The organism is Pseudomonas sp. NPDC089392 (assembly GCF_044749595.1).
Taxonomy (GTDB): Bacteria; Pseudomonadota; Gammaproteobacteria; order Pseudomonadales; family Pseudomonadaceae; genus Aquipseudomonas.
In genome coordinates this window covers 1-55,001 of record NZ_JBIVIF010000015.1, presented here as the reverse complement: position 1 = coordinate 55,001, position 55,001 = coordinate 1, and the positions used below count along the sequence as shown (strand labels likewise).

Below are 55,001 nucleotides of genomic sequence, written 5' to 3'. Positions count from 1 at the left end.
CCAAGTTCCACGGGCAGAACACGGCCAACGGCGAATTGTACGACCTGTACGGCATGAGCGCGGCGCACAAGACCCTGCCGCTGCCGGCCTATGTCAAGGTGACCAACCTGGCCAACGGCCGCAGCGTGATCCTGCGGGTCAATGACCGTGGTCCGTTCTATTCCGACCGCATCATCGACTTGTCCTATGCCGCGGCGAAAAAGCTCGGTTATGCCGAGATCGGCACTGCGCATGTGCGCGTCGAGGGCATCGACCCACAGCAATGGTGGGCCCAGCGTGGCCAGACGCCACCGATGGTGCTGAAGGAGCCGCAAGTGGCGCAGACCCAGGCAATACCGGCCACTACCGGGCGCGTCGAGCAATGGACGCCGCCGCCGCAGCAGCATGCGGCGCCGGTGGTGCCGGTGCAGGTGGGCGGCAACAACGTGCCGGGCGGTGCGGGTGGCAGCTTCCTGCAGGTGGGCGCCTTCGCCAACCCGGACGCCGCCGAACTGCTGCGCTCCAAGCTCAGCACCATGGTCAATGCGCCGGTGTTCATCAGCTCGATCGTGCGTAACCAGCAGACCCTGCACCGCGTGCGCCTGGGGCCGATCGGCAGCCAGGGCGAGATCCAGCAAGCACAAGACAGCATCCGCCTGGCGAACTTGGGGCAGGCCAAGCTGGTCACAGCTGACTGACAGTGGCAGTGCAGCCTTGATGCGCTTTGTGTAGGAGCGGCCTTGTGTCGCGAAAGGGCCGCAAGGCGGCCCCAGGGTTTCTGCAAGAATGCAAAAATTGCTGGGGCTGCTTTGCAGCCCTTTCGCGACACAAGGCCGCTCCTACAATGACCGCACTCCCAAGCAACGCCACCGTTAAACTGTCGGTTTTGTCATGAATTGCCGGGCACGGCCATGTACAATGTCGGCTTTTGCCCGCAGCGACATAAAGCCGCACGTTCGTGGGCCAGGCCTACGGCCATAAAACTAGACTGACTGGCGCTGGGCGCACGATCTTGCCCAGGGAACATCAGACCATTAGCGATTTTCGAGAGACGGATGAACATCACCAACCTTGCCAAACGACTTTGCCTGCCTGTACTGCTGATGATCACGCCTGCCGCCTTCGCGGCTGAGCAGATGACGCCGGCACCACCGCAACTGGCTGCCAAGTCCTACGTACTCATGGACGCGTCCAGCGGCAACGTGCTGGTCGAGAACAACGGTGACGAGCGCCTGCCGCCAGCCAGCCTGACCAAGCTGATGACGGCCTACATCGCCACCCTGGACATCCGTCGCGGCCAGATCGGCGAGAACGACCCAGTTACCGTCAGCGAAAACGCCTGGCGCACTGGCGGTTCGCGCATGTTCATCAAGGTGGGTAGCCAGGTTACCGTCAGCGACCTGCTGCACGGCATCATCATCCAGTCCGGCAACGACGCCTCGGTGGCCCTGTCCGAGCACATCGCCGGCAGCGAAGATGCCTTCGCCGACATGATGAACAAGACGGCTGCCGACCTGGGCATGAGCAACAGCCACTTCATGAACCCGACCGGTCTGCCGAACCCGGAGCACTACTCGTCGGCTCACGACATGGCAACCCTGGCCCGTGCGATCATCAACGTCGACCCGGCCCACTACGCCATCTACTCGCAGAAAGAGTTCTTCTGGAACAACATCAAGCAGCCCAACCGCAACCTGCTGCTGTGGCGTGACAAGACCGTCGACGGGCTGAAAACCGGCCACACCGATGAAGCCGGCTACTGCATGGTGGCCTCGGCGGTTCGCGATGGCCAGCGCCTGATCGCCGTGGTGTTTGGCACCAACAGCGAGCAATCGCGTGCTGCCGAGACCCAGAAGCTGCTGACCTATGGTTTCCGCTTCTTCGAAACCCAGACCTTCTACCAGAAAGGCACCGAGCTGACCCAGGCTCCGGTCTGGAAAGGCTCCGCCGGTATCGTCAAGGCGGGCCTGGCAGACGACCTGACCATGACTATGCCTAAAGGCCAATTGAAGCGCCTGCAGGCTTCGATGACCATGAACCCACAAATTACCGCGCCAATCGCCAAAGGTGACGTGATCGGTAAAGTGGAAGTCAAACTGGACGAGCAAGTGGTTCACAGCGCCAACCTGATTGCCCTTGATGGCGTCGAGGAAGGTGGTTTCTTCCGTCGTATGTGGGATAGCATCCGTCTATTCTTCTATGGCTTGTTCAACTGATACGTGACCGGCAAGCCCCCGCACATCTGGCGGGGGCTTGTTGTTGCCACGGCTTACGAGGCCGTTTCCGCCATGAGCGAACCAGACGTAAAGTCGCACAAAATCGAATTCCCTTGCGACGATTACCCGATCAAGGTGATCGGCGATACCGTTGTCGGCTTCAAGGACACGGTAATCGAGATCCTCAGCAAGCACGCCAAGGTCGACCTTTCCACCCTGGCTGAACGCCAGAGCAAGGAAGGCAAGTACACCACCGTGCAATTGCACATCGTTGCCGAAAGCGAGAACCAGCTGCACGATATCAACAGCGCCCTGCGTGCTACCGGCATCGTGAAAATGGTGCTCTGATGTCCGCCTGTCTCGGTTTTCGCGAGCTTGGCCTGCAGCCCTATGAACCGGTGCTGGAGGCCATGCGTCGCTTCACCGAGCAGCGCAGCCCGGACAGCCAGGATGAAATCTGGCTGGTCGAACACCCCGCGGTCTTCACCCAGGGCCAGGCCGGCAAGGCCGAGCACCTGCTGGTGCCGGGCGACATCCCGGTGGTGCAGACCGACCGCGGTGGCCAGGTGACCTACCATGGTCCCGGGCAGCTGGTAGCCTACCTGCTGCTGGATGTACGCCGGCTAGGCTTTGGCGTGCGCGAGCTGGTCAGCCGTATCGAGCAGACCCTGGTTGATCTGCTTGCCAGTTACGACGTCCAGGCTGCGGCCAAGCCCGATGCCCCGGGCGTCTATGTCGATGGAGCGAAAATCGCCTCCCTCGGCCTGCGAATTCGCAACGGCCGTTCGTTCCACGGCCTTGCCCTGAACGTGGACATGGACCTTGCGCCATTCCGCCGAATCAACCCCTGCGGATATGCGGGGCTGGCCATGACCCAGCTGCGCGACCTGGCAGGCCCGATCGAACTCGACGAGGTCAGGACAAGGCTGCGCGGACAGCTGGTCAAGCACCTCGACTACGCTGAGCAGACGACCCTCACGGGCGGAATCGACTGAATATGACAACTGTGCAAGAAGCCGTGCCGAACCTGATACCTACCCAGGATGCCACCCCGCGCCCAGCGCCGAAGAAGGTGGAAGCTGGGGTCAAACTGCGTGGCGCCGACAAAGTCGCGCGCATTCCGGTAAAGATCATCCCGACCGACGAGCTGCCGAAAAAGCCTGACTGGATCCGCGTGCGTATCCCGGTTTCGCCCGAGGTAGACCGCATCAAGCAACTGCTGCGCAAGCACAAGCTGCACAGCGTGTGCGAAGAAGCCTCCTGCCCGAACCTGGGCGAGTGCTTCTCTGGTGGTACCGCAACCTTCATGATCATGGGTGACATCTGCACCCGTCGCTGCCCGTTCTGCGACGTCGGCCACGGCCGGCCGAAACCGCTGGACCTGGACGAGCCGAAAAACCTGGCAGTCGCCATCGCCGATCTGCGCTTGAAGTACGTGGTGATCACCTCGGTGGACCGCGACGACCTGCGTGACGGTGGTGCCCAGCACTTCGCCGACTGTATCCGCGAAATCCGCGCGCTGTCGCCGGGCGTACAGCTGGAAACCCTGGTGCCAGACTACCGTGGCCGCATGGACGTTGCCCTGGAAATCACCGCGCAAGAGCCGCCGGATGTGTTCAACCACAACCTCGAAACCGTACCGCGTCTGTACAAAGCCGCGCGCCCGGGTTCGGACTACGACTGGTCGCTGGACCTGCTGCAGAAGTTCAAGCAGCTGGTACCGCACGTGCCGACCAAGTCGGGCCTGATGCTCGGCCTGGGCGAAACCGACGAAGAAGTGATCGAAGTGATGCACCGCATGCGCGAGCATGACATCGATATGCTCACCCTCGGCCAGTATCTGCAGCCGTCTCGCAGCCACCTGCCGGTGCAGCGTTTTGTCCACCCGGACACCTTCGCCTGGTTCGCCGAGGAAGGTTACAAGATGGGCTTCAAGAACGTCGCTTCTGGCCCGCTGGTGCGTTCTTCGTACCATGCAGACCAGCAGGCTCACGAAGCCAAGATCAAGCTCTGAGCCAAGCGCAGAGCCACGCATGCCGATGCGCGCCGAAAGGCGGCATCGGCATTTTTGTTTGTGTTCCACGCGCTGCAAGGAGCCGCGATGAATTGCGCCGAAACCATTCAACCCTGCCTGCCAGCGGCGTTGCCGCGTAACGCCTGCTTTGCCATTGTCGCCCCGGCGGGCGCGGCGCGGCTGGACACGCAAAAGGTCAGCCAGTGGTTCGTTGACCGCGGCTACCGTTGCCGTATCTACCCGGGCGCCCTTCAGGCCCAGGGTTACCTGGCTGGGCCGGACCAGCAGCGCCTGCAGGACCTGCATGATGCCTTTGCCGACCCGGCCATCGACGCCATCCTGTGCATGCGTGGCGGCTACGGCAGCATGCGCCTGCTCGACGGGCTCGATTTCGAGCTTATTCGGCGCAACCCCAAGCCACTGATCGGCTACAGCGACATCACCGCACTGCACACGGCGATCTACCGGCATGCCGGGCTGATCACCTTCCATGGCGCAATGCTCAATGCCGATCTGTTGGGGGCAAAGTTGCCACCGACCGAGTCGTCGTTACTGGCGCAGCTGGGTGGGCATGTGCGGGCGGGCGAGCAGGTCGCGCACCCGGTGGACTTTGCTTTGGACAGTGTGCTGCCAGGTGTGGCCAGCGGGCCGTTGCTGGGGGGCAACCTGTCGATGCTGGGCGCGACCATGGGGACCCTTGCCGAACTGGATACCCAGGGCTGCATTCTGTTCATCGAGGACGTCAACGAGCCGCTGTACCGGGTAGACCGGTTGCTGACCCAGCTGCGCCTGGCGGGCAAACTGGCGGGGGTCAAGGGCGTGCTGGTGGGGGATTTTGCCGGGATTACCACGGCGGCGCTGGCGCCGTTGCTGGAGGATACCTGCGGCCCGCTGGGGGTGCCGGTGCTGGCCGGGTGGCGCAGTGGGCATTGTGACCCGAATGTGTGCTTGCCGCTGGGGGCTCGGGTCAGGTTGGACAGTGGTCAGCAGAGTTTGGTGTTGGAACAGGACTTGTTCAGGGCTTGAGATTTTTGGGGCTGCTTTGCAGCCCATCGCGACACAAGGCCGCTCCTACAGGGGGTCGCGAAGCATTGGGACAACGCGATCACTGATGCATCGGGTAACGCGATCCCCCGATGCATTGGGATAACGCGATCCCTGTAGGAGCGGCCTTGTGTCGCGATAGGGGCGCAACGCGCCCCCGGCAATCTCACTGGCTACGCAGGCTCTCAAGCAGCTTATGGGTCGGATACCCATCCGCCGGCCACCCCAGCCCCTGCTGGGCATTGCGGATGGCCTTGCGGGTATTGGCACCGATAATGCCATCAGCATTACCCGCCTCATGCCCACGGCTGTTCAACAGGTTCTGCAACTCCATGCGCTCGCTGCGGCTGAGCGGCAGGTCTTCCTTCGGCCAGCTGCTGGCAATGAAGCCCCAGCCGCTGAAGCGATCACCCAGCAGGCTTACCGCCAGCGCATAGGACGACGAGTTGTTGTACTTGAGGATGGCGCGGAAGTTGTCCAGCACCAGGAACGCCGGCCCGCGTGCGCCAGCCGGCAACAGCAGGGCGGCAGACAGCTGGTTGCTACCTGCCGGCAGTTGCGTGCCTGCTGGCAGTTTCACGCCCATTGCCAGCCACTCGTTCACCGGCTTGCGCAGCGCACCATCGGCCTGCCAGAAATCAAAGCCTGGCGGCACCTGTACCTCGAAACCCCACGGCTGGCCACGCTTCCAGCCCGAGCTCTGCAGGTAGTGCGCGGTCGAGGCCAGGGCATCCGGGGTGCTGTTCCAGATATCACGGCGGCCATCGCCGTCAAAGTCCACGGCATGGGTGTTGTAGGTGGTCGGGATGAACTGGGTCTGGCCCATGGCACCGGCCCACGAGCCGCGCATGGCTTCTGGCTGGATGTCGCCATGCTGGATGATCTGCAGTGCGGCGATCAGCTGGTCTTGGGCGAACTGTGGGCGACGGCCCTCATAGGCCAGGGTAGCCAGCGAGCGGATCACCGACTTGTTGCCCTGGAACTGGCCGAAGTTGCTTTCCATGCCCCACACCGCCACCAGCACCTGGCGGTCGACGTTGTAGCGTTGTTCGATGCGCGTCAGCAGCTCGGCGTTCTGCTCCAGCAGCTTCTTGCCATTGCGCACACGCAGGGGCGACAGGGCGCCTTCGAGGTATTCCCATACCGGGCGGGTGAACTCTGGCTGGCTGCGGTCGGCCTTGATCACGTCCATGTCGGGGGTAACACCGAGGAAGGCGCGGTCGAAGGTGTTCGGCGAAATGCCGGCTTGCAGGGCTTGCTGGCGGAAGCCCGCCTGCCATTGCGCGAAGGTTTGCAGAGGCTGGATTTCAGTGCTGGCGTCTGGCGTTGCGCCGGGCACGGTCACCACTGGGGCGGGTTGGGCAGGGGCCAGCGGCAGTGCGTCGGCAGCGGTGGGTTTTTCCGCGCAGGCCACGAGCAGGATGAAGCTGGAGGCCGCGATCAGCTGGCGGGTGTCCCAACGGGGGAAATGACGGAAGAGCATGCACAGATCCAGAATTGCAGGTCAGGTGACGACCATACCATGCCTGCGCTTGCGATGCTTTCATGCTGCCCAAAAGTAGGAAGCCTCCCAATCTCTCGATTGGAAGGCTTCGCGGCGGTAGCTGCCTTTGCCCTTGTTTGGTTGTTCCTGGCGGCAGCGGAACAGCGGTTGGGCGACGATTGACTTGGCCTTGTTGGGGCCGTGCTTTTTCGGCTTTTTGCTCACGGCGGGGTTCCCGTGGTGGGTGGGTTTCGGGGCGCACTGTAGGGCCCTGGGCCGGTCGGGGCCAATTGATTGTGTATATGGTCGAGTTAGCAGGGAACCTGTAGGAGCAGCCTTGTGCTGCGAAGAGGCCATATCTGCCAAATAAGATCTTTTGCCCTACCGGCCTCTTCGCAGCACAAGGCTGCTCCTACCGGGGCGTGTGTTATTCGGGGGGGAGTGCCAGGCGCTGGCCAGCCATCAGCAGCGACAAGCGCGCCAGGCCCGTCCAGGGCGAGCCTTCGGCCTGCCCCTTGATCTGCGCATCAATACGCTGGGCATCCTGCAGCAACTGCGCCCAGCGCTGCGCCGACAGGCGCTGCAGGGCCTTGCTGACCAACGGCCTGCGTTTGTCCCAGATCGGTGGGCGGGCCTGGCTGAAGGCCTTGTCCAGCGGTACGCCCTGGCTGAACTGCTGGGCCAGCCCGGCCAGCTGGCGCAGCTCGCGGGCCAGGGCCCAGAGGATCACCGGCGGCTCCACACCCTCACCGCGCAAACCTTCAAGCATGCGCAGGGCGTGTGCAGCCTCACCATTGAGAATGGCATCGACCAGGCCGAAGACATCGAAGCGGGCGCTGTCGGCGACGGCGGCCTGCACGGTTTCCACGGTGATCTGGTTGCCTTCGGCCAGCAGCTTGAGCTTTTCGATTTCCTGCGCCGCCGCCAGCAGGTTGCCTTCTACCCGCGCGGCGATCAGGTCGACGGCGTCACGCTGTGCCGACAGGCCGGCTTGTTGCAGGCGCTGGTTGATCCATTGCGGCAGCTGGTGCACATCCACCGGCCAGATCTGGATGAACTGGCAATGGGCGCCCTCGATCAACGCCTTGCCCCACTTGGTCTTCTGCGCGCTGCCGTCGAGCTTGGGCAGGCTGATTAGCAGCAGGGTGTCTTCGGCAGGGTTGGCGCAGTATTCCATCAGCGCCGCGGCGCCCTTGTCACCGGGCTTGCCCGAGGGCAGGCGCAGTTCCAGCAGGCGGCGCTGGGCGAACAGCGACAGGCTGGCGCCAGCCTGGAGCAGGGTGCCCCAGTCGAAGTTGGCGTCGGCACTGAACACTTGGCGTTCGTCAAAACCTTGCTGACGCGCGGCATGGCGAATGGCGTCGGCAGCTTCCTGGCACAGCAACGGGTCGTCGCCGCTGACCACGTAGACCGGTGCCAGGGCGCCTTGCAGGTGCTTGTTGAGTTGGGCGGGGGCGAGTTTCATGGGAAACAGGTGGGGCACCCGAGGGTGCCCCGCGCGGGCTTAGTTGCCCGGCACTTCCAGTGGCGACTGCTGAGGCGTTTCGGCCTGCTGGCGGCGGGCGGCCTCCAGCGCGGCGGCTTCGGCCTTGGCGCGGTCGTCGGCTTTACGCTGCATCTCGTCCAGCTGGGAAGGCGTCAGCATTTGCAGGCGGACGACCATGGCGTTGACCAGGTCGCGGCGCATTTCTTCACGGGCGCGGGTGGCTTCCTGCTCGGAACCGGTAATGTTCGAGCCGTCACGCACGTAGATCTTGCGCACTTCCAGCTTGTCGCTCATCAGCTCCAGGTTGTTCAGGCCCTGGATGCTGTAGTTGAGCACAGTGGTCAGTTCGTATTCGGCGGTGCGGTTGCCGCTGTTGTAGGACGCCGAGCGCTGGCTTTCCTGCTCGTTGGTCAGCACCAGGCGGTAAGGCGCGCCGGTATGCACGTTGACGCCGCTACGCTCCAGAACTTCACGCAGCTGGACCACGGTCGGGCCGTAGGCGTTGCGTGCGCTGACGTCCATTTCCTTGACACTCAACTCGGTGGAGCCGGTGCCGCGCAGCTGGAAACCGCAGGCGCTGAGCATGACCGCCAGGCCGATTACCAGCAAATTGCGTTTGATCATGTTGTTGCTCCCTTGTGGGCCTGTGCCGCCCGCCCGCAGTGGTTGCGGGCGGGCGCTGCCATCAGTTGGCGACGATGTTGACCAGCTTGCCCGGTACCACGATGACCTTGCGGATGGCCAGGCCATCAATGAAGCGCAGGACGTTCTCGTTGCTGCGCGCGGCAGCTTCGATTTCTTCGCGGCTGGCAGCGGCCGGCATTTCCACCTGGCCACGCAGCTTGCCGTTGACCTGCACTACCAGGGTGACGGTGTCCTGTACCAGGGCGGCGTCGTCGACGGCTGGCCAGCTGGCGTCGATCACGGCCTGCTGGTGGCCCAGTTGCTGCCACAGTTCATGGGAGATGTGCGGGGTAATCGGTGCCAGCAGCAGGGTGACGGCTTCCAGGCCTTCCTGCAGCAGGGCACGGTCCTGTTCACTGGCCTGCGGGGCCTTTTCCAGTACGTTCATCACGGTCATCACCTGGGCGATGGCGGTGTTGAACTTGTGGTACTGGCCGACGTCGGTGCTGGCCTGCTTGATGGCTGCGTGGATGGCGCGGCGGATGACCTTCTGCGCGTCGTCCAGTGCGGCGACATCCAGCTTGCCCGGCAGGCCCTGGGCCACGTGAGCCTGGGCCAGGCGCCACACGCGGCGCAGGAAGCGGCTGGCACCTTCGACGCCGGAGTCGGACCATTCCAGGCTCGCGTCAGGCGGCGAGGCGAACATCATGAACAGGCGGCAGGTGTCGGCGCCGTACTGGTCGATCATCGACTGTGGGTCGACGCCGTTGTTCTTCGATTTCGACATCTTCTCGGTGCCGCCGATTTCCACCGGCAGGCCGTCGGTTTTCAGGCGGGCGCCAATGATCTTGGCCTTGGCATCGCGCTCGATTTCGACATCGGCCGGGTTGAACCAGTCCTTGCCGCCGTTGCTGGCGACACGGTAGTACGTTTCGGCGACCACCATGCCCTGGGTCAGCAGGTTCTTGAACGGCTCGTTCGAGGTGACCAGGCCTTCGTCACGCATCAGCTTGTGGAAGAAGCGCGCGTACAGCAGGTGCAGAATGGCGTGCTCGATACCACCGATGTACTGGTCGACCGGCAGCCAGTGGTTGGCCGCTTTCGGGTCGACCATGCCACCCTCGTAGTTCGGCGAGGCGTAGCGGGCGAAGTACCAGGACGACTCGACAAAGGTGTCCATGGTGTCGGTTTCGCGCTTGGCCGCAGCGCCGCATTTAGGGCAGCTGCACTCGTAGAATTCAGGCATGCGCGCCAGCGGCGAACCGGCGCCGTCCGGCACCACGTTCTCGGGCAGGGTGACCGGCAGTTGGTCTTCTGGCACCGGCACGTCACCGCAGGACGGGCAGTGGATGATCGGGATCGGGCAGCCCCAGTAGCGCTGGCGGCTGATACCCCAGTCGCGCAGGCGGAACTGGGTACGCGATTTGCCCAGCTCCTTGCGGATCAGGGCGGCTTCGATGGCGTCGAAGGCACCGGCAAAGTCCAGGCCGTCGAACTCACCGGAGTTGATCAGCTGGCCGTGCTCGCCGTAGGCGTCCTGCCACTCGCTGCCGACTTCATCGCCAGCGCTGGTGCGCACCACGGCCTTGACCGGCAGGTTGTACTTGTGGGCGAACTCGAAGTCGCGCTCGTCGTGGGCCGGCACGGCCATTACCGCGCCATCGCCGTAGTGCATCAGCACGTAGTTGGCGACCCATACCGGCAGCTTCTCGCCGGTCAGCGGATGCTCGACCAGCAGGGAAGTGGGCATGCCCTTCTTCTCCTGGGTGGCCATGTCGGCTTCGGCGACGCTGCCGCTCTTGCACTCGTCGATGAACGCCTGCAGCGCCGGGTTGCCCTGGGCGGCCTGGGTGGCCAGCGGGTGCTCGGCGGCGACAGCGACGTAGGTAGCGCCCATCAGCGTGTCGGGGCGGGTGGTGAAGACCTTGAGGGCGCCTTCGTGGCCGATGCTGGCCTGGTTGTACGGGAACTGTACTTCCATGCCGCGCGATTTGCCGATCCAGTTGCGCTGCATGGTCTTGACCTGCTCAGGCCAGCCCGGCAGCTCGTCGAGGCTTTCCAGCAGCTCGTCGGCGTAGTCGGTGATGCGGAAGTAGTACATCGGGATTTCGCGCTTCTCGATCAGCGCGCCCGAACGCCAGCCGCGGCCGTCGATGACCTGCTCGTTGGCCAGTACGGTCTGGTCCGCCGGGTCCCAGTTAACGGTACCGTTCTTGCGGTAGATGATGCCTTTCTCGAACAGGCGGGTGAACAGCCACTGCTCCCAACGGTAATAGTCAGGCTTGCAGGTGGTGACTTCACGTGCCCAGTCGATGGCCAGGCCCAGGCTCTTGAGCTGGGTCTTCATGTAGTCGATGTTTTCGTACGTCCACTTGGCCGGGGCGACGTTGTTTTTCATTGCCGCGTTTTCCGCGGGCATGCCGAAGGCATCCCAGCCCATCGGCTGCAGGACGTTCTTGCCCAGCATGCGCTGGTAGCGGGCAATCACGTCACCAATGGTGTAGTTGCGCACGTGGCCCATGTGTAGCTTGCCGCTCGGGTACGGGAACATCGACAGGCAGTAGTACGTGTCCTTGCCTGGCTGTTCGGTAACAGCGAACGATTGTTGCTCGTCCCAGAAGTTCTGGGCGGCGGCTTCGATATCACGGGGCGTGTATTGTTCGTGCATGGCTACTTTTTGCTGAGAGAGAAGAGACCTTGTTCCAGGCAGCGGAACCTCGCTGCGTCCGGCACTCCGGTGTCGTTTAGAGTGAACGCCGTAGCATACAGCAGCGCTGCGCCTAGTGGGAAACCTTCGTTGCGAATGCCCGCTGGTCGCGGCGCACAGCTGCTTTTTGCAGTACCGCTAAGCTCAGGTGTGGGGGGAGATATTCTTACCTTCAATGAGGTGAACGGATGGGAGAGACGCAGCTACCCGCAATCAGACCGGAGCTTTACGAACGCCTGATCGACCGGCTTGGCCTGGCACTGGAAGTGGCCAGGACCTCGGTGCGATTGCGCGACGAGATGCCAGCCGAGCTGGAATTGCGTGGCCTGAGCCACGCAGAGTTCGAAGTGATCAAGGCTTACCTGGATTCCCTCCCGGAGCGCCAAAATGCCTCTGTCGGCAGTTACCCACAAGCGGAGTCGACATCGGCCAAGATCATCTGGCTCAAGGACAAGAAACGCCCCGCCAGCTCGGCGAAATCCAGGACGCTGCCCCATCGCTAGCCGTTCAGGACGCCAGGCGCAGGCTATCGGGCGCCGGTTCTTCAATACATGCACATCTCACGATCGGCGCCGGTCGCACCCTTGTTGACCGGCGCCGATCCACTTAGGCTGCACGCCTGCCAAGGAGGTGTGGCCGATGCCGATCCGATTCTTCATCAAACAATGGCTGATGCCGCCGGGCGTCCTGTTATTGCTGCTGCTTGCGGCGTGGTGGCTGCGCAGCCGCAGGCCCAGGTTGGCTGCGCTGTGCTTTGTCGTGGGCCTGGGTGGCCTGTGGCTGATGAGCTTGCCACTGGTGGTGCAGGAAACCGCCCGTGTGCTGGAAAGCGAGGCGCCGCTGGCAGTGAGCAACTGGGCGGGCCTGGCAAGCCGGGCAGATGCCATTGTGGTGCTGGGCGCGGGGCGTGAGCGCGGCGACCCGGCCTGGGGCGGCAGTGACCAGCCTACAGCCACGGCACTGGAGCGCATGCGCTATGCCGCACGGCTGGCCAAGGCCTCGGGGTTGCCGGTGCTGACCAGTGGTGGATTGCACTACGGCACGCCGCCGAGCGAGGCGCAGTTGATGGCTGAGCGCCTGCATGAAGATTTCGGTGTGAAGGTGAAGTGGCGCGAAGAGGCCAGCCGCACGACCTGGGAGAACGCCCAGCTGACGGCCAAGGTGCTGCAGCCGTTGGGCATTCGCCGGGTGGTGGTGGTGACCCAGGCCTGGCACATGCCGCGCTCGCGCTGGAGTTTTGAACAGGCGGGGTTTGAGGTGGTGCCGGCGCCGGTGGGGTTCCTTGGGCGCGATCATGCGCGGCCGTTTGGCGGGTTGCTGCCGGAGAGCCGGGCGATGTGGCAGAGCGGGCAGTTGTTTAATGAAGTGGTGGGGTTGGTGGGGTATCGGGTGTTCTATTAAGCCTTGTGTTGCCTGTGCCGGCCTCTTCGCGGGTAAACCCGCTCCTACAGGGGCCCCGCAGGCCATGGGCTTGTGCGGTCCCTGTAGGAGCGGGTTTACCCGCGAAGAGGCCAGTACAGGAGAGCTCAGACAGTCTTGGCGATGCGCCCGGCCAGCAACGCCCAGCCCAGCAGCAGCACACAGACAATCGCCAGCGGCCACGAGCGCCATTGCAGGTAAGGCGTCAGCTGCTGCATCGGCACCACCTCGCCATACATGACCGCCTGCTGGAACTGCGGTACCTGCGTGGTAATGCGGCCAAACGGGTCGATCAGCGCGGTCACGCCATTATTGGTGGCACGGATCATCCAGCGCCCGGCTTCCAGGGCCCGCATCTGCGCCATCTGCAGGTGCTGCAAGGGGCCTATCGAAGTGCCGAACCAGGTGTCGTTGCTGATGGTCAGCAGCAGGTCGCTGCGTGCGGCCAGGCCTGCGGCGAATTCGGGGTAGACCACTTCATAGCAGATGTACGGCGCGATCTGGTAGCCCTTGGCCTGCAGCAGCGGCTGGTCTTCCGGCCCGCGGGCGAAGTCCGACATGGGCAGGTTGAAGAACTCGATAGCGCCACGCAGCATGTCTTGCAGCGGCACATACTCGCCGAACGGCACCAGCTTTTGCTTGAGGTAGGTGCCATCGCCTTCACCGGTGACGGTAATGCCGTTGTAGTAGCGGCGCTGGTGGTGCACCACTTCCCGCACGGGTACGCCAGTGATCAGTGCCGAATGCCGCTCGGCGGCGAACCGGCCCATCACGTCGATGTAGCCTTGGGCCTGGTCCTTGAGCACCGGCACTGCGGTTTCCGGCCAGATCAGCAGGTCCACAGGTTTGGAGCTGAAGCTCAGGTCACGGTACAGCGCCAGTTGCGCGTCGATGTGCGCCGGGTCCCATTTCAGGTCCTGCTCGACGTTGCCCTGGATCGCCGCCACTTTCAGCGGGTCGCCTGCCGGTTTGGTCCAGGCATGGCCCTTGAGCGCCAGGCCCAGCACCCAGGGGGCCAGCAACAGCAGGCAGGCCACGGCCAGGAACGAGGGGCGGGCGCGCAAGCGGGGCAGGTTGCACAGCAAGGCGGCGGTCAGGGCCAGGGCGAAGGAAATCAGCCACACACCACCCAACGGCGCCAGGCCGGCCAGCGGGCCGTCCAGTTGGCTGTAGCCAGCGTAGAGCCAGGGGAAGCCGGTCAGGAACCAGCCGCGGAATGCCTCTTGCAACAGCCACAGGGCGGCGAAGCACAGGGCGTCGGCCAAGGGCGCTTCGTTGCGCCGCATCCAGCGTGCCCACAGCCAGGTGGGCAGGGCGAAGAACCAGGCCAGGGCGGCGAAAAACGCCAGCAGCAGCACAATCGCCAGTAGCGGCGAAGCACCACCGTAGGTGTTCATGCTGACGTAGATCCACCAGGTGCCGGCGCCGTACAGGCCAAAACCGAACCACCAGCCACGCCACATGGCCTGGCGCGGGCTGAGCTCGCGCAGGCCAAGGTAGAGCACGGCGATGGACAACAGCGCCAGCGGCCAGATGTCGAACGGCGCCAGGGCCAGAAGGGTGGAGGCACCGGCCGCCAGGGCCAGCAGGTTACCGGGCCAGCCGGGGCGGGTGATCCAACGCATGTTTGTCCTTAACGGGTGATCGGGGTCAGGCGCAGCAAGTGTATCCGCCGGCTGTCGGCATTGAGAATACGGAACTTGTAGGCGCCGATCTCGGTGGTTTCGTTGCGCTTGGGCAGGTGGCCAAAGGCGCTCATTACCAGGCCGCCGACCGTGTCGAACTCGTCATCGGAGAACTCGCTGTCGAAGAAGTCGTTGAAGTTCTCGATCGGCGTGAGCGCCTTGACCAGGAAGTCACCGCTGGGCAGCGGCTTGATGTAGCTGTCTTCCTCGACGTCGTGCTCGTCCTCGATATCGCCGACGATCTGTTCCAGCACGTCTTCGATGGTGACCAGGCCAGCCACGCCGCCGTATTCGTCGATGACGATGGCCATGTGGTTATGGTTGGCGCGGAATTCGCGCAGCAGCACGTTCAGGCGCTTGGACTCGGGCACGAACGTGGCCGGGCGCAGCAGGTCCTTGATATTGAAGCTGTCGCCGTTCTCCTTGAGGATCAGCGGCAGCAGGTCTTTGGCGAGCAGGATCCCGAGCACATCGTCGTGGCTTTCGCCAATCACCGGGTAACGCGAGTGCGCGGCGTCGATCACCGCCGGCAGGAACTCGCGCGGCGACTGGCTGGCCTTGATGCTGATCATCTGCGAGCGCGGGACCATGATGTCGCGAACCTGCAGGTCGGCGACCTGAATGGCGCCTTCGACAATGGTCAGCGCTTCGCTGTCCAGCAATTTGTTCTGATGGGCTTCGCGCAGCAGCTCTAGCAGTTGCTGGCGGTTTTTCGGCTCATGGGCAAAAGCCTGGGTCAGTTTACCCAGCCAGGACTTCTGCCCGTTGCTCGATCGATCTTCGCTCATGGCGGTTCTCGTGATCCTTCGTGTATCAGTGTGTGATTGTGTCGGTTTCATCGTCGGCGTACGGGTCGGGGTGACCCAGTTCTGCCAGCAATTCCCGTTCCAGGCTTTCCATTTCCTCGGCTTCCTCATCGTCGATGTGGTCGTAGCCGAGCAGGTGCAGGCAACCGTGAATGACCAGATGCGCCCAGTGGGCCTCCAGCGACTTACCTTGTTCGGCAGCTTCGCGCTCGACCACGGCTACGCAGATCACCAGGTCGCCCAGCAGTGGGATATCGAGCAGGTCATCGGGTACGTCGGCCGGGAACGACAGCACATTGGTCGCGTAGTCCTTGTGCCGGTAGGTGTGGTTCAGCTCGCGGCCTTCGGCTTCGTCGACCAGGCGAATGGTCATTTCCGAGTCGGCGCTGCGCTGGCGCAGCGCCAGTTCGCACCAGCGGCGGAAGGCGGTGTCATCCGGGGCGGCAGCATCCGTGGCCCGTTGAATATCAAGTTCAAGCATCTTTGCCGGGCGCCTCGGGCTTGGCCTGGCGGGCTTCGAAGCGGTCGTAGGCTTCGACAATGCGCTGCACCAGTGGGTGACGAACCACATCTTTGGGTTGGAAGTGGGTAAAACTGATCCCCGGTACGTCCCTCAGTACCTCGATGACGTGCGCCAGGCCCGACTTGGTGCCACGCGGCAGGTCGACCTGGGTGATGTCACCGGTGATCACCGCCGTGGAGCCGAAGCCGATACGGGTGAGGAACATCTTCATCTGCTCCAGCGTGGTGTTCTGGCTTTCGTCGAGGATGATGAAGCTGTTGTTCAGGGTGCGGCCACGCATGTAGGCCAGCGGGGCGATCTCGATCACCTGGCGCTCGATCAGCTTGGCCACGTGTTCGAAGCCGAGCATTTCGTACAGGGCGTCGTACAGCGGGCGCAGGTACGGGTCGATCTTCTGCGCCAGGTCACCGGGCAGGAAGCCGAGCTTTTCGCCTGCCTCGACTGCCGGGCGTACCAGCAGGATGCGGCGCACCTGTTCGCGCTCCAAGGCGTCGACGGCGCAGGCTACAGCAAGGTAGGTCTTGCCGGTACCGGCCGGGCCGATGCCGAAGTTGATGTCGTTGGCCAGGATTTCCTTGACGTAGCGCTGCTGGTTGACCCCGCGCGGGCGGATGTTGCCCTTGCGCGTGCGCAGCGAAACGCTGACCTCGTTGACGGCCGGGTTGTCGATGTTCTCGACGGCCGACTCCTGCAGGTACAGGTGCACGGTTTCTGGCGACAGGTCTGTGGCCTGGGTCTCGCGGTAGAGACGGCGCAGCAGCTGTTCGGCAGCGGAGGTGGTCTTGGGTTCGCCGATCAGTTCGAACTGATTGCCGCGGTTGCGGATCTCGATGGCCAGGCGCTGTTCGATCAGGCGCAGGTGCTCGTCGAACTGGCCGCACAAGTTGGCGAAACGGTGGGCCTCGAAAGGTTCGAGGATGAAGCGATGGGGTTGTATGGGTGCGTTCAAGGTCGTTTTTAGCCGCTCGACGGCAATGAAGGTGAACTCAAGAATAACCCTTGAATGGCAGTGGCGAAAGCACTGAAACGTTCAACGGTATGTACTGCCTGTTCCGGCCTCTTCGCGGGTGAACCCGCTCCTACAGGTACTGCGCCGTATTCAAGGCCGGTGGAGAACCTGTGGGAGCGGGTTCAACCACGAAGAGGCCGGCACTGCTATGATGCGCCCCTTTTCTTACGCATGTGTTATCCCGCCAAACATGAGCAAACGCGAACCTGCCATCTACAAAGTGATCTTCCTCAACCAGGGGCAGGTCTTCGAGATGTATGCCAAGCAGATCTACCAGAGCGACCTGTGGGGCTTTCTGGAGATCGAGGAGTTCGTGTTCGGCGAACGTTCGCAGTTGGTGGTGGACCCGAGCGAGGAAAAGCTCAAGAGCCAGTTCGAGGGGGTGATCCGCAGTTTCGTGCCGATGCACTCGATTGTGCGCATCGACGAGGTGGAGCGCTTGGGCACGGCGAAGATCAGCGAAGCCAAGGGCGGCGGCAATGTAATGCCGTTCCCGATGCCAATGCCGGAAAAGTAACCCTCAGGGGAGCGGCGAGAACGGCGTGCGCCCTTCGGCGTTCTGCAGTTCCAGCAGGTACTTGCGGAAGATCTGGCCGAGCACCTGGGTGGCATGCTCCAGCTCGTCGCGGGGCATTTGCTCGGTCACTTCGTCGGCCATGTCCAGCGCATCTTCGGCGCCGTTGACCGCAGCCATTTTCAGCAGGATATAGGCCTGCACGTTGTTGGCCTTGACCCCTTCGCCATGGAAGAACATGGCACCCAGGCGGTACTGGGCGTCGGCGTGGCCTTGCAGCGAGGCCTTCTGGAACCAGTCCAGCGCCTTGTTCAGGTTTTTTGGCGTTAGCGTGTAGTAGTACTCGCCCAGTTCGAATTGCGCCTGGGCATCCCCGGTCGCCGCAGTTTGCTCACAGGCTTTCAGCGCGTTCTGCAGGTCTTCTGGCTGAACATTGAGCGTGCAGCGCCCCGTTGCCGGAATCAGCAACGAGTTACCGCCCTCCGCCAGAGCCAGCAGGGGCTGAAGAAGCAACAGGCAGCCCAGGGTCAGGGCGCGGCCGGTGCGGTTCATGGGGATCGACTTACCTCTGCAAAGCTGCGGCCAATGTCTCTGGTGGCACATTATGGGATAAGCAGCGCCAACCTTACAAAGTTTTACTCGAAATTCTGCTTGGTGGGGAAGTCAGCTGATTGTGCATGAGTAATTATTGCCTGTACCGGGCCTTGTGGGAGCGGCCTTGCGCCGCGAAGGGGCCGCAAAGCGGCCCCAACGACTTGTGCATTTGCATGAGAACCCGGGGCTGTTTCGCAGCCCTTTCGCGGCGCAAGGCCGCTCCCACAACGGCGCGATGCGGCCCTTACTTGAGGGCAGCAAAAGCCTTCTCAGCCGCATCCAAGGTGATCTGCAGCTCTTTGTCGCCATGGGCGATGGAGGTGAAGCCCGCCTCGAACGCGCTCGGCGCCAGGTACACGCCGCCGTCAAGCATCAGGTGGAAGAAGCGCTTGAAGCGCTCGGCATCGCTGGCCATCACGTCTTCGAAGGTGACGATGTCGTCGGCACCGCTGAAGTACAGGCCGAACATGGCGCCAGCCTGGGTGGTGACGAACGGTACACCAGCGGCATCGGCGCGTTGCTGCAGGCCGTCGAGCATGCGGCTGGTGTAGTCGGTCAGCTCGGCGTGGAAGCCCGGGCGGCTGATCAGCTTCAGGGTGGTCAGGCCGGCGGCCATCGCCAGCGGGTTGCCCGACAGGGTGCCGGCCTGGTAGACCGGGCCGAGCGGGGCGATGCAGCCCATGATTTCGCGCTTGCCGCCGAAGCAGCCGACCGGCATGCCGCCGCCGACGATCTTGCCGAAGGTGGACAGGTCCGGCTTGATGCCATAGTGGCCCTGGGCGCCACCGAGGGATACGCGGAAGCCAGTCATCACTTCGTCGAAGATCAGCACCACGCCGTGCTTGTCGCACTGTTCGCGCAGGCCTTCAAGGAAGCCCGGCGCTGGCGGTACGCAGTTCATGTTGCCGGCCACCGGCTCGACGATGATGCAGGCCACGGTCTGGCCGACTTCGGCCAGGGTTTTCTCGACGGCGGCGATGTCGTTGAACGGGAGGGTCAGGGTGTGCTTGGCGAAGTCCGCCGGCACGCCCGCCGAGCTTGGCACGCCCTGGGTCAGCAGGCCGGAACCGGCTTTTACCAGCAGGCTGTCGGAGTGGCCGTGGTAGCATCCTTCGAACTTGATGATGGCGTCACGGCCGGTGTAGCCACGGGCCAGGCGGATGGCGCTCATGGTGGCTTCGGTGCCCGAGCTGACCATGCGCACCATTTCCATGGACGGCACGATCGAGCAGACCAGGTCGGCCATTTCGGTTTCCATGGCGGTTGGCGCGCCGTAGGACAGGCCATGCTCCAGCTGCTTGCGTACCGAGTCCAGCACGTCCGGGTGGCCGTGGCCGAGGATCATCGGGCCCCAGGAACCGACGTAGTCGACATAGCGCTTGTCGTCCTCGTCAACGACGTAGGCGCCTTCGGCATGCTTGAAGAACAGCGGCGTGCCGCCAACGCTCTTGAAAGCGCGGACCGGCGAGTTGACGCCACCGGGGATGTGCTTCTGGGCTTGGGCGAACAGGGCTTCGGAACGGGACATGGGGGTTCTCTCGAATCAGGATGCGAACAAGGCGTTGAAGGCGCGGGCGCGGCGGGTGACTTCCTGCGCGCTGTCGGCACCGAACAGGCCGTGGATCACCGCCAGCAGGTCGGCGCCATGGGCGACCAGCGGGGCAGCGTTGTCGAGGGTAATGCCGCCGATCACCGCGATCGGCAGTTTCACCTGGGCGCGGGCCTGCTCCAGCAGGTCGGTGTTGGCAGCGGGCGCGCCCGGCTTGGTGACGGAATTGAAGAAGCGGCCAAAGGCCACATAGCTGGCGCCTTCGCTGGCAGCCTGGGCGGCCAGCTCAAGGCTGGCGTGGCAGGTGGAGCCGATGATCGCCTGGCGGCCGAGCAGGGCACGAGCCGGGGTCAGCGGGCCGTCGGTCTGGCCCAGGTGCACGCCAACGCCCAGGCGCGCGGCCAGTTCGGCGTCGTCGTTGATCAGCAGCTGGGTGCCATAGCGCTCGCAGAGCTTCAGCAGCCCTTCGGCTTCGCGCAGGCGGCGCGCCGCGTCGTCACTTTTGTCGCGGTATTGCAGCAGGCACACGCCGCCTTCCAGGGCCGCCTCGACATGAGACAGGAAACGGCCGGCGAGCAGCTGGCTGTCGGTGATGGCGTACAGACCGCGTAGCTTCATTGAAGGCCTCGTATCAGGAACAGAAATCCAACGGCAGGCGGCGTGGCACGAACTGGCCCTTGCCTAGCTGCTCGGCGTCACGCAGGGTGCGCCAGGTGTAGTCCAGGGCGCTGCGTACGGCGCTTTCCAGTTGTTCACCCAGGGCCAGGCGGCCGGCCAGGGCGCTGGCCAGGGTGCAGCCCGAGCCGTGGTAGCTGCCTGGCAGGCGCTGGCAGGTCCAGGTGTGTTGCTGGCCGTCCTGGGTGTACAGGCGGTTGTGAATTTCGTCTTCGTCGCCGTGACCGCCGGTAATCAGCAGGTGTCTACAGAACGGCAACAGTTTCTCTGCACACTCGTCGGCGGTACCTTCGGGCAGTTCGGCGAGGATGCGCGCTTCGGGCAGGTTCGGTGTAGCAATGGTCGCCAGCGGCAGCAGGCGTTCGCGCAGGGCATAGCCCACTTCGTCCTTGCCCAGGCGGCCGCCGCCACCGGCACGCAGTACCGGGTCGCAGACCAGCGGCAGGTGCGGGTGGGCGGCAAGCAGTTCGGCGACGGTGTCGACCATCTCGATCGAGCCGAGCATGCCCAGCTTGACGGCGGCGACCGTGGAGTCGGCCAGCACGGCATTGGCCTGGGCCAGTACCCACTCGCGGTCGAGCACGCGGAAGTCGGAAACGTTGACGGTATCCTGCACGGTCAGGGCGGTCACTGCAGGTGCAGCGTGACAGCCTTGGGCGATCAGGGCTTCGATATCTGCCTGCAAGCCGGCGCCGCCACTTGGGTCGTGGCCGGAGAGACAGAGGACAACGGGGCGGGAGCTGTAGGTATTCATGGTCGGCGAGCTTACCACCAAACCTGTTTGGGCGGATCGTCCGACAAGCGAGATTTACTGATCGTTCGGTCAGATTTGTTTTTGTTTTTATTCTGAAAGCATTGAGTTAGAGCCTTTTCTTTGTGATTTGTTATGGCCGATTGCCAGGTTGTGAAGCTATGCTAGAGTGCTCGGATAACTCGACAAACGGGTTCTGCCGGATCACGTCGTCTCAAACGGATGGGAGGCAACCGCGACGCGACCGGACAGGCCATGCTGGGGCTGTATGCGCTATTTGCTGATTGTGCTTCTGGGTTTGCTGCCCATGCTGGCCGGAGCGGTCGATTTCGACGACGCGACCGGGCATGTTCCGTTGGGCAAGGCCATGCAGGTTTACGAAGACCTCGATGGCAGTGCCAGCATCGCCCAGGTCAGCGCCCCCGGGTTCGCCAAACGCTTTCGCCCCCATCATGAAGACGTGCTGAACGCCGGTTACTCCACTTCGGTGTTCTGGCTCAAGGTCGAGCTGCGCCCCGTCGCCCCGCTCGGTGCCGCCCCCCGGCAATGGTTGCTGGAGCTGGCCTATCCACCACTGGATCATCTTGAGCTGTATCTCGCCGATGACCGCGGCGTGTACCGCCTGGCCCAGCGTACCGGCGATGCCTTGCCCTACGACAGCCGGCAAATCCGCCAGAACAACTACCTGTTCGAACTGCAGCTGCCGCCTGGCCAGGTGACCACCGCCTACCTGCGCCTGCACAGCCAGGGCTCGGTGCAGGCGCCGCTGGCGTTGTGGTCCCCCCAAGCTTATATGGAGGACCAGCCCACGCGCCTGTATGTGTTGGGGATGATCTACGGCGTGTTGCTGGTGATGCTGGTGTACAACCTGTTCATCTACCTCAGCGTGCGCGATGTCAGTTACCTCTATTACATCCTCTATATTGCGTCGTTCGGCTTTTATCAGGTGTCGGTGAACGGTGCCGGTGTAGCCTATTTCTGGCCGGACAGCCCATGGTGGGCGAATGCCTCGACACCGCTGTTCATTGGTGCTGCCGGGTTGTTCGGTTGCCAGTTTGCCCGGCACTTCCTGCAGATGGGCAGTATCAGCCGCGGCTTTGACCGGCTGTTGCAGGCGCTGATGCTGGGGGGCGCGGTGGTCATGGTGCTGGCGGTGAGCATGCCCTATGGCCTGGCCCTGCGCATGGCCACGCTGCTGGCGCTGCTGTTTACCGTGAGTATCTTCAGCGCCGGGCTGTATGCCTGGTGGCGAGGCTTGCGCGTGGCGCGCTGGTTCATCATTGCCTGGACGGCGTTCCTGCTGGGCGGCCTGGTGAACACCCTGATGGTGCTGGGCTACCTGCCGAACGTGTTCATCACCATGTATGCCAGCCAGCTGGGTTCGGCGCTGGAGGTGGCGCTGCTGTCGCTGGCGCTGGCCGACCGTATCAACAGCCTGCGCGAGCAGCAGGCGCAGACTTTGCGTGAGACTGGGCGCACGCTGGAGCAGTTGAACTTGCAGCTGGCCAGGAGTAACCGGCTGAAGGATGAGTTCCTGGCCAGCGTGACCCATGAGCTGCGCACCCCGATGAATGGGGTGATTGGCTCGCTGGAGTTGATGCATACGCTGCCGATGGAAGGCGAGATGGCCCAGTACCACCGTACGGCGGTGGGGTCGGCGCAGGGCATGATGGACATGGTTGATGCGATTCTTACCTTGTCTGAACTGCAGGCCGGCCGCCTGCGTGCACAGCCGGTGCCGTTCAGCTTGCGCACGCTGTTGCAGAGCCTGCGTGCCGGGTATGCCGGGCAGGCCTTGGGTAAAGGCTTGTACCTGAGCCTGGATATCCCGGCCGATTTGCCGGATGGGCTGTTGGGTGACGGGCAGAAGCTGGCGCGCTGCCTGGGGTGCCTGGTGGACAACGGGCTGAAGTTCACTCATCAGGGCGGGGTGATGATCCAGGTGCGCGGGCGTCGGGTGGGGCCGGATGACCTGGCGTTGACCTTTACGGTGAGTGACAGCGGGATCGGTTTTGATGACCTGGACCAGGCGACCTTGTATCAGCGGTTTTTCCAGGTGGATGGCTCGATGACCCGGCGCTATGGCGGGTTGGGGATCGGGTTGTCGATCTGCCGGCAGATGGGCGAGTTGCTCGGGGCCCGGTTGGCGCATGAGTCGACGCGGGGGTTGGGGAGCCGGTTTGAGTTGAGTTTGAATATGGCGGTTTCGCAGGTGCAGGTGCCGGTGGGTATCTTGCAGAAGCGTCGTTCGGTTTGAGGGTGTGGGGTTGGGGGAGGCTGAGAGGTGTTCGCCGAGACATTTTCAGCGCCTATGAGATCGAGCGCCGCCCGCGCGGCGCTTCGCGGGTAAACCCGCTCCTACGTTTGTTTCGGGCCAGTCCGTCCTGTGCCATGCGCGCGCGACCGCCTTGTTTGTATGACGCGATATTGAGACATGCGCCAAGGCGTTCGCGCGCGGATATCACAGGCATAACTGGCCCGAAACAAACGTAGGAGCGGGTTTACCCGCGAAGCGCCGCGCGGGCGGCGCTCGATCTCACAGGCGCTGAAGATGTTGTGGCGAACACCTCAGCCCTGATGCCTTCCCGCCATGCCCCCAACAACCTACAACAATCCCAGACTCTTCCTACGCCCCAGCACTGGCAACTCCACCCCCTGCGAAATACCCTACAACCTCTGTCCACACGCGTCTGATTGTTCCTGCAAATCCCGCCCTCTAGGCTTTGCCTGTCGCTGACGGTTCAGCGATCGGGTGTGGAAACCTACAGCAAGCATTTCAGGGTTTAACTAGCAATCAGGAAAACCCATGACCGACGAAACCAAAACCACCCCCGGTGTCACCTACTTCTTTCAGGGCGAAGGCCAAACCCACCCACTATTCCGCATCGCCGAAGGCATCCCCTGCCGCAGCGCCCGTGAGCAGGCCTCTGAGCTGATGGGCTATGCGCGTGACCTGTCGCTGACCGGTTTGATGGATGGCGACCAGCAAATGATGTGGGCATCGCATTAATTCGCAGCCATGGCCAAGGCGCTGCTGGATGATGCCGAGTTGGGTTTGATGCGCTGACCTTGTATTGACTGGGCCGGCCCTTTCGCGGGCATGCCCGCTCCCACAGGGATCGCACTTCGTTCAAGATATGCACAATTCCTGTGGGAGCGAGCGTGCCCGCGAACAGCGGCGTCGCTGGTGCCGTCCAGTCTTTCGAAATTTATATTCGGCTGACTTATTTGGGCGGGCTCTCATTTTAGTGGCTAGCTGTATATGAGGTAGGTTATGCCACACCAGACTGCGCCTAGGTAAAGCAGCCAGTTACAGATCAGTAGTTGTTTTCTTAAGTGCTTCGGGAAGTTGTCAATATCTTTTTGGTCTAGTTTGTTGTGACGGATGTGCAGGTTTTTTATTGGCCAGAACAACATGGCAGATACGACTCCTACTAGCTGTAGTCGTGAGCGAAGATTCCGTTTGCCCCATATGGCAATATTCAATTTCAGCCAGTAACTGCTTGGTAGTGCTGAAATCATTTTTTCTAGAGCTTTCGCTTGCGCCAAGCGAATATAGAATGCCAGTCCGATCATGATCATGAAGCATGACGTCGTCGCCATGAATAATTTCATGGCTTTCGCTGAAAATTCCATAATATTCTCACCTGTTCTGTATATTACCTGCGACGGTCAGTTCCCCCATATGTTCTTGAAATGTGATGCAGCGCGGAACGATGTAGCAGCCAGGCACCTCACGAACAAGCTCATGTACCCTTGATTGCCCAGCACAAGCGACTGGGCAATATCCAATTGGGTACAATGTCGAAAAATGTTGCTTGTGAGTTATAAATAATTCAATTTGATTAACGTGGCGGCTATTGTTAGCCATAACAAGCTTGTCATCAGTAGCCAGAACGAAATGCGCATTCTGACCTTCAGGTAGTAAGGAAAGCTAGACGCATCTGTTTCATCAAGAAGTTTTCTTTTCAAGAAAAACTTAGGGTGCAATGCAATGCCGGTCAGGGTGGAGACAATTGACATTCGAGAATGAAAGCTTTTATTGCTCCATATCTCTGTTGCAGTTTTTAGGCATGGGCTTCTTCTCAAGGCTTGTTCTAATATTCGGTAGTTTTGGATGCGAGCGAGATTTGCTGTCATGGCTAGTCCGATCAGTGCAAGTGCAAAAGGTGTCGCGACAAAGGCTAGGCGCCATATCAATTCCATATGATCATTCGTGCTCGATAAATTCATATAGCTCCTCGCCGATGTACTCCCCAGCGTTCATGCCTGCGACACTTCCGGCAAGAGACCCTGTTCCCACCATTACAATGGCGCATACAGTTCCGCTTACGGCTCCGAAACTGACGCAAGCAAAGCCGGCTGCGGATTTCCCAATGGATGCACCTAAGGCGCCACCTGTTAGGCCTCCTGAAAAACTTCCTGCCTCGGTAAAACTGAGTCTTTTACATGCAGCGGTGTCCCCCGATTTGCAGGCTTCTTGAACCTTTAGTAATGATGATCCACCACCCAAAGCTATGCCTACATACCCTCCAGCTTTCAGGTATTTAGACATGCTTGCCACTTTTTCGAGGTGTGTTGAGTATCCCGGAATATTCCCAGGTGTTCCAGCTTTACTCCAATGATGAACAAGGCTACGACTAGAGATCCCCAAACCCCGCCGCAAGGTATCGTGACTGCCAAGTTCCATCCGTTTGTTCAGAAGGCCGGCCCTCAATTTGGCACTTAGCTGATTAAACAATTCTTTGCGTTCAGCAAAAAATTCAGGACTACGCAAATGCCCATGTTTCGTAAACTGCTGCTGATGCAGCTTTTCAATATTACGCAGCGTTGTACCCAGTTCCTCCAACGACCTAGCCATCATGGCCTCGCTTACCCCCATCGCCAGGCTCGCATCGCTCAGCAAGCCGGCAATATCCGCCTGGTGGCGCATCATGAAGTTGGCTTCCTCGGGTGTCAGACTTGCCAACGCTTCGCGTGCGAATTCCGCCGCACTCATCGCGTGCAGTTCCTGGCGAGTGCAGGCGTGCCCGTAGCGTGGGTCGCCAATAATGAAAATTTCCCCTGCTTTGAACCCCTGCTGGTAAGTCGGGTTGAGCCGTTTCAACATTGCACCCGGCAGGATGGATTCCGTGTCTCTGAGGTTGGCCAAAACCTGCTCGTAAGACATGCTGCGGGGAACGATGTAGAACCCAGGCTCCATGCCTTGTGGAGTGGGCGAAGGCTGAGCCACTTCTGGCTGATAGGTACCTCTGATCGGGCTACTCGCCTGAGCCTGCGCGGGTGCCTGACGAACAGGCTCAGCTGCCGGTGCCCTGTGCGAGGCCGGTGTTGCAGACCCACCCGCAACCACGCGATTGCTGCCCTGTGGGCACCCGCATTGCACCAGTGCGCCGTCCAGAGCCGTTGGAATACCGTCCTGCCGCCAGCGCGATTCGCCCTCGACGATGGTGCCCGTTTGTCCACATAGCGGGCAGGGTGTGGTCGGGTCGCCTTGCAGCAGCCAGTTGCGGCCATGCACACGGCCCCTGGCCTGGCTGGCAATGCAGGTGGCGCCTGTGGTGGTTTGGTCGCCGTCCAGGCCTTGGTATCGGCCAAAGATGTTCATGCGCATGCTCATGGCTCGCCTCTTTTTTCAAGGTGGGAGCCAGGAACCTAGCAGGCTGTGGGCGGGTATTTTGGGGCGGGAAGGGTTTAGGAAGAGCCCTACAAGAGATAGAGATTTGTACTACATGTTTTTTTGACGGCAGTGCCGGCCCTTTCGCGGGTGAACCCGCTCCCACAGAAGTTGTGCATAACTTGAAGGGCGCGCGATCCCTTGTAGGAGCGGGTTTACCCGCGAAAGGGCCAGTGCAGCCAATACAAATTCATCGTTCACAAAACAGAACGCTAAAGCCAAAAACCGCTATCTACCGCTCCAAAGGTGGTGGTTTTAATCTTCTCCCATCAACGCGAAACACCCAACTTACTAAAAACATCAAAACCCTTAGGAGCGCAGACCATGAGCAAATTCACCTACAACCGCCTGAACAAAGACGACGCCGCCGTACTGCTGGTCGACCACCAGGCTGGCTTGCTGTCGCTGGTGCGTGACATCGAGCCGGACAAGTTCAAGAACAACGTGCTGGCCTTGGCTGACCTGGCCAAGTTCTTCAACCTGCCGACCATCCTCACCACCAGCTTCGAACAAGGCCCCAACGGCCCGCTGGTGCCGGAACTGAAAGCACTGTTCCCGGACGCCCCATACATCGCCCGCCCAGGCCAGATCAACGCCTGGGACAACGAAGACTTCGTCAAGGCGGTGAAGGCGACTGGCAAGAAGCAGTTGATCATTGCGGGTGTGGTGACTGAAGTTTGTGTGGCGTTCCCGGCGCTGTCGGCTTTGGAAGAAGAATTTGAAGTGTTCGTAGTGACTGATGCTTCCGGCACCTTCAATGAAATGACCCGTGATGCTGCCCACAACCGTATGAGCCAGGCCGGTGCGCAGATGATGACTTGGTTCGGCGTAGCCTGTGAGCTGCACCGTGACTGGCGCAATGATGTTGAAGGGCTGGCGGCGCTGTGCTCGAACCATATTCCGGATTATCGGAATCTGATGACCAGCTATAACGCTTTGACTGCCGGGAAGTAAGGCGAGGAGATGGGGTCAGGGCTGAAAGGTGTTCACCGAGACATTTCCAGCGCCTATGAGATCGAGCGCCGCCCGCGCGGCGCTTCGCGGGTGAACCCGCTCCTACATTTGTTTCGGGCCAGTATCACCTGTTCCAGCGCGCGCGACCGCCTTGTTTGTACCTCACGATATCGAGGTGAACGCCAGGGGGCCGCGCGCCTCTGTCTCAGGAATAACTGGCCCGAAACAAATGTAGGAGCGGGTTTACCCGCGAAGCGCCGCGCGGGCGGCGCTCGATCTCATAGGCGCTGAATGTGTTGTGGCGAACACCTGTCAGCCCTGATGCATGCTTAAGGCATACATCTGCAAGCCCTGACTCATACTCAAGGTATGCACCTGCCAGCCCTGACACATGCCCAAGCCATACACCTGCCAACCCCCCCACCCCAACCCATGCCCCCACCACCACACCTTTAGTCACGAATGCCACTTTGACTCCCCCACAGGGAATGCTTCACTGGGTCTCTCAAGCCTACCCGGATCCAGGAGCCCCCGATGAACCTGCACCAGTACGCTGAAACCCACGAAGTCACCAACCAGCCGCCGTCCCTCGACGGTGCCAACCTGTACCGCCTCGACCTGCCACTGCAGGAGTGGTCACGGCGCTTCGGTGCCGGCTGGGCCGAGTCGCGGATCGATGCCTACGGTGCCCTGGCCGGCGGCCCACTGATGCAGGCGGGCTTCCTGGCCAACGCGCACAAACCCGAATTCATCAGCCACGACCGCTACGGCCATCGCATCGACCTGGTCGAATTCCACCCGGCCTACCACGAACTGATGCGCACCGCCGTAGAACACGGCCTGCCTTCTTTGCCATGGGCCGAACCCCGTCCTGGCGCCCATGTGGCCCGCGCCTCGATGACCTACCTGCACAGCCAGGCCGAGGCCGGTACCGGTTGCCCGCTGACCATGACCTTCGCTGCCGTGCCGGCACTGCGCCTGCAACCCGAGCTGGCCGAATACTGGCTGCCGAAGATCCTCGCCTGCGAGTACGACCCGCGCAACGTCGGCGACCGGCACAAGGCCGGGGTCACCCTGGGCATGGCCATGACCGAGAAACAGGGCGGCACCGATGTACGTGCCAATACCACGCGCGCCTACCCGGTCGGTGCGCCAGGCCCGGGCCAGGCCTACGAGCTGGTCGGCCACAAGTGGTTCTGCTCGGCGCCCATGTGCGATGCCTTCCTCACCCTGGCGCAAACCGAAAAAGGCCTGAGCTGCTTCCTGCTGCCGCGTCATCGCCCGGACGACAACCGTAACCAGCTCTATATCCAGCGCCTGAAGAACAAACTGGGGAACAGCTCAAATGCGTCCAGCGAAGTGGAGTTCCGTGGCGCGCTGGCGTGGATGATCGGCGAAGAGGGGCGCGGTGTGCCGACCATCATCGAGATGGTGGCCATGACCCGCTTCGATTGCATGGTCGGCTCCAGCGCGTTGATGCGCCAAGCGTTGACCCAGGCAACCCACCACTGCGCGCACCGCAAGGTTGGCGGGCGGGTGCTGAACGAGCAGCCGCTGATGCAGAACGTGCTGGCCGACCTGGCCCTGGAAAGCGAAGCCGCGCTGGCCCTGAGCCTGCGCATGGGGCAGGCGCTGGAGCAGCTCGACGACCCGCAACAGGCGCACTTCGCCCGGCTGGTCACGGCGGTGGGCAAGTACTGGATCTGCAAACGTGCGCCAGCCATGATCAACGAGGCCGCAGAGTGCCTGGGCGGTGCGGGTTATGTGGAAGACAGCATCCTGCCACGGCTGTACCGCGAAGCGCCGGTCAACTCGACCTGGGAAGGCTCGGGCAATGTGCAGTGCCTGGATGTGCTGCGGGCCTTGTCAAAGGAGCCGGGAGTGCTCGATGCGTTGTTCGCCGAACTGGGCGATGGGCATGGCGACCCGCGGTTGGCGGCGCATATCGGCAACCTCAAGGGCGCGTTTGCCGATACTGGCGACATGCAGTACCGCGCGCGGCAGTTGACCGAGGATATCGCCTTGGCATTGCAGGCCAAGCTGCTGCTGGAGGCGGGCAATGCGCTGGTGAGTGATGCGTTCATTGGCAGCCGGTTGGCGGGTGGTGGCCGGGTGTATGGGGCGTTGCCGCGAGGTGTGGATGTGGAGGCATTGGTGGCAAGGGCGACGCCATCAGTGGACCTGTAGGAGCGGCCTTGTGTCGCGAAAGGGCTGCGAAGCAGCCCCAGGGTATCAGCACAGCTGCACAAATTGCTGGGGCTGCTTCGCAGCCCGATCGCGACACAAGGCCGCTCCTACAGGGACCAGTGCTGGCCTGCTGATTAACACCGATCAATGGGGATGTAATTAGCCCAGAAGGCAGGCAAGATGGTTCACATGCATGTCCAGACAGGAAGCACAGTGTGAGCCACGCTTTTGTAGTCGTTGATACCCCCGAACAGGCCGTCGACCGTCTGGCGGCCCTGCATGAACAGGCCACCGGTGCCCTTAGCCAGGCCCTCAAGCGTTACCTGAAGGACCGTACCGAGCCTGATGCCGATGAGCGCGATCTGTTCCGCTACCCGGCACTGCGCCTGACCTACTACAGCCACGGTGAAGTCGCCGCCACCACCCGCGCCTACGCCAAGGTTCAGGTGGCCGGCACCTACAGCGTCACCGTCACCCAGCCCGCCGCGTTCCGTGGCTACCTGCTGGAGCAACTGCGCCCACTGATGCACGACTACACCGTCACGGTAGAGGTCGGCGTCAGCGAGCAGAATATCCCTTACCCCTACGTGGTCGACCAGGGCGACGAACTGGCCGGCAGCGGCATTACCGCCGCGCAGCTGGCGCGGGTGTTCCCCAGCACTGACCTGTCGGCTGCCACCGACAACATCGCCGACGGCCTGTGCGATTGGGAACGTGCCGAAGTCCTGCCGCTGGCGCTTTTCGATGCCGCGCGCGTCGACTTCTCGCTGCGCCGCCTGGTGCACTACACCGGCAGTGACTGGCGCCATGTGCAGCCGTGGATCCTGCTGACCAACTACCATCGCTATGTCGACCAGTTCATCAGCCACGGTCTGGACCAGCTGCGAGACGATCCACGCTTTGTGCGCATGGTGTTGCCGGGCAACGTGGTGATCGAAAAGGGCATGGACCACGGTGAAACCCAGGCGCTGGTGGCCAGCGTGGTCTGGCACCGCTATCAGATGCCGGCCTACCACCTCATCGCCGGAGATGGCGATGGCGTTACCCTGGTCAACATCGGGGTCGGTCCGTCCAACGCCAAGAACATCACCGACCACCTGGCGGTGCTGCGCCCGCACTGCTGGCTGATGATCGGCCACTGTGGTGGCTTGCGGCAGTCGCAGACCATAGGCGACTACGTGCTGGCCCACGCCTACATGCGCCGCGATGGCATTCTTGACCGCGTCGTGCCGCCAAACATCCCGATCCCGGCCCTGGCCGAAGTGCAGCTGGCCTTGCAGGAGGCCGCCGCGCAGGTCACTGGCGAGCGTGGCGAGCAACTGAAAAAGCGCTTGCGCACCGGTACCGTGCTGACCTATGACGACCGCAACTGGGAGCTGCGCTGGGCCCAGGAACGGCCGCTGATCAACCTGTCGCGTGCCGTGGCGGTAGACATGGAAAGCGGCACCATCGCTGCCCAGGGCTACCGCTTGCGGGTGCCGTACGGCACTTTGCTGTGTGTATCCGACAAGCCGCTGCACAGCGAGATCAAGCTGCCGGGTTCGGCCAACGCCTTCTACAACCGGGCGGTCAGCCAACACCTGAAGATCGGCATTGCCGCCCTCGACCTGCTGCGTACCGAGCTCAACTCGCTGCACTCGCGTAAACTGCGTAGCTTCGATGAGCCGCCGTTCCGCTGAGGATCCATGTCACTGCCACCCCGTAACAAGCCGCGCCGCCCCCAGGCGCGGCCTGCCACCGGCCCGCGTCGCCAGGCCAAGGCGCCGCCGGCCGAGCCGCGCCTGATCCTGTTCAACAAACCGTTCGACGTGCTGACGCAGTTCAGCGACGGTGAAGGGCGCGCGACCCTCAAGGACTTCATCGACATCCCGGGTGTGTACCCGGCCGGGCGGCTGGACCGCGACAGTGAAGGCTTGCTGTTGCTGACCAACGATGGCGGCCTGCAAGCGCGGATTGCCGACCCCAAGCACAAGCTGGCCAAGACCTACTGGGTGCAGGTGGAGGGTGAGCCGAGCGACGAGCAGTTGCAGCGCTTGCGCGATGGCGTGGAGCTGAACGACGGGCCGACCTTGCCAGCCGAGGCGCGGCGCCTGGACGAGCCTGAGCTGTGGCCACGCAACCCGCCGGTGCGCTTTCGCAAGAGCGTGCCGACCAGCTGGCTGGAGCTGGTGATTTGCGAGGGGCGCAACCGCCAGGTGCGACGGATGACGGCGGCGGTGGGGTTGCCGACCTTGCGCCTGGTGCGGGTGCGGATTGGTGACTGGGCGCTGGATGGGCTGGAGCAGGGGTGCTGGCGAGAAGCTCCGGCAAAATTGCAGCGCTAGAGGGGGCCGCAAAGCGCTCCCGGCATTCTCAATGCCCTAAACCCCTTCGAGAAACCCCACCACCACGCTCTTGATGATAAAGGCCAGCACCCCCAGCCCCAGCACGAAGAACAGGATCAGCGTGCCGAACTTGCCCGCCTTGGACTTTTTTGCCAGGTCCCAGACGATGAAGCCCATGAAACCGATCAGCACGGTGACCAGGATGATCATCATCCACTCTTCGAATACGGCGGGATCCATCGGTGTACTCCAGGCGGGTTGAGCGTTCGATTATACGCCGGCTGGCGCAGGCATTCAGCGCAGGTGGGTCAATGGCAGCTCGGTGCTGGCCAAGACCTGGTTGAGCACAAAGCTGGAACGCACGCTGGTGACGCCGTCGATACGGGTCAGGCTGCCTAGCAGCAGTTTCTGGTAGTGGTCCATGTCGGGCACCACCACTTTCAGCTGGTAGTCGGCATCCATGCCGGTGACCAGGCTGCATTCGAGCACCTGTGGCAGGTTGCGGATGGCCGCTTCGAAGGTTTCGAAGCGTTCCGGGGTGTGGCGGTCCATGCCGATCAGTACATAAGCGGTCAGGCTCAGGCCCAGCTTCTTGCGGTCGAGCAGGGCGACCTGGCGCGAGATGTAGCCGTCGTCCTCCAGTTGCTTGACCCGACGCGAGCACGGCGAAGGCGACAGGCCGATGCGCTCGGCCAGTTCCTGGTTGGAAATGCGCGCATCGCGCTGCAATTCGGCGAGGATGCTCAGGTCGTAGCGGTCAAGTTTGCTCATGGCATTTGCCTTTTCTGTTCGGATTGCGGTGAATTATCAATCCATGGTGAAAAATTGCGCAAGTGCTATTTATCTGAGCAATCTTCGCAATCCTCTGTCGCAACCTGTCCGGTATCTTTATCAACAGAATCACTGCCCGGACATCAGTCCACGGCGACGCGCCCTAGGCGGGCGGTCGCGGCCAGCCATCCAACAGGATCTGCAGGCCCCCGGGCTACACACCCTCCAGAAGACGGTGTGAGGTGAGCCGGCGCCACAAGTGCCGAGCACGGACGACAATTCCTGAAGGGAGGCCCTGTGGCCTCCCTTTTTTCATGACCGGAATTTTAATTGGCCTGTGTGATGGGCGCGGTAGACTGGTTGCGGGTGCAGTTTATTCTACCGAGAGGAATACCATGAAGTCGCGCATCTGGCCGTTGGCAGGTGTTGGTTTGCTGGGTTTGAGCATCAGCCTTGGGGCCTTGGCCGAAGGGCCGGGCGAGGGGCACGGTGAACACGGTCAGCAAGTGCAAGGTGAAGGTGGGCCTGGTCGCTCGCTCAACTCGCGCGACGAAGTGCGCCAGACCCAGCCGCCGCGCCAGGGCTATTACCAGGACATTCCACGCCGTCATGGTGATGACCCCCACTGGCAGGGGCGCCCGGACGGCCACGGCAATGGCTGGGGCCCCGGACCGCAGTATCGTCCAGGGCACACCATCGATCATTTCCCCGACCGTTACTGGAAAGTGCCTTATCGCGGCAATGATTACTTCTACTCCGGTGGCTACTGGTACCGCCCGCATGGCGGCAGTTACATCGTGGTGACCCCGCCCTATGGCGTGCGGGTTAATTACCTGCCGCCCTATGCGCAGGAAGTCTGGCTGGGTGGTGCGCTGTTCTTCCTGGTGGCCGATACCTATTACCAGTACCTGGCGGACAGCCAGGAGTACGTAGTGGTCAACCCGCCGGTCGGCGTGCCAGCACCGGTCCCGGTGGCACCTGCGAATGGTGGTTATGACGTGGTGGCTTACCCGATGCATGGCCAGGGGCAGGATCAGCAGGAGCAGGACCGCTACCAGTGCCACCGCTGGGCGGTAAGCCAGTCAGGGTTTGACCCGGCGACGGCGACCTACGCGCCGCCGGCCAATGTGCTCAGCATTTACCAGCGGGCGCTGGGGGCCTGCTTCAGTGGGCGGGGGTACAGCATCAACTGAGGCCTTCGCGGCCCGTTGTAGGCGCGGATTTACCCGCGAAGGGCATGACGCGGTACATGGCACCGGCGGCGCCGGTGTTCGCGGGTGAACCCGCTCCTACAAGGATCGCGCTAGCTGCAAGTTATGGGTGAATACCTCATACCGGGTCGGCGTGCACCATCACATCCGCCTGTGGATAACGCTGGCGTATCACGCGCGAAGCCTCGACGCACAGCCCATGCGCCTCATGCAGCGGCAATTGCCCCGGCAGCTCCAGGTGCAACTGCACGAACCACTGGTTGCCCGATACCCGCGTACGCAGGTCATGCACGCCTTTCACCCCGGGAATGGCCAGCACCAGCATGGCCATGTCCTCACCCACATCGCCGGGCAGCTCCTTGTCCATCAGGATGGCCGTGCTCTCACGGGCGATCTGCAACGCGCTCCAGAGGATGTAGAAGGCAATGCCCAGGCCGAAAAGTGCATCCAGTTGCGGCCAGCCAAAACGCGCCAGCAGCAGGGCCAGCAGGATACTGCCGTTAAGCAGCAGGTCCGAGCGGTAGTGCAGGGAGTCGGCGCGCACGGCAGTGGAGCCGGTCAGGCGGATGACTTTGTGCTGCAGTGCCAGCAGGGCAACGGTCAGCGCCAGCGACAGTAACATCACCGCGATGCCGATGGCGGTGTCACCCAGCGGTTGCGGGCTGTGCAGGCGCTCGACCGCCTGCACCCCGATCAGCACTGCACTCACGCCGATGAACAGCGCCTGCGCCATGCCGGCCAGGGCCTCGGCCTTGCCATGGCCGAAACGGTGATCGTCGTCGGCCGGGCGCAGGGCGTAGTGCACCGCCAGCAGGTTGAGGAACGAGGCCACGGCGTCCAGTGCCGAGTCAGTCAGCCCGGCCAGCAAGCTCACCGAGCCGCTCAGCCACCAGGCCAGCGCCTTGCTCAGCACCAGGATGCTGGCCACGGCCAGTGACGCGCGGGTGGCCAGGCGTAGCAGGCGCTGGTGTTCAGCCGGGGTGGTGGTCATCCTTGGTCAGTGTCCTTGTGGCTTAGGCCGCAGGTACCAGGCCCAGGCTGGCCAGCTGTTCGATGCTGCCACGGTGCTGGATCAGCCGTGGGTCGTCCAGCGGCAGGCGCTGGCCCAGCTCGCTTTCGAGAATGGCCTGCAACTTCAGGTTGTCGACTTTGCCATCAGGGCTGACGGCTTCTTGCAGCTTGGCCGGGTCGACCTGGGCGCTGCGCCCGCCTGGGTAGTAGATGGCGCCCGTGGCGAAGTCGATGCCGAAGGCGATCAGCCCCGGGATCACGTAGAACAGGATGCCGATGGCATCCATTGCGGCAACCACGGGGTCGATCTTGCCGCCGATCTGGCCGCGACGGTCCGGGTAGAAGATGGTGCCGCAGGCCGTCAGTTGGGTCAGCAAGGTGACGACGAGGGCGCCACCGATGACGCGGGTTGGGGTGCGCATGTAAATCTCCGAAAAGGTGTTCAGCAGGGCAAGCGAAGCGCCTGCGCCTGAAGCTAAGACCATGATAGAGCAGGCTGGGTTCGCCGTTATACTCGCGGGACTGTTTGAGGGCCACCATGATTTCATTACCTATCGATGCCGTTGTGCCCGCTTTGCGCCAGGCACTGGAAAACCGTGACGAAGCGGTGCTTGAAGCGCCGCCCGGCGCCGGCAAGACCACCCGCGTGCCGCTGGCGCTGTTGAACGAGCCGTGGCTTGCCGGGCAAACCATCCTGATGCTTGAACCACGGCGCCTGGCGGCGCGGGCGGCGGCCGAACGGCTGGCCAGCGAACTGGGTGAGCAAGTTGGGGAAACGGTGGGCTACCGCATTCGCCTGGACAGCAAGGTCGGGCCGAAAACACGTATCGAAGTGGTGACCGAGGGCATCCTCACCCGCCGCCTGCAGGCTGACCCGGCGCTGGAGGGCGTGGGCCTGCTGATCTTCGACGAGTTTCACGAACGCAGCCTGGATGCCGACCTGGCGCTGGCGTTGAGCCTGAACGGCCGTGAGTTGTTGCGTGACGACCCGCCGTTGAAGATTCTGCTGATGTCCGCGACCCTGGAAGGCGAGCGCCTGTCGCGTCTACTGGACGATGCCCCGGTGGTCAGCAGTGAGGGCCGCATGCACCCGGTAGATATCCGCTGGGGCCGGCCGTTCCAGCCTGGCGAATTCATCGAACCGCGGGTGGTGGACAGCGTGCTGCAGGCGCTGGCCGACCAGACCGGCAGTGTGCTGGTGTTCCTGCCTGGGCAGGCCGAGATCCGTCGGGTGCACCAGAGCCTGCAGGAGGCCTTGGGCGAGCGGCCCGAGGTCCTGCTGTGCCCGCTGCACGGCGAACTCGACCTCAATGCCCAGCGCGCCGCCATCGACCCGGCGCCCAAGGGCCAGCGCAAGGTAGTGCTGGCCACCAACATTGCCGAGACCAGCTTGACCATCGACGGCGTGCGCGTGGTGATTGACGCCGGCCTGGCGCGGGTGCCGCGCTTCGACCCCGGCAGCGGCATGACCCGCCTGGACACCCAGCGCATTTCCCGCGCCAGTGCCACCCAGCGCGCCGGCCGTGCCGGCCGCCTGGAACCGGGCGTGTGCTACCGCCTGTGGTCCGAGGCCCAGCATGACCAGTTGGCCGCCCATGGCAGTGCCGAGATCCTGCACGCCGACCTGGCTGGGTTGGCCCTGCAACTGGCGCGCTGGGGCGTTACCCCCGAGCAGTTGCGCTGGCTCGACCAGCCACCCGCTGCAGCGTTCGCCCAGGCGCAGGACCTGCTGGCGCGGTTGAGCGCGTTCAAACCGGGTAGCCGCGACAACCTCAGCGAACACGGCCAGGCCATGGCCGAGCTGCCGGCGCATCCCCGTATCGCGCATTTGCTGTTGCGTGGCCTGGACCTGGGCCTGGCACAGATGGCCTGTGACCTGGCTGCGCTGCTGGGCGAGCGGGATATCCAGCGCGGCGGTGGTGCCGACTTGCATAGCCGCCTGGCGCTGGTCAGCGGTGAGAGCAAGGCCGCGCGTGGCGGCCAGGGCGGTGTGCAGCGTGCCCGCCAGCTGGCTCGCCAGTACCGCGGCTTGTTGCGTGGCAAGGCCGGTGCGCCGGTCAGCAACCCGGATCATCCGCGCTGGCTGGGCGCGCTACTGGCGCTGGCCTATCCAGACCGCGTCGCCCAGCAGCGCCGCGAGGGCGGTGCCGAGTATCGGCTGGCCAACGGCCGTGCGGCGCTGTTTGCCGAAGTCGACGCGCTGATGAAGTGCCCGTGGCTGGTAATCGCCGATCTGGGTAGCCGCCAGGGCCAGCGTGAAGAGCGCATCTACCTCGCAGCCGAGTTCGATTCGACCTTGCTCGATGGCGTGCTGGCGGAGCAGGTCGAGCGGGTTGATATCCTCGATTGGGATGAGCGCGAACAGGTGTTGCGCGCCGAGCGCCAGGTCAAGGTTGGCGAACTGGTCCTCCGCCGCGAACCGCTGCCTGGCCTGGATGACGATGCCCGGGCCAAGGCGCTGCTTGGGCTGGTCCGGCGCAAAGGCCTGAACCTGCTGACCTGGACCCCGGAGCTGCGGCAATGGCAGGCGCGCGTGGCGCTGCTGCGCCAGCTCGACCTGGCCAAGGGGGGCCACAGCGAATGGCCCGACCTGGCTGACGAGGCCCTGCTCGCCAGCCTGGAGGACTGGTTGCAGCCCTACCTGGGCAAGGTGTCGCGCCTCAGCCATTTCGCCGCGCTGGACCTGCCGTCGATGCTGCGCAACCTGTTGCCCTGGCCACTGCCGCAGCGCCTGGAAGAACAGGCCCCCGCGCACCTTGCCGTGCCGTCCGGTTCCAACATTCGCCTGGACTACAGCGAAACCCCGCCGATTCTTGCCGTGCGCCTGCAAGAACTGTTTGGGCTGGCCGACACCCCGCGCATCGCCAATGGCCGCCAGCAGGTCAAGCTGCACCTGCTGTCACCGGCTCGCCGCCCGGTGCAGGTGACCCAAGACCTGGCCAACTTCTGGCGCACGACCTACGCCGAGGTGAAGAAGGACCTGAAAGGCCGCTATCCGAAGCATTACTGGCCGGATGACCCGCTGGTGGCCGAGGCTACGGCGCGGGCCAAGCCTCGGGGCACCTGAGCGCACGCGCCAGCCGGTCAGCCGACCTGTTTCAGCAGGAAGGTGAACACGTTACCTTCCTCGACGTTGAGAAAGGCCACCCAGCCTCCGTTGTGGTGTGGCGCATCCTTGATGGTACCCACCCGGTGGCCACGGTGGTCGCGTAGATGGCAGACAAGGCCTTCGTCGGTCAACTTCAGCGGTTCAATCTTCCAGTAATCGGTGACTTCGGCATTCCAGTAGAAGCCCAGGTAGCCGTTGCGGCTGATACCCAACGTCTTGGTTGCCGGGTGCCCTGGAATGCTGATGTGGTAGTGCAGGCGATCGTCGGTGCGCGAGTGGAAATGAAAGTGCATCACCGGGGAGTCCTGTCGCCCGCCCACCTGCAACCAGTCATCCTCCGGGGTGAAGCCCCAATTCCATTTGTCGCTGCTGCGGCTCAGGCGTAGCGGAATGTTGCCGGTGGTTGACCGCAGGTAGAACTGGCCGCGGAACGAGTTGGCGTAGAGGATGTTGATTTGCTGGTCCATGCGTCCTCCTCTCAGTCCTCATTGGCCTAACGGTTTGAGCAGGAAGGTGCAAGGTTCGCCTTTGGATACGTTCAGTATCCTGTCCTCGCTGGCAAGTACCGATACACGGCGGCCCTTGTCGTCAAGCAGATTGCATAGCAGGCCTTCGCCAGTCAGTTCGAGCGGTTCCAGCTGCCACGGCGCCTTGACCGCCGCCGAGCTGTAGAAGCCCAGGTAGCCATTGCTGCTGATACCGAGTTGCTTGCCGTCACGGCCCTGGATGATCCAGATCGAATACAGCAGGCAGTTATTGCGGGTGGACTGGAAATGGAACTCCATGAGCGGTGAGTCCTGGCCGCCACCGACCCTGACCCAGTCATCGACTTGCTGTCTTTCATTGGTGATGCGCAGAGAGGTGTTGGCCCCCGCCGCGCGCTGGTACAACTTGCCGCAAAACGCTTTGCCGTAGGTGGCCTGGATAGCGGGATTCATGGTAGTGCTCCTGAATGATCAAAGGAGCTGCCACCGTATCGGCCCGCTGCCGCTGCCAGCAGGCCGTATCCTTTCCTTATGCGCCCGCTTGACCCTCCAGCAGCATGAACAGACGGTACAGCACCACGGTGCTGAACAGCTGCAGGAAGCCGCTGAGGCTGTCCATGGCCAGTTCCATGGCGGGGGAGGGTTCGGGGAAGGCCATCAGCAGCAGCCCGTCGATCAGCCAGATCGGTGCCAGCACAGCGACCACGCAGACCATTATGCGCATGAAGTGCCCGGTGGTCATGCTGGCGCTTTCGCGCATGGCCAGCATCACCGGCCTGCCGCGCAATACCAGCAGGTACTCGGCGAATACCAGGTTGATCATGATCCACACGCCCGGGAAGATGAACAGCGCCAGGCCGGCCATGATCAGCAGCGAGCTGATCAGGATCAGCAAAGCGAGTTGCGGCCACAGCTGCACGGCGCGGGCGAACAGGTCGCGCTTGGCGATTTCCTGGCCGTTGCTGCGGGTGTCGAGGTAAAGGATCAGTGCGGCACTGTACAGCGGGTAGAACAGCAGGCTGACCAGCATGCCGTAGGCCGGCGATGCCTGGTCGCCCAGCTGCCGGTACAGCAGTTGGGTAAGCAGGGCTTCCAGCACCACCAGCGGCAGGCACAGCTGGAGAATGTTCGGCAAGTGGCGGCGGAAGAAGTACAGGGAGTCGCGCAGGACGCTCAGCGGATTCATCAGTCAACATCGCATGGCAGTAAAAACAAGGGCATCACTTTAGCCCAAAGCGGGCCTGGGGCTGTCACTTGCTGAAAAAAGTTTCACTGCGCCGGTGATTGAATCCTGAGCCTGTACGCCCCATCTTTGACGCTGTCCGTTGTCCCGCTACCCCACGAGGTCGCCCCATGAACACTGAAGAACAAACCCTGATCGACGGCCTGTTCGGCCGCATCAAGCAAGCCGAAGACCCAAGCCAACCGCGTGACCCGCAGGCCCAGGCATGCATCGAGCAACACCTGCGCCAGCAGCCGGCGGCGCCTTACTACATGGCCCAGGCGATCCTGGTGCAGGAGGCCGCGATCAAGCACCTCGATGAGCAGAACAAGCAGTTGCAGGCTGAGCTGCAGCAGGCCCGTGCCCAGGCCCAGGCCGCACAGGCAGCGCAAGCCGCCAACAGTGCACCGGCCAACGGCGGTGGTGGTTTCCTGTCCAGCATCTTTGGCTCGAATGGGCGCAATACGGCCCCGGCAGTGCAGCCGCAGCGCCCTTCGGCAGCTCCTGTAGCCTCTGCTGGCGGCTGGCGTGAGCCGTCGGCGCCGGGCTTCTCCCAGCCGCAATCGCAGCAGCCTGGCTTTGGTGCCGCGCCAGCGCGCGGTGGTGCAAGCAGTTTCCTTGGCGGCGCCATGCAGACCGCCGCCGGTGTGGCGGGTGGTGTATTGCTGGCGCAGGGCATCAGCAGCCTGTTCAACCACAACTCGCAGCCGGAAGAGGTGGCCGAGGTGATCAAGGAAGAGCCCACGCCAGCCAGTGACAGCGGCGGCTGGAATGACCAGGGCGGGCAGCAGCACATGGCAGACAATGGTGGTTGGGGCAATGATCAGGGTGGCTACGCCGACACTGATTATGGCAGCGATGGTGGCGGGTTCTTCTCGGAAGACGATTCGTACGTCTGACAGGTCTGGCATACTGCTGGCAATTTGGGGGGCGCTTTGCGCCCCTTTCGCGACGCAAGGCCGCTCTTGCATGGGTACGCAATCCCCTGTAGGAGCGGCCTTGTGTCGCGAAAGGGCTGCGGAGCAGCCCCCAGCATTCCCAGCCCAGACACGAGGTTCCCAGGTGAAAAAGATCGCGCTGTTCGCCGATGTGCAGAACCTCTACTACACCGTGCGCCAGGCCCACGGTTGCCATTTCAACTACACCGCCCTATGGGCTGATGTCAGCCGCGAAGGCCAGATCGTCGAGGCCGTGGCCTATGCCATCGACCGTGGCGACAGCAAGCAGCAGCAGTTCCAGCAGATCTTGCGCAACCTCGGTTTTGACGTGCGCCTCAAGCCGTTCATCCAGCGCAGCGATGGCTCGGCCAAAGGTGACTGGGATGTGGGCATTACCCTGGATGTGGTCGACGCGGCCAGCCGCGTCGACCAGGTGGTGCTGGCCTCTGGTGACGGTGATTTCGACCTGCTGCTTGAGCGGGTAATCCAGCGCCATGGTACTGAGGCAGTGGTGTATGGTGTGCCTGGGCTTACGGCACTGTCGCTGATCCGTGCCGCCACCCGCTATGTACCCATCGAGGGTACGCTGTTGCTCAAGCACTGAGGTTTTTCGTGGAACGTATCGCTGTCATCGACTTTGAAACCACCGGCATCTCCCCCGGCGCCGGCTGCCGCGCCACCGAGGTGGCGGTGGTGATGCTGGAGGGCGGGCGCATCGTCGAGCGCTACCAGAGCCTGATGAACGCAGGCGTGCCAGTGCCCGCGTTCGTCGCCGGGCTGACCGGCATCACCACCGCCATGCTGCGCAGCGCGCCGCCAGTGGAGAAAGTGATGAACGAAGTGGCCGAATTTGTCGGCGGCACTCCGCTGCTGGCCCACAACGCCGCTTTCGACCAGAAGTTCTGGGACTACGAGCTGAGCCGTATCGGTCGTAGCCGCAGCCAGTCCTTTGCCTGTTCGCTGTTGTTGTCGCGGCGGCTGCTGCCGGCAGCGCCGAACCACAAGCTGGGTACCCTGACCCGCTGGGCCGGGTTGCCGGATACCGGTACTGCGCACCGGGCCATGGCCGATGCCGAGATGGCGGCAAACCTGCTGCAACACTTGACTGGCGTGTTGCGCCAGAACCATGGGGTGCAGCAGCTTTCGCATGATTTGCTTTGCCGGTTGCAGAAAACACCGGCGGCGAAGGTTCGCGAGGCATTGGCGAAGTATTGTTGATGGCTACCTAGCGCTTGTCTTGGGTGTTGTGTCGCCTGGGAGATCGAGCGCCGCCCGCGCGGCGCTTCGCGGCACAAGGCCGCTCCCACATCTGTTTCGGGCCAATTATTCCTGTGCCTTTGGCGCGCGCACCCTGGGCGAATGGCTGGAGATTGATGAAGAGCAGCGGCGTCCCCTTCAATATTGAAGGGAACAAACAAGGCGGACAGCGGTGGCCACACAGGATTGACTGGCCCGAAACAGATGTGGGAGCGGCCTTGTGCCGCGAAGCGCCGCGCGGGCGGCGCTCGATCTCCCAGGCAACACAACCCCAAAGCCGAACGCACCAAAAGTGTGCCGCTCATTTCGAGCCATTTTGTAACTTATGTTTACCCAGTCAGGCCCTTAAACTGAATCACCCGTAAACGGATTTCGAGTTTTCCCCATGCCTGCCTCCCGTCGCTTCCCCTTGCTGCTCATTGGTGCCTTTCTGGCCCTGTACCTGGTCTGGGGCTCCACCTACCTGTTCATTCGCATTGGCGTCGAGAGCTGGCCACCCATGCTCATGGCCGGGGTGCGCTTCCTGATTGCCGGTGGCCTGCTGTATGGCTTCTTGCGCTGGCGCGGTGTGCCGGCGCCGACTTGGCCGCAGTGGCGGGCGGCAGGGGCGATCGGCTTTTTGCTGCTTAGCTGCGGCAACGGTGGCGTAACCGTGGCCGAGCATGCTGGCGTGGCCTCGGGCGTGGCGGCGCTGGCGGTGGCGACGGTGCCATTGTTTACCCTGCTGTTCGGCTTGTTGTTCGGGCACCGCAATTCGAAGCTGGAGTGGGCGGGAATTGCCCTTGGGCTGGTGGGGATCGGCATGTTGAACCTGGGTTCCAACCTGCAGGCAAGCCCGATTGGCGCGGCGCTGATCATCTTCGCGGCGGCGTCCTGGGCGTTCGGCTCGGTGTGGAGCAAGACCTTGCCGCTGCCTCAGGGGCCGATGGCCAGTGCCGCAGAAATGCTGGTCGGTGGTGCGGTGCTGTTGCTGGGCAGCGTGCTGTCGGGCGAACGCATGACGCAGCTGCCGACCGCCGCCGGCTGGGGCGCGCTGGCCTACCTGGTGTTCTTCGGCTCGATCCTGGCCTTCAGCGCCTACATGTACCTGCTCAAGCATGTGCGCCCGGCAGCCGCCACCAGCTATGCCTACGTCAACCCGGCGGTGGCGGTGCTGTTGGGTATCGTCTTCGCCGGTGAACAGATAGGTGCCGAAGAGTGCGTGGCCATGGCGGTGATCATCGGTGCAGTGGTGCTGATTGGCCTGCCGCAGTGGCGCAAGGCGCCCCAGCCCACGCAGCCGTTGAAAGGCGAAATCTGCAAGTAGGCATTAGCGATGCGGTAAACTTGCCGCCTTCGCTGAACCCCCTGACGGTATTGCCATGAATTTCGCCAAACTCGGCCTGATCGAACCGCTGCTGCGTACCCTGCAGCAGCTGGACTACACCACCCCGACCCCGGTGCAGGCCAAGGCCATCCCCGCCGTGCTGGCCGGCCGCGACCTGATGGCCGCAGCCCAGACCGGCACTGGCAAGACCGCAGGCTTTGCCTTGCCCGTGCTGCAGCGCCTGGCGCTGGAAGGCGAGAAGGTGGCCAGCAACTCGATCCGCGCCTTGGTGCTGGTGCCCACCCGCGAGTTGGCCGAGCAAGTGCACAACAACGTGCGTGAGTATGCCGAGAACCTGCCGCTGAGCACTTATGCAGTGTATGGCGGGGTCAGCATCAACCCGCAGATGATGCGCCTGCGCCGTGGCGTCGACCTGCTGGTGGCCACCCCGGGCCGCTTGCTCGACCTGTTCCGGCAGAACGCGGTGAAGTTCAATCAGGTGCAGACCCTGGTGCTGGACGAAGCCGACCGCATGCTCGACCTGGGCTTTGCCGAAGAGCTGCAGTCGGTGTACGCCGCGCTGCCACGCAAGCGCCAGACGTTGCTGTTCTCCGCCACCTTCTCCGAGCAGATCCGCATGCTGGCGGGGCTGGCGCTGAATGACCCGCTGAGCATTGAAGTCAGCCCACGCAACGCCACTGCCGCCAGCGTCAAGCAGTGGCTGGTGCCTGTGGATAAAAAGCGCAAGGAAGACCTTTTCTGCCACCTGATGCACAAGCAGCGCTGGAAGCAGGTGCTGGTGTTCGCCAAGACCCGCAATGGCGTCGACCAGCTGGTGGAGCGCTTGCTGGCCGAAGGTGTAAATGCCGACGGCATTCACGGTGACCGCCCGCAAGCCACCCGCCAGCGCGCGCTGGACAGCTTCAAGGCCCGCGAGATTCAGGTGCTGGTGGCGACCGACGTGGCCGCTCGTGGCCTGGATATCGACGACTTGCCGCTGGTGGTCAACCTCGACCTGCCGATTGTTGCCGAGGACTACGTGCACCGTATCGGCCGTACCGGGCGTGCGGGTAACAAGGGAGAGGCGATTTCGCTGGTGTGCGCGGATGAAGTGCAGTTGCTGTCGGCGATTGAAGTACTGACCCGGCAGACCCTGCCGCGCCATGAAGAACCGGATTTCATCCCTGATCACCGGGTGCCGATGACCGATGCCAGTGGCCAGGTGATCAAGAAGCCGAAGAAGCCCAAGAAGCCGAAAGAGAACAGCGCCAAGCGGGGGCTGGGGCGCTGGATGGACAGCACTGAGGCAGGTAATGCAGAGCCGGCAGTGAAGTCGGTGCGCAAGGTGCCTAGCTTCAATGGTGGGCCGCGTAAGCGTAAGCCGTAGTTGCGGCTTACACGGACCCTGTAGGAGCGGTTTTATCGAGGCGTCGAACCGCCGCGAAGAAGGCGACGCGGTGCATGGCACGGGCTACGCCCGTGTTCGCGGGTAAACCCGCTCCTACAGGGGAGCGGTGTCAGCTTTGGGATTTGAGCCATCCTGCAGCCGCCAGCCCGGCGCGCAACCCACTGGCAAAACACGCCGTCAGCAGATACCCCCCAGTCGGCGCCTCCCAGTCCAGCATCTCGCCGGCGCAGAACACCCCCGGCATGCCCTTGACCATCAGCCCTTCATCCAGCCCCTCGAAACGCACCCCACCCGCGCTGCTGATCGCTTCATCCAGCGGCCGCGCACGCACCAGCATGATCGGCAGCGCCTTGATCGCCTGCGCCAATGCGTCAGGGTTGGCAAAGGTCGCCTGATCAGTCAGCTCGCGCAGCAGCGCTGCCTTGACCCCATCAATCCCCAGCTGGCTGTGCAGGTGCTTGGCCATGGAACGCGAGCCCCGTGGCTTGGCCAGGGCCTGGGCAATCTTGTCCACAGGCTTGTCCGGCAGCAGGTCGAGCAACAACATTCCACGGCCTTCGCGGTTGATGGCCTCACGCACCTGCGCCGACCAGGCATACACCAGGCTGCCTTCCACGCCCTGCGCGGTGAGGATGAACTCGCCCTTGCGCGGTGCGCTGCCAGGCACGCTCAGGGCGATGTTCTTCAGTGGCGCACCGGCGAACTTGTCCTTGAGCAGCGCGCTCCAGCCTGCTACTTCAAAACCGCAGTTGCTCGGCTGCAAAGGTGAGATATCCACAGCCCGTTCGGCCAGCAGCGGCTGCCAACTGCCGTCGGAACCTAGCCGTGCCCAGCTGCCACCCCCCAACGCCAGTACCACGACGGCAGCGTTAACCAGGCGTTCGCCCTGTGGATAAGCAACCCGCAAGGCGCCCTCGGCATTCCAGCCCAACCAACGATGGCGGGTGTGGATAACTACGCCGCTGTCGCGCAGGCGCTTGAGCCAGGCGCGCAGCAGTGGTGCGGCTTTCATGTCGGTCGGGAACACCCGGCCAGAGGTACCGACGAAGGTTTCAATGCCAAGCCCGTGAATCCATTGGCGCAGGGCGTCGGCGTCGAAGTCACGCAGCAGGGTATCGATTTCGCCCTGGCGTTCGGCATAGCGGGCCACGAACGCCGGGTAAGGCTCGGAGTGGGTGATGTTCATGCCGCCGACCCCGGCCAGCAGGAACTTGCGCCCTACCGAAGGCATGGCATCGAACACCTCGACCACCAGGCCCGCCTGGGCCAGTGCTTCTGCGGCCATCAGGCCGGCGGGGCCGCCACCGATGACGACAGCGAGGGGATAGGAGGCGGGGTTCAGATCGGGCATGGTCGGCAGCGGGCTGTGGAAAAGAAGCGCATTCTAGCGCAGCGCTGCCCATGGAAGCACTGGTCAAAAAACGATCAGTGTTCTCCATGCCTTGCGTACAAAGGGCTACAGCGTCTTTCCCGCAGGTTATCCACAAGCGGTTCCACAGTCATTGTGAACAACCGATGACGCGTGCCGCACTGTGGTGAAGGATGCCATGGCGCTTGGCCAAGGCTTCGCGGTCCTTGCTGTAGCCGCCGCCGATCACGCCCACCACCGGGATATCACGGCCCAGGCAGTGGCGCAGCACCGCCTCGTCACGGGCGGCAACGCCGGCATCGGTGAGTTGCAGGTAGCCCAGGGCATCGTCCTTGTGCACATCGACGCCGGCGTCATACAGCACCAGGTCGGGCTGGTACAGCGGCAGTAGGTAATTCAGCGCGTCGTCCACCACTTTCAGGTAGGCCGCGTCACCCATGCCGCGGGGCAGGGGGATGTCCCAGTCGCTTTGCGCCTTGCGCGCCGGGAAGTTCTGCTCGCAATGCAGCGACACGGTGATGGCTTCCGGGGTGTCGTGCAGGATGCGCGCGGTGCCGTCGCCCTGATGCACGTCGCAGTCGAAGATCAGCACCCGGTGTACCCGGCCAGCCTCCAGCAGGTAGCGGCTGATCACGGCCAGGTCGTTGAAGATGCAGAAGCCGGCGGGGTGGTCGTAATGGGCGTGATGGGTGCCGCCGGCCAGGTGACAGGCGATGCCGTGCTGCAGCGCCATCTCGGCGGTCAGCAGCGAGCCACCCACTGCGCGCACGGTACGCCGGGCCAGGGCCTCGCTCCAGGGCAGGCCGAGGCGGCGCTGGTCCTCGCGGGACAGGTCGCCGTTCATATAGCGCTCGATGTAGCCGCGATCGTGGGCCAGGGCGAGGATGTCGTTGGGGCAGATTTCCGGGCGCAGCAGGGCCAGGTCGGTGGTCAGCCCACTGTCGACCAGGTGGTCGTGCAGCAGGCGGAACTTGTCCATCGGGAAGCGGTGTTCGGCGGGGAACTCCGGGCTGTAGTCTTCGTGGTAGATCAGCGGCAACGGCATGGAAGGGGTCGCAATCAGGGCCAGTGCTGATCTTGCCAGTTCCAGGGTTGCGGATGCCATCGCGAATGCGATCCCTGTAGGAGCGGCCTTGTGTCGCGATGGGCCGCAAAGCGGCCCCCGGATTTCGGCGTTACAGCCGAGATTGCCGGGGCCGCGTTGCGGCCCATCGCGACACAAGGCCGCTTCTACAGGGCGGCGCTGGCCAGTACCCGTTGCCAGTCAGGTTCGTTCAGGCGGCCGAGGATGCGTGCCTTGCCACTGCCATCCACCGAGACGAACAGCGCGCTGGCATAGCCGCTTGCACGCTCGCCCCCCACTACGTTCTGCTGACGGGCGAAATGGTCGATGCAACCGTTGTGGGTCACCAGCACCAGGTTATGCCCTGTGCGTTTGTGCAAGAGCGCTTCGCTGGCGAACTGGTTGTCACAGCTCTCCAGCCAGTCCTCACTGGCCACTGCCTGGCCAAGAATGAAGTGTGCAGTCTGCCGGGTGCGCAGTTTCGGGCTGCTGAGCAAATCGGCATTGTTCAGGCCCAGCTGGTGCAGCCCTTGGCCAACACGGCTGGCAGCCTGGCTACCGGCCACGGTGATGCCGGTGGGGTCGGCCAGGCAGGGGCCGGGGGCGCTGTCGCAGCGTTCGGCGTGGCGGATCATCACGATCACCGCACCGTCGGCCCAGTCCTGCAGCAGGCCGCTGTCACTCAGTCGTTGTTCGTTGCCAAGGTCCACGATATGCGTCCTCGTCGCCAGCCAGGTGGTCAACGCCGCCACGACCATGCACAGGCCAAGCGCAGCGCCAAGGGCCTTGCGGCTCAGGCGGCGCTTGCGTCGGGCGTGGATGGCAGGGTGCCCCAGGGTATTGCTTGATAGCATGCGTTGCTCCATTGGCATGGCCGTGGCTGGCACGGCAGAGATGGCGGCATTTTGCTAAGTGGCCTGTCGGGGGCCGGTGAAGGGCGTGTGAAAATTGCATTTGGCTGATGCCAACTGTGTGAAACCCGCGCCCGCGCCTACGCTGTAAACTGCAAGGCGGTAAAACCGGAGCAGGCCTGATGACCCCCATCCTCCAACTGGAAAGCGCACGGCTGGTGCTGCGCCAATGGCACGACGACGACCTGCGCGAGTTCGCCGCGTTGTGCGCCGACCCACACGTGATGCGGTACTTCCCAGCGCCGCTGACGCGCCTGGAGGCTGCTGCGCTGATCGGCCGCGTGCGCGGGCACTTCAACGAATACGGCTTTGGCTTATGGGCCCTGGAGCGCAAGGACAGTGGCGCGTTCATCGGCATGACCGGCTTGCTGCACGTGGGTTTCGACGCCGATTTCGCGCCAGCGGTGGAGATCGGCTGGCGCCTGGCCCGCCGGCATTGGGGCCTGGGTTTTGCCAGCGAAGCGGCGTGGACCTGCCTGCGTTGTGCTTTCGCCCAATTGCGCCTGGAAGAGGTGGTGTCGTTCACTAGCCAGAGCAACCTGCCGTCGCAGAAGGTCATGCAGGCCATCGGCATGCAGCAGGACCTGGCCGGCAGCTTCGAGCACCCCCGCCTGCCTGAGGGCCATCCGCTGCGCCCCCATGTGCTGTACCGCATCGACCGTGCGCATTGGGAGCGCACCCTGCGCGCCTGAATACACGGCCATGCCCGGCGCGAATGACAAACCCTGTATCATTTGCCTTCATAAAGAGCGCTGTAGAGACGTGTTGCCTTGCTAGGAGAAGCCCCGATGAGTCATGTGTTGGACGACCTGGTCGATCTGTTGAGCCTCGAGTCCATCGAGGAGAACCTGTTCCGTGGACGCAGCCAGGACCTGGGCTTCCGCCAGCTGTACGGCGGGCAAGTGCTGGGGCAGTCGTTGTCGGCCGCCAGTCAGACGGTTGAGGACGCGCGCCATGTGCACTCGCTGCATGGTTACTTCCTGCGCCCGGGCGATGCCAGCCTGCCGGTGGTGTACTCGGTAGACCGCGTGCGTGATGGCGGCAGTTTCAGCACCCGGCGGGTGACGGCGATCCAGAAGGGCCAGACCATCTTCACCTGCAGTGCGTCGTTCCAGTACGACGAAGAAGGGTTCGAACACCAGGCGCAAATGCCTGATGTGGTTGGCCCGGAGAACCTGCCCACCGAGGTCGAGTTGGCCTGTGCCATGGCCGACCAGTTGCCTGAGCGCATTCGCGACAAGGTGCTGTGCGCCAAGCCGATCGAGATTCGCCCGGTCACCGAGCGTGACCCGTTCAACCCCAAGCCCGGCGACCCGGTGAAGTACGCCTGGTTCCGCGCCGATGGCAACCTGCGCGATGTGCCTGCCCTGCACAAGTACATGCTGGCCTACGCCTCGGACTTCGGCCTGTTGACCACCTCGTTGCTGCCGCATGGCAAGTCGGTGTGGCAGCGCGACATGCAGATTGCCAGCCTCGACCATTCGCTGTGGTTCCACGGCAACCTGCGCGCCGACGAGTGGCTGCTGTACGCCACCGACAGCCCTTGGGCCGGTAATTCCCGCGGCTTCTGCCGTGGCAGCATCTTCAACCAGGCCGGGCAACTGGTAGCGTCGTCGTGCCAGGAAGGCCTGATTCGCCACCGCAAGGACTGGGCATGAGCCTGGGCGAGGTGCGCAACTGGGTGTTCGACATGGACGGCACCCTGACCGTGGCCGTGCATGACTTCGCCGCCATTCGCGTGGCGCTGGACATTCCGGCCGAGCACGACATCCTCACCCACCTGGCGGCCCTGCCGGCGGACGAGGCGGCGGCCAAGCATGCCTGGTTGCTGGAACACGAGCGTGACTTGGCGATTGCCTCCACGGCGGCCACCGGGGCGGTGGAACTGGTGCGCGAGTTGGCCGAACGCGGTTGCCGGTTGGCTATTCTGACCCGCAATGCGCGTGAGCTGGCACATGTGACGCTGGAGGCCATCGGCCTGGCGGACTGCTTCCCGGTGGAACACATTCTTGGGCGCGACGAAGCGGCGCCCAAGCCGAGCCCGGATGGGTTGTTGAAAATTGCCAGTGCCTGGGGTGTGGCGCCGGGTGAGCTGGTGATGGTGGGCGATTACCGCTTTGACCTGGATTGCGGGCGGGCGGCGGGAGCGCGGACAGTGCTGGTGAATTTGCCGGACAACCCATGGCCTGAGCTGGTGGATTGGCATGCGGCGGATTGCCGGGCATTGAAGGTGATGCTGGGCTGATCTTTGTGTTGCCTGGGCGGGCCTCTTCGCGGGTAAACCCGCTCCTACAATGTTGCGCGAACCGTGTAGGAGCGGGTTCATCGAGGCGTCGAACCGCCGCGAAGAGGCCGGACCTGTCTATGCTGAACCCCAATCTTTCCTCTGAAACGGAGACCCCACCCATGACCAGCAAGGCCATCTACGTACAACCCGGCGGCGGCTACGACAAGGTCGAGGTCGGCACCAGCGAGGCCGCTGCACCCCAGGCCGGCGAGATCACCGTGCGCCTGCACGCCAGCTCTCTCAACTACCACGACTTTGCCGTGGTCAGCGGCATGTGGGGCCCGAGCGAGCGGCGCATTCCCATGGCCGATGGTGCTGGCGAAGTGGTCGCTGTGGGGGCCGGCGTCAGCGAGTTCCAGGTTGGCGACAACGTCGTCAGCACGTTCTTCCCCGACTGGCTCGATGGCCAGGCCAATGTCGAGGGCTTTGCCCGGGTACCGGGTGACGGCATCGATGGCTACGCCCGTGAACAGGTGACCGCCCGCGCCACCGCGTTTACCCTGGCGCCCAAGGGCTTCAGCCACGCCGAAGCCGCCACGCTGACCACTGCCGGCCTGACCGCCTGGCGTGCGCTGATGAGCGACGATCACCTCAAGCCCGGCGACACGGTACTGGTGCAGGGCACCGGCGGGGTGTCGATATTCGCCCTGCAGTTCGCCAAGCTGGCTGGCGCCACGGTGATCGCCACCTCGTCCAGCGATGCCAAGCTGGAGCGCCTTAAAGCCCTGGGTGCCGACCACCTGATCAACTACAAGAGCAACCCGGCCTGGGGTGAAAAAGCGCGCGAGCTGACCGGCAACCGTGGCGTTGATCACGTAATCGAAGTAGGTGGCCCGGCGACGCTGGAGCAGTCGATGATTGCCGCGCGCATTGGCGGGCATGTGTCGCTGATCGGCATCCTCACCGGGGTGGCCGGGCAGTTGCCGCTGGTGCAGGCGCTGGTGCGGCAGATTCGTTTGCAGGGTGTGCTGGTGGGCAGCCGTGCGCAGCAGCAGGCGATGGTGCGGGCGATTGATGCCAACGGGTTGCGGCCGGTGGTGGACAAGCATTTCGAGCTGGAGCAGATCGTCGAGGCGTTCCGCTACCAGGAGAGCAACCGGCATTTCGGCAAGATCTGCCTGACCTGGTAAAGGCTGGGGCTGCTCTGCAACCCATCGCCGGCTGGATGTAACGGCCACCCTACAAGCCAATACATTCGCGCACATCGGCAGCACAGGGCGGCTGGCTAGAATGCCCGCCCTGTTGCGATTGATTCTCTTCAAGAGGATGCCCCGATGTGTCTGCTCCCCCGATCCTGGCAGCGTGTGCTGCCAGCCTTGCTGCTGCTGGCGACCTGCCTCGGTTTCACCCAACCCGCCCGTGCTGCAGAAGTAACCGACGTGCTCGGGCGCAAGGTTGAGGTCGACCACGCGCCTCAGCGCATCGTGCTGGGCGAGGGCCGGTTGTTCTTCGCCCTGGCCTTGCTCGACCGTGACAACCCGTTCCAGCGGGTGGTCGGCTGGCAGAACGACATGCGCCTGCTCGACCCGCATACCTATGAGGTGTACGCCAAACTGTACCCGCAGGTAGCCAAGCTGCCGCTGATCGGCCAGGCCTCCGAGCAGAGCGTCAGTGCCGAGCAGATCCTGGCGCTCAAGCCTGACCTGGCAATCTTCAGCATTGCCGGTGAAGGCCCGACCCAGCACAGCCCGGTGGCCGACCTGCTGGAGAAAGCCGGGGTGCCGGTGCTGTTCATTGACTTCCGCGTGCACCCGATCCGCAATACCCGGGTGAGTATGCTGGCGCTGGGTACCTTGCTCGGGCGTGAGCAGCAGGCGCAGGAGTACCTGAGCCTGTACGACCGCCACCTCAAGCACATCACCGACGGCGTAGCCGGGTTGAAAGAGCGCGAACGGCCCAAGGTGTTCCTCGAACTGTTGGCTGGCGTGTGGCAGGCCCCGGGGCACACTACTGGCAAAAGCGGCCTGGGCAGTGTGGTCGAGGCCGTGGGTGGGCATAACATCGGTGCCGATGTGGTGCCCGGTGCGCTCGGCGATGTCAGCGTCGAATACGTGCTGAAGGCTGACCCGGATGTGTACATCGCCACCGGCAACCGTGCCCCGGGCGTGTTGCTGGGCGCCGGTGTATCCACCGATACCGCACGGCAGAGCCTGGCGCAGATCACCGCCCGCCCCGAGTTCGCCCCGCTGCGGCCGATCCAGGCCGGCCAGGCACATGGCCTGTGGCATGACTTCTACAACTCGCCGTTCAACATCCTTGCGGTCGAGGCCATTGCCCGCTGGGTGCACCCGGAGCGCTTCAAGGATGTCGACCCGCAGGTGACCATGGGCGAAATCAACCAGATGTTGAAAGTAGGCCTGGCCGGCCAGTACTGGGTCAACGCCCAGTGACCGCGCAGGCATTGCCAGGCGCCGCGCAGGCGGCCTGGCATTACCGTCGGCTGTTGTGGCGGCGCACTGCGCTGGTGGCGGGGCTGGCCTTGCTGTTGCTGTTTTCGGTGCTCGGCGACCTGGCCAGCGGTGCTTCGGGCATGAGCCTGGGGCAGTTGCTGCATGGCATCTTCGACCCAGCTACGTTGAGCGCCACCGAGCGGGTAATCATCTGGAACGTGCGCCTGCCGTACTCGTTGATGGCCGTGCTGGTAGGGGCGGCCTTGGCGCTGGCAGGTGCCGAGATGCAGGCGATCCTCGACAACCCGCTGGCCAGCCCTTTCACCTTGGGTGTGTCTTCGTCCGCAGCATTGGGCGCATCACTGGCTATTGCCTATCCGCTGGGCATTGCCTGGCTGGCACCAAGTGCGCAGGTGACGGTAATGGCATTTGTCTTCGCCTGCCTGTCGGTGGTGCTGTTGCAGGCCATGTCGCGCTTGCGCGGCGCGGGGGTGGAAAGCCTGGTGCTGTTTGGCATTGCCCTGGTGTTCAGCTGCAACGCACTGGTCTCGTTGCTGCAGTTGCTAGCCACCGAGGATGTGCTGCAGCAACTGGTGTTCTGGACCCTGGGCAGCCTGGCTCGGGCCGACTGGAACAAGCTCGGCATCCTGGCGCTGGTGCTGGCGATGCTGTTGCCGTTTTCGCTACGGGCGGCGCCGGCCATGACATTGTTACGCATGGGCGAAGACCGCGCGCGCAGCTTTGGCGTGGATACCCGGCGCCTGCGCTTTGCCTCGCTGCTGCGTATCAGCCTGCTGTCGGCGACGGCAGTGGCGTTCGTCGGCACCATCGGTTTCGTCGGCCTGGTCGGGCCGCATATCGCCCGCTTGCTGGTGGGTGAGGACCAGCGTTTCCTGTTGCCAGCCAGTGCGCTGGTGGGAGCGTTGATGCTGTCGCTGTCGTCGCTTGTCAGCAAGGCGATCTTGCCGGGGGTGATCGTGCCGGTGGGTATCGTTACCGCGTTGGTGGGTGTGCCGGTGTTCGTGGTGCTGGTGTTCCGCCGGGGGAGAAGATTGTGAGCCTGTTGATCGAAGGGGTTTCGGTGGCCTATGGCGCCCGGCAAATCCTGCATGAAGTGAGCTTGCCGGCGCTGCCGGCCGGCAGCCTGGTGGCGCTGGTCGGGCCCAACGGTGCGGGCAAGTCCACGCTGCTGCGGGCGCTGGCGGGGCTGGAGCGGATGAGCGGTGGCTTGAGCCTGGACGGGCAGGATGTGACGCGGCTGGGGTTTGCCGAGCGCTCGCGGCGGCTGGCCTACATGCCCCAGCAACTGCCGCCGGGCATTGCCTTGGGGGTGCTGGAGAGCATTGTTGCGGCCTTGCGGGTCAGTGGTAGTGACGACCTGCTGGGTTGTGCCTTCGAGGCGTTGCGCCAGTTGGGTATCGAAGGGCTGGCCGAGCGTTCGCTGGACAGCTTGTCGGGCGGGCAACGGCAGTTGGTGGCCTTGGCCCAATTGCTGGCGCGTAACCCGCAGGTGCTGTTGCTGGACGAGCCGACCAGTGCGCTGGACCTGCATTACCAGCTGCGGGTGATGGACGCGGTGCGCGAGCGGGTGCAGGCACACCGGTTGCTGGCGGTGGCGGTGCTGCATGACATCAACCTGGCGGCCAGCCATGCCGATTGGCTGGTGGTGTTGCGTGAGGGCCGGGTGATGGCCTGTGGGGCGCCTCAGGAGGTGCTGAGGCCGGAGCTGCTGGCTGATGTGTATGGTGTGCAGGCGCGGGTGGAGCGGTGTTCGCACGGGCGTTTGCAGGTGCTGGTGGACCGGGCGTTGGCTTGATGCCTGTCGGGCGATTTTTGGCGCCTGTGAGATCGAGCGCCGCCCGCGCGGCGCTTCGCGGCTAAAGCCGCTCCTACATTTGTTTCGGGCCAATTACCTGTGGGATTTGCGCGCATACGCCTTGGCGCACGCCTCGATATCGCGTCGTACAAACAAGGCGGTCGCGCGCGCCTGGCACAGGAGGGACTGGCCCGAAACAAACGTAGGAGCGGCTTTAGCCGCGAAGC

General features: G+C 63.3%; 55 protein-coding genes (1 of these 55 running past the window's edge). 29 read left to right on the top strand and 26 right to left on the bottom strand.

Features of this window, described 5'->3' with window-relative positions:
• The 6 genes from ACIP1G_RS15040 to ACIP1G_RS15015 all read left to right on the top strand — a co-directional run.
• Positions 1-677, top strand: the 3' portion of a protein-coding gene (locus ACIP1G_RS15040; protein ID WP_400738283.1) for a septal ring lytic transglycosylase RlpA family protein. The gene continues 325 nt to the left of window position 1, outside the view; only the last 677 of its 1,002 coding nucleotides appear in the window; its start codon lies beyond the left edge, outside the window; it ends in the stop codon at positions 675-677.
• Between the two features lie 357 nt (positions 678-1,034).
• Positions 1,035-2,195 carry a D-alanyl-D-alanine carboxypeptidase family protein gene (locus tag ACIP1G_RS15035; RefSeq protein ID WP_400738280.1) on the top strand — a complete coding sequence of 387 codons (1,161 nt, stop codon included), beginning with the start codon at positions 1,035-1,037 and terminating at the stop codon, positions 2,193-2,195.
• A gap of 72 nt (positions 2,196-2,267) precedes the next feature.
• Entirely contained in the window at positions 2,268-2,543 is a 276-nt protein-coding gene (locus ACIP1G_RS15030) for a DUF493 domain-containing protein (protein WP_003249736.1), read from the top strand.
• Positions 2,543-3,190, top strand: a complete 648-nt coding sequence (lipB, locus tag ACIP1G_RS15025; protein ID WP_201203597.1) for a lipoyl(octanoyl) transferase LipB — start codon at positions 2,543-2,545, stop codon at positions 3,188-3,190. Before ACIP1G_RS15030 ends, lipB begins: the two co-directional genes overlap by 1 nt.
• A gap of 2 nt (positions 3,191-3,192) precedes the next feature.
• The gene (gene lipA, locus ACIP1G_RS15020) at positions 3,193-4,209 is read left to right on the top strand and encodes a lipoyl synthase (RefSeq protein ID WP_003249742.1); all 1,017 of its coding nucleotides are present in this window, start codon (positions 3,193-3,195) and stop codon (positions 4,207-4,209) included.
• A gap of 87 nt (positions 4,210-4,296) precedes the next feature.
• Complete coding sequence (locus ACIP1G_RS15015) at positions 4,297-5,235, top strand: LD-carboxypeptidase (RefSeq protein ID WP_400738277.1); 939 nt, start codon at positions 4,297-4,299, stop codon at positions 5,233-5,235.
• A gap of 184 nt (positions 5,236-5,419) precedes the next feature.
• On the opposite strand, the gene ACIP1G_RS15010 is transcribed toward ACIP1G_RS15015, so the two are convergent.
• The 5 genes from ACIP1G_RS15010 to leuS form a co-directional block, all read right to left on the bottom strand.
• On the bottom strand, positions 5,420-6,736 hold the full coding sequence (locus tag ACIP1G_RS15010) for a lytic murein transglycosylase (protein ID WP_400738274.1): 1,317 nt from the start codon (positions 6,734-6,736) through the stop codon (positions 5,420-5,422).
• Between the two features lie 60 nt (positions 6,737-6,796).
• Positions 6,797-6,961 carry an alternative ribosome rescue factor ArfA gene (gene arfA, locus ACIP1G_RS15005; RefSeq protein WP_400738271.1) on the bottom strand — a complete coding sequence of 55 codons (165 nt, stop codon included), beginning with the start codon at positions 6,959-6,961 and terminating at the stop codon, positions 6,797-6,799.
• Between the two features lie 202 nt (positions 6,962-7,163).
• A complete protein-coding gene (gene holA, locus ACIP1G_RS15000; protein ID WP_400738269.1) occupies positions 7,164-8,201 on the bottom strand; it encodes a DNA polymerase III subunit delta in 1,038 nt (345 codons plus the stop codon).
• Positions 8,202-8,240: 39 nt separating this feature from the next.
• Positions 8,241-8,846, bottom strand: coding sequence for an LPS assembly lipoprotein LptE (lptE, locus tag ACIP1G_RS14995; protein ID WP_400738266.1), 606 nt, complete (start codon positions 8,844-8,846; stop codon positions 8,241-8,243).
• Between the two features lie 61 nt (positions 8,847-8,907).
• Positions 8,908-11,514 carry a leucine--tRNA ligase gene (leuS, locus tag ACIP1G_RS14990; protein WP_400738263.1) on the bottom strand — a complete coding sequence of 869 codons (2,607 nt, stop codon included), beginning with the start codon at positions 11,512-11,514 and terminating at the stop codon, positions 8,908-8,910.
• Positions 11,515-11,741: 227 nt separating this feature from the next.
• Here leuS and ACIP1G_RS14985 point away from each other — a divergent pair, with 227 nt between their 5' ends.
• Both ACIP1G_RS14985 and ACIP1G_RS14980 read left to right on the top strand, forming a co-directional pair.
• Positions 11,742-12,056, top strand: coding sequence for a hypothetical protein (locus ACIP1G_RS14985; protein WP_400738261.1), 315 nt, complete (start codon positions 11,742-11,744; stop codon positions 12,054-12,056).
• A gap of 136 nt (positions 12,057-12,192) precedes the next feature.
• Positions 12,193-12,954 (top strand): YdcF family protein, encoded by a 762-nt coding sequence (locus ACIP1G_RS14980; protein ID WP_400738258.1) that lies wholly within the window; start codon positions 12,193-12,195, stop codon positions 12,952-12,954.
• 125 nt (positions 12,955-13,079) lie between these two features.
• On the opposite strand, the gene lnt is transcribed toward ACIP1G_RS14980, so the two are convergent.
• Genes lnt through ACIP1G_RS14960 form a run of 4 tightly spaced genes read right to left on the bottom strand, consistent with a single transcriptional unit; the run spans position 13,080 to position 16,935 of the window.
• Positions 13,080-14,597 (bottom strand): apolipoprotein N-acyltransferase, encoded by a 1,518-nt coding sequence (lnt, locus tag ACIP1G_RS14975; RefSeq protein WP_400738255.1) that lies wholly within the window; start codon positions 14,595-14,597, stop codon positions 13,080-13,082.
• A gap of 8 nt (positions 14,598-14,605) precedes the next feature.
• Entirely contained in the window at positions 14,606-15,445 is an 840-nt protein-coding gene (locus tag ACIP1G_RS14970; RefSeq protein WP_400738252.1) for an HlyC/CorC family transporter, read from the bottom strand.
• Between the two features lie 25 nt (positions 15,446-15,470).
• Entirely contained in the window at positions 15,471-15,944 is a 474-nt protein-coding gene (gene ybeY / locus ACIP1G_RS14965; RefSeq protein WP_400738249.1) for an rRNA maturation RNase YbeY, read from the bottom strand.
• The gene (locus ACIP1G_RS14960; RefSeq protein ID WP_400738246.1) at positions 15,937-16,935 is read right to left on the bottom strand and encodes a PhoH family protein; all 999 of its coding nucleotides are present in this window, start codon (positions 16,933-16,935) and stop codon (positions 15,937-15,939) included. The genes ybeY and ACIP1G_RS14960 overlap by 8 nt, the downstream gene beginning before the upstream one ends.
• A gap of 250 nt (positions 16,936-17,185) precedes the next feature.
• Here ACIP1G_RS14960 and ACIP1G_RS14955 point away from each other — a divergent pair, with 250 nt between their 5' ends.
• Positions 17,186-17,512 (top strand): DUF1820 family protein, encoded by a 327-nt coding sequence (locus ACIP1G_RS14955; RefSeq protein WP_016489346.1) that lies wholly within the window; start codon positions 17,186-17,188, stop codon positions 17,510-17,512.
• A 3-nt stretch (positions 17,513-17,515) separates the two neighbouring features.
• Here ACIP1G_RS14955 and ACIP1G_RS14950 read toward each other — a convergent pair whose 3' ends face one another.
• The 4 genes from ACIP1G_RS14950 to ACIP1G_RS14935 all read right to left on the bottom strand — a co-directional run bounded on the left by ACIP1G_RS14950 (position 17,516) and on the right by ACIP1G_RS14935 (position 21,081).
• Entirely contained in the window at positions 17,516-18,061 is a 546-nt protein-coding gene (locus ACIP1G_RS14950; RefSeq protein ID WP_400738243.1) for a tetratricopeptide repeat protein, read from the bottom strand.
• Between the two features lie 286 nt (positions 18,062-18,347).
• The gene (hemL, locus tag ACIP1G_RS14945) at positions 18,348-19,631 is read right to left on the bottom strand and encodes a glutamate-1-semialdehyde 2,1-aminomutase (RefSeq protein WP_003249773.1); all 1,284 of its coding nucleotides are present in this window, start codon (positions 19,629-19,631) and stop codon (positions 18,348-18,350) included.
• 15 nt (positions 19,632-19,646) lie between these two features.
• On the bottom strand, positions 19,647-20,270 hold the full coding sequence (thiE, locus tag ACIP1G_RS14940; RefSeq protein WP_400738240.1) for a thiamine phosphate synthase: 624 nt from the start codon (positions 20,268-20,270) through the stop codon (positions 19,647-19,649).
• 13 nt (positions 20,271-20,283) lie between these two features.
• Positions 20,284-21,081 (bottom strand): hydroxymethylpyrimidine/phosphomethylpyrimidine kinase, encoded by a 798-nt coding sequence (locus ACIP1G_RS14935; protein WP_400738237.1) that lies wholly within the window; start codon positions 21,079-21,081, stop codon positions 20,284-20,286.
• Between the two features lie 265 nt (positions 21,082-21,346).
• On the opposite strand from ACIP1G_RS14935, the gene ACIP1G_RS14930 reads away from it, so the two are divergent.
• Both ACIP1G_RS14930 and ACIP1G_RS14925 read left to right on the top strand, forming a co-directional pair.
• Positions 21,347-23,335, top strand: a complete 1,989-nt coding sequence (locus tag ACIP1G_RS14930) for a sensor histidine kinase (RefSeq protein WP_400738234.1) — start codon at positions 21,347-21,349, stop codon at positions 23,333-23,335.
• 549 nt (positions 23,336-23,884) lie between these two features.
• Entirely contained in the window at positions 23,885-24,088 is a 204-nt protein-coding gene (locus ACIP1G_RS14925; RefSeq protein ID WP_400738232.1) for a DUF3077 domain-containing protein, read from the top strand.
• 242 nt (positions 24,089-24,330) lie between these two features.
• Here the strand turns inward: ACIP1G_RS14925 and ACIP1G_RS14920 are convergent, their stop codons facing one another.
• The 3 genes from ACIP1G_RS14920 to ACIP1G_RS14910 all read right to left on the bottom strand — a co-directional run bounded on the left by ACIP1G_RS14920 (position 24,331) and on the right by ACIP1G_RS14910 (position 26,698).
• Entirely contained in the window at positions 24,331-24,714 is a 384-nt protein-coding gene (locus ACIP1G_RS14920) for a hypothetical protein (RefSeq protein WP_400738230.1), read from the bottom strand.
• Between the two features lie 189 nt (positions 24,715-24,903).
• Positions 24,904-25,284: a hypothetical protein gene (locus tag ACIP1G_RS14915; RefSeq protein ID WP_400738227.1), complete on the bottom strand. Its 381-nt coding sequence runs from the start codon at positions 25,282-25,284 to the stop codon at positions 24,904-24,906.
• 4 nt (positions 25,285-25,288) lie between these two features.
• A complete protein-coding gene (locus tag ACIP1G_RS14910) occupies positions 25,289-26,698 on the bottom strand; it encodes a PAAR domain-containing protein (protein ID WP_400738225.1) in 1,410 nt (469 codons plus the stop codon).
• Positions 26,699-27,079: 381 nt separating this feature from the next.
• Between ACIP1G_RS14910 and ycaC the strand changes: the two genes are divergently transcribed.
• The 4 genes from ycaC to ACIP1G_RS14890 all read left to right on the top strand — a co-directional run bounded on the left by ycaC (position 27,080) and on the right by ACIP1G_RS14890 (position 32,220).
• A complete protein-coding gene (gene ycaC, locus ACIP1G_RS14905; RefSeq protein ID WP_400738222.1) occupies positions 27,080-27,709 on the top strand; it encodes an isochorismate family cysteine hydrolase YcaC in 630 nt (209 codons plus the stop codon).
• A gap of 534 nt (positions 27,710-28,243) precedes the next feature.
• On the top strand, positions 28,244-29,896 hold the full coding sequence (locus tag ACIP1G_RS14900; protein ID WP_400738220.1) for an acyl-CoA dehydrogenase family protein: 1,653 nt from the start codon (positions 28,244-28,246) through the stop codon (positions 29,894-29,896).
• Positions 29,897-30,111: 215 nt separating this feature from the next.
• Complete coding sequence (gene amn, locus ACIP1G_RS14895) at positions 30,112-31,575, top strand: AMP nucleosidase (protein ID WP_400738218.1); 1,464 nt, start codon at positions 30,112-30,114, stop codon at positions 31,573-31,575.
• Positions 31,576-31,581: 6 nt separating this feature from the next.
• Positions 31,582-32,220: an rRNA large subunit pseudouridine synthase E gene (locus ACIP1G_RS14890; protein ID WP_400738216.1), complete on the top strand. Its 639-nt coding sequence runs from the start codon at positions 31,582-31,584 to the stop codon at positions 32,218-32,220.
• A gap of 36 nt (positions 32,221-32,256) precedes the next feature.
• Here ACIP1G_RS14890 and ACIP1G_RS14885 read toward each other — a convergent pair whose 3' ends face one another.
• Both ACIP1G_RS14885 and ACIP1G_RS14880 read right to left on the bottom strand, forming a co-directional pair.
• Positions 32,257-32,460 (bottom strand): DUF2788 domain-containing protein, encoded by a 204-nt coding sequence (locus ACIP1G_RS14885; RefSeq protein WP_003249787.1) that lies wholly within the window; start codon positions 32,458-32,460, stop codon positions 32,257-32,259.
• Between the two features lie 54 nt (positions 32,461-32,514).
• Positions 32,515-32,991, bottom strand: a complete 477-nt coding sequence (locus ACIP1G_RS14880; RefSeq protein WP_125462492.1) for an Lrp/AsnC family transcriptional regulator — start codon at positions 32,989-32,991, stop codon at positions 32,515-32,517.
• Between the two features lie 395 nt (positions 32,992-33,386).
• Between ACIP1G_RS14880 and ACIP1G_RS14875 the strand changes: the two genes are divergently transcribed.
• Positions 33,387-34,184: a DUF6515 family protein gene (locus ACIP1G_RS14875; RefSeq protein WP_400738213.1), complete on the top strand. Its 798-nt coding sequence runs from the start codon at positions 33,387-33,389 to the stop codon at positions 34,182-34,184.
• A 136-nt stretch (positions 34,185-34,320) separates the two neighbouring features.
• Here the strand turns inward: ACIP1G_RS14875 and ACIP1G_RS14870 are convergent, their stop codons facing one another.
• Both ACIP1G_RS14870 and ACIP1G_RS14865 read right to left on the bottom strand, forming a co-directional pair.
• On the bottom strand, positions 34,321-35,193 hold the full coding sequence (locus ACIP1G_RS14870; RefSeq protein ID WP_400738210.1) for a cation diffusion facilitator family transporter: 873 nt from the start codon (positions 35,191-35,193) through the stop codon (positions 34,321-34,323).
• A gap of 22 nt (positions 35,194-35,215) precedes the next feature.
• Positions 35,216-35,635 carry a polyribonucleotide nucleotidyltransferase gene (locus tag ACIP1G_RS14865; RefSeq protein WP_400738208.1) on the bottom strand — a complete coding sequence of 140 codons (420 nt, stop codon included), beginning with the start codon at positions 35,633-35,635 and terminating at the stop codon, positions 35,216-35,218.
• Between the two features lie 116 nt (positions 35,636-35,751).
• On the opposite strand from ACIP1G_RS14865, the gene hrpB reads away from it, so the two are divergent.
• The gene (gene hrpB, locus ACIP1G_RS14860) at positions 35,752-38,280 is read left to right on the top strand and encodes an ATP-dependent helicase HrpB (protein ID WP_400738206.1); all 2,529 of its coding nucleotides are present in this window, start codon (positions 35,752-35,754) and stop codon (positions 38,278-38,280) included.
• Positions 38,281-38,297: 17 nt separating this feature from the next.
• On the opposite strand, the gene ACIP1G_RS14855 is transcribed toward hrpB, so the two are convergent.
• From ACIP1G_RS14855 to ACIP1G_RS14845, 3 genes are all read right to left on the bottom strand, one after another.
• Positions 38,298-38,789, bottom strand: a complete 492-nt coding sequence (locus tag ACIP1G_RS14855) for a hypothetical protein (RefSeq protein ID WP_400738203.1) — start codon at positions 38,787-38,789, stop codon at positions 38,298-38,300.
• Positions 38,790-38,807: 18 nt separating this feature from the next.
• Positions 38,808-39,260, bottom strand: a complete 453-nt coding sequence (locus ACIP1G_RS14850) for a hypothetical protein (RefSeq protein WP_400738200.1) — start codon at positions 39,258-39,260, stop codon at positions 38,808-38,810.
• A gap of 76 nt (positions 39,261-39,336) precedes the next feature.
• On the bottom strand, positions 39,337-39,993 hold the full coding sequence (locus ACIP1G_RS14845) for a YciC family protein (protein ID WP_400738198.1): 657 nt from the start codon (positions 39,991-39,993) through the stop codon (positions 39,337-39,339).
• A gap of 167 nt (positions 39,994-40,160) precedes the next feature.
• Between ACIP1G_RS14845 and ACIP1G_RS14840 the strand changes: the two genes are divergently transcribed.
• From ACIP1G_RS14840 to ACIP1G_RS14820, 5 genes are all read left to right on the top strand, one after another.
• Complete coding sequence (locus ACIP1G_RS14840; protein ID WP_400738195.1) at positions 40,161-40,928, top strand: DUF2076 domain-containing protein; 768 nt, start codon at positions 40,161-40,163, stop codon at positions 40,926-40,928.
• Between the two features lie 163 nt (positions 40,929-41,091).
• The gene (locus ACIP1G_RS14835) at positions 41,092-41,571 is read left to right on the top strand and encodes an NYN domain-containing protein (protein WP_400738192.1); all 480 of its coding nucleotides are present in this window, start codon (positions 41,092-41,094) and stop codon (positions 41,569-41,571) included.
• Positions 41,572-41,579: 8 nt separating this feature from the next.
• Positions 41,580-42,185, top strand: coding sequence for a PolC-type DNA polymerase III (locus ACIP1G_RS14830; protein WP_400738190.1), 606 nt, complete (start codon positions 41,580-41,582; stop codon positions 42,183-42,185).
• 424 nt (positions 42,186-42,609) lie between these two features.
• A complete protein-coding gene (yedA, locus tag ACIP1G_RS14825) occupies positions 42,610-43,530 on the top strand; it encodes a drug/metabolite exporter YedA (RefSeq protein WP_400738187.1) in 921 nt (306 codons plus the stop codon).
• Positions 43,531-43,585: 55 nt separating this feature from the next.
• Positions 43,586-44,917 (top strand): DEAD/DEAH box helicase, encoded by a 1,332-nt coding sequence (locus ACIP1G_RS14820; RefSeq protein WP_400738184.1) that lies wholly within the window; start codon positions 43,586-43,588, stop codon positions 44,915-44,917.
• Positions 44,918-45,047: 130 nt separating this feature from the next.
• On the opposite strand, the gene ACIP1G_RS14815 is transcribed toward ACIP1G_RS14820, so the two are convergent.
• The 3 genes from ACIP1G_RS14815 to ACIP1G_RS14805 form a co-directional block, all read right to left on the bottom strand.
• Positions 45,048-46,289, bottom strand: a complete 1,242-nt coding sequence (locus ACIP1G_RS14815) for a TIGR03862 family flavoprotein (RefSeq protein WP_400738181.1) — start codon at positions 46,287-46,289, stop codon at positions 45,048-45,050.
• Between the two features lie 148 nt (positions 46,290-46,437).
• The gene (locus ACIP1G_RS14810; RefSeq protein WP_400738441.1) at positions 46,438-47,352 is read right to left on the bottom strand and encodes a histone deacetylase; all 915 of its coding nucleotides are present in this window, start codon (positions 47,350-47,352) and stop codon (positions 46,438-46,440) included.
• 185 nt (positions 47,353-47,537) lie between these two features.
• On the bottom strand, positions 47,538-48,224 hold the full coding sequence (locus ACIP1G_RS14805) for a histidine phosphatase family protein (protein ID WP_400738178.1): 687 nt from the start codon (positions 48,222-48,224) through the stop codon (positions 47,538-47,540).
• Positions 48,225-48,403: 179 nt separating this feature from the next.
• On the opposite strand from ACIP1G_RS14805, the gene ACIP1G_RS14800 reads away from it, so the two are divergent.
• The 7 genes from ACIP1G_RS14800 to ACIP1G_RS14770 all read left to right on the top strand — a co-directional run bounded on the left by ACIP1G_RS14800 (position 48,404) and on the right by ACIP1G_RS14770 (position 54,774).
• Complete coding sequence (locus ACIP1G_RS14800; RefSeq protein ID WP_400738176.1) at positions 48,404-48,973, top strand: GNAT family N-acetyltransferase; 570 nt, start codon at positions 48,404-48,406, stop codon at positions 48,971-48,973.
• A gap of 96 nt (positions 48,974-49,069) precedes the next feature.
• Positions 49,070-49,939, top strand: coding sequence for an acyl-CoA thioesterase II (gene tesB, locus ACIP1G_RS14795; RefSeq protein ID WP_400738173.1), 870 nt, complete (start codon positions 49,070-49,072; stop codon positions 49,937-49,939).
• Positions 49,936-50,526 carry an HAD family hydrolase gene (locus tag ACIP1G_RS14790; protein ID WP_400738170.1) on the top strand — a complete coding sequence of 197 codons (591 nt, stop codon included), beginning with the start codon at positions 49,936-49,938 and terminating at the stop codon, positions 50,524-50,526. Before tesB ends, ACIP1G_RS14790 begins: the two co-directional genes overlap by 4 nt.
• Before the next feature lie 161 nt (positions 50,527-50,687).
• Positions 50,688-51,698, top strand: a complete 1,011-nt coding sequence (locus tag ACIP1G_RS14785) for an NAD(P)-dependent alcohol dehydrogenase (protein WP_400738168.1) — start codon at positions 50,688-50,690, stop codon at positions 51,696-51,698.
• Between the two features lie 144 nt (positions 51,699-51,842).
• Entirely contained in the window at positions 51,843-52,958 is a 1,116-nt protein-coding gene (locus tag ACIP1G_RS14780; RefSeq protein WP_400738165.1) for an ABC transporter substrate-binding protein, read from the top strand.
• On the top strand, positions 52,955-54,016 hold the full coding sequence (locus tag ACIP1G_RS14775) for a FecCD family ABC transporter permease (protein WP_400738163.1): 1,062 nt from the start codon (positions 52,955-52,957) through the stop codon (positions 54,014-54,016). Before ACIP1G_RS14780 ends, ACIP1G_RS14775 begins: the two co-directional genes overlap by 4 nt.
• Positions 54,013-54,774, top strand: a complete 762-nt coding sequence (locus ACIP1G_RS14770) for an ABC transporter ATP-binding protein (RefSeq protein WP_400738160.1) — start codon at positions 54,013-54,015, stop codon at positions 54,772-54,774. The genes ACIP1G_RS14775 and ACIP1G_RS14770 overlap by 4 nt, the downstream gene beginning before the upstream one ends.
• The last annotated feature ends 227 nt before the right edge of the window (positions 54,775-55,001 follow it).

Coding starts and splice junctions, on each gene's coding strand:
- ACIP1G_RS15035 (WP_400738280.1), top strand. CDS start 1,035: ATGAACATCACCAACCTTGCCAAACGACTTTGCCTGCCTGTACTGCTG.
- ACIP1G_RS15030 (WP_003249736.1), top strand. CDS start 2,268: ATGAGCGAACCAGACGTAAAGTCGCACAAAATCGAATTCCCTTGCGAC.
- lipB (WP_201203597.1), top strand. CDS start 2,543: ATGTCCGCCTGTCTCGGTTTTCGCGAGCTTGGCCTGCAGCCCTATGAA.
- lipA (WP_003249742.1), top strand. CDS start 3,193: ATGACAACTGTGCAAGAAGCCGTGCCGAACCTGATACCTACCCAGGAT.
- ACIP1G_RS15015 (WP_400738277.1), top strand. CDS start 4,297: ATGAATTGCGCCGAAACCATTCAACCCTGCCTGCCAGCGGCGTTGCCG.
- ACIP1G_RS15010 (WP_400738274.1), bottom strand. CDS start 6,736: ATGCTCTTCCGTCATTTCCCCCGTTGGGACACCCGCCAGCTGATCGCG.
- holA (WP_400738269.1), bottom strand. CDS start 8,201: ATGAAACTCGCCCCCGCCCAACTCAACAAGCACCTGCAAGGCGCCCTG.
- lptE (WP_400738266.1), bottom strand. CDS start 8,846: ATGATCAAACGCAATTTGCTGGTAATCGGCCTGGCGGTCATGCTCAGC.
- leuS (WP_400738263.1), bottom strand. CDS start 11,514: ATGCACGAACAATACACGCCCCGTGATATCGAAGCCGCCGCCCAGAAC.
- ACIP1G_RS14985 (WP_400738261.1), top strand. CDS start 11,742: ATGGGAGAGACGCAGCTACCCGCAATCAGACCGGAGCTTTACGAACGC.
- ACIP1G_RS14980 (WP_400738258.1), top strand. CDS start 12,193: ATGCCGATCCGATTCTTCATCAAACAATGGCTGATGCCGCCGGGCGTC.
- lnt (WP_400738255.1), bottom strand. CDS start 14,597: ATGCGTTGGATCACCCGCCCCGGCTGGCCCGGTAACCTGCTGGCCCTG.
- ACIP1G_RS14970 (WP_400738252.1), bottom strand. CDS start 15,445: ATGAGCGAAGATCGATCGAGCAACGGGCAGAAGTCCTGGCTGGGTAAA.
- ybeY (WP_400738249.1), bottom strand. CDS start 15,944: ATGCTTGAACTTGATATTCAACGGGCCACGGATGCTGCCGCCCCGGAT.
- ACIP1G_RS14955 (WP_016489346.1), top strand. CDS start 17,186: ATGAGCAAACGCGAACCTGCCATCTACAAAGTGATCTTCCTCAACCAG.
- ACIP1G_RS14950 (WP_400738243.1), bottom strand. CDS start 18,061: ATGAACCGCACCGGCCGCGCCCTGACCCTGGGCTGCCTGTTGCTTCTT.
- hemL (WP_003249773.1), bottom strand. CDS start 19,631: ATGTCCCGTTCCGAAGCCCTGTTCGCCCAAGCCCAGAAGCACATCCCC.
- thiE (WP_400738240.1), bottom strand. CDS start 20,270: ATGAAGCTACGCGGTCTGTACGCCATCACCGACAGCCAGCTGCTCGCC.
- ACIP1G_RS14935 (WP_400738237.1), bottom strand. CDS start 21,081: ATGAATACCTACAGCTCCCGCCCCGTTGTCCTCTGTCTCTCCGGCCAC.
- ACIP1G_RS14930 (WP_400738234.1), top strand. CDS start 21,347: ATGCGCTATTTGCTGATTGTGCTTCTGGGTTTGCTGCCCATGCTGGCC.
- ACIP1G_RS14925 (WP_400738232.1), top strand. CDS start 23,885: ATGACCGACGAAACCAAAACCACCCCCGGTGTCACCTACTTCTTTCAG.
- ACIP1G_RS14920 (WP_400738230.1), bottom strand. CDS start 24,714: ATGGAATTTTCAGCGAAAGCCATGAAATTATTCATGGCGACGACGTCA.
- ACIP1G_RS14915 (WP_400738227.1), bottom strand. CDS start 25,284: ATGGAATTGATATGGCGCCTAGCCTTTGTCGCGACACCTTTTGCACTT.
- ACIP1G_RS14910 (WP_400738225.1), bottom strand. CDS start 26,698: ATGAGCATGCGCATGAACATCTTTGGCCGATACCAAGGCCTGGACGGC.
- ycaC (WP_400738222.1), top strand. CDS start 27,080: ATGAGCAAATTCACCTACAACCGCCTGAACAAAGACGACGCCGCCGTA.
- ACIP1G_RS14900 (WP_400738220.1), top strand. CDS start 28,244: ATGAACCTGCACCAGTACGCTGAAACCCACGAAGTCACCAACCAGCCG.
- ACIP1G_RS14890 (WP_400738216.1), top strand. CDS start 31,582: ATGTCACTGCCACCCCGTAACAAGCCGCGCCGCCCCCAGGCGCGGCCT.
- ACIP1G_RS14885 (WP_003249787.1), bottom strand. CDS start 32,460: ATGGATCCCGCCGTATTCGAAGAGTGGATGATGATCATCCTGGTCACC.
- ACIP1G_RS14880 (WP_125462492.1), bottom strand. CDS start 32,991: ATGAGCAAACTTGACCGCTACGACCTGAGCATCCTCGCCGAATTGCAG.
- ACIP1G_RS14875 (WP_400738213.1), top strand. CDS start 33,387: ATGAAGTCGCGCATCTGGCCGTTGGCAGGTGTTGGTTTGCTGGGTTTG.
- ACIP1G_RS14870 (WP_400738210.1), bottom strand. CDS start 35,193: ATGACCACCACCCCGGCTGAACACCAGCGCCTGCTACGCCTGGCCACC.
- ACIP1G_RS14865 (WP_400738208.1), bottom strand. CDS start 35,635: ATGCGCACCCCAACCCGCGTCATCGGTGGCGCCCTCGTCGTCACCTTG.
- hrpB (WP_400738206.1), top strand. CDS start 35,752: ATGATTTCATTACCTATCGATGCCGTTGTGCCCGCTTTGCGCCAGGCA.
- ACIP1G_RS14855 (WP_400738203.1), bottom strand. CDS start 38,789: ATGGACCAGCAAATCAACATCCTCTACGCCAACTCGTTCCGCGGCCAG.
- ACIP1G_RS14850 (WP_400738200.1), bottom strand. CDS start 39,260: ATGAATCCCGCTATCCAGGCCACCTACGGCAAAGCGTTTTGCGGCAAG.
- ACIP1G_RS14845 (WP_400738198.1), bottom strand. CDS start 39,993: ATGAATCCGCTGAGCGTCCTGCGCGACTCCCTGTACTTCTTCCGCCGC.
- ACIP1G_RS14840 (WP_400738195.1), top strand. CDS start 40,161: ATGAACACTGAAGAACAAACCCTGATCGACGGCCTGTTCGGCCGCATC.
- yedA (WP_400738187.1), top strand. CDS start 42,610: ATGCCTGCCTCCCGTCGCTTCCCCTTGCTGCTCATTGGTGCCTTTCTG.
- ACIP1G_RS14820 (WP_400738184.1), top strand. CDS start 43,586: ATGAATTTCGCCAAACTCGGCCTGATCGAACCGCTGCTGCGTACCCTG.
- ACIP1G_RS14815 (WP_400738181.1), bottom strand. CDS start 46,289: ATGCCCGATCTGAACCCCGCCTCCTATCCCCTCGCTGTCGTCATCGGT.
- ACIP1G_RS14810 (WP_400738441.1), bottom strand. CDS start 47,352: ATGCCGTTGCCGCTGATCTACCACGAAGACTACAGCCCGGAGTTCCCC.
- ACIP1G_RS14805 (WP_400738178.1), bottom strand. CDS start 48,224: ATGCTATCAAGCAATACCCTGGGGCACCCTGCCATCCACGCCCGACGC.
- ACIP1G_RS14800 (WP_400738176.1), top strand. CDS start 48,404: ATGACCCCCATCCTCCAACTGGAAAGCGCACGGCTGGTGCTGCGCCAA.
- tesB (WP_400738173.1), top strand. CDS start 49,070: ATGAGTCATGTGTTGGACGACCTGGTCGATCTGTTGAGCCTCGAGTCC.
- ACIP1G_RS14790 (WP_400738170.1), top strand. CDS start 49,936: ATGAGCCTGGGCGAGGTGCGCAACTGGGTGTTCGACATGGACGGCACC.
- ACIP1G_RS14785 (WP_400738168.1), top strand. CDS start 50,688: ATGACCAGCAAGGCCATCTACGTACAACCCGGCGGCGGCTACGACAAG.
- ACIP1G_RS14780 (WP_400738165.1), top strand. CDS start 51,843: ATGTGTCTGCTCCCCCGATCCTGGCAGCGTGTGCTGCCAGCCTTGCTG.